This is a genomic window from Variovorax sp. 05N34 (genome assembly GCF_056397405.1).
On the sequence record NZ_JBFTNI010000008.1, the window covers coordinates 286337 to 343720 of the forward strand.

Here is a 57384-nt window from a genome sequence, read left to right on the forward strand (position 1 = left end):
GCGTCGGTTGTTTGAACACGGCGCTTAGTTCAGGTCCTTGTCCTTCCAGACCTTCGAGCCTCCGAGGGACACCCCCGCCTGCAAGCCGGCCTTGGTCAGCACGTAAGCGGTGCCGCCCGAGAACGCGACAGCACCCGCCCCAACATTGGCCTCGTCCCTGCCGGTTCCCGCGCCTGCGGCAGCGCCGGCCGAGGCATCCCAGCCGTTGTCGATGAAGTCGGCCAGCGACTTGGCGTCCTTGAACACGAAGAGATAGCGCGTATCGGAGGCCCCGATCTGCAGGCCTGCGCTCGCCTGAGCGATGTTCATGTATGTGTCCTTTTTGGACTTGCTGTCGTGGGCTATGCCTTTCCCGCCCGCTCCGCCAAGCCCGAAGCTCAAACCGTAGGTCGTGAACACGGCGTAGCCGGGGGCCTTGCCTACGGCGGTCTTGATCTTGGGATCGGCCTTGTAGAAGTCCTCGAGCGCCTGCATGGCCTTTGCCCTGATCTCGGCCTGCTTGGCGGGCTTGTCCTGTGCGTAGGCACCGCCGGCCAGCAACGATGCCAGCGATGCACCAATGACGAGTAGCTTGCGACGTTTCACTGCGTTCTCCTTTCACGAGTCGTGCGGATCCGCCCGAAAGTCTTCCATACGCCGGACGTGAGGACGTCGGACATTCCCTGATTTGCCGATAGGCGCATACGCATGAATTTTGAGAATGGGAGCCAGGGGCGCGTAGGACAAGGGATGCATCCGCGGCGCTCGGACATGCTTTCAGCCATGGCCTTTCAGATAGCCAGTCACAAGCCGCGCACCCTCGTCGATGAGCGCTTCCATTTGGTGTTCCGTCAGCGCCTTTGAATAGTGCAGCACCGCGTTATGCGTCAACGCCTCGATGGTCGTGACACATACGAAGGATGCGAGCTCGAGGTCCTTGACTCCAAGCTCGTCCCGGACGCCTTCGAGATAGTCCCTGAACAGACCGAAGTTTTCGCGGCTGAAGGTTTCTACCTTCTCGAGCTTTCCAATGCGCGGAATCTGCTCCGCGAGCACTCGATGCAGCTCGGGATCGACACGGTGGGCCTTCACCGCAATCCTGACGAATTGGCGCATGGCCTCCTGCAGCGGCTCCGACGAGACTCGTGCCAGGCCACTGCGTACTGTTCGCATGATCTGGTGTTGGTGGCGCTCGATCACTGCGACCACGAGAGCCTCCTTGCTCGGGAAATACTGATAGAGCGAACCGACGCTTATCCCCGACACCTCCGCGATGCGATTGGTGCTGGCCTTGTCGAAGCCCTCCTTGACCAGAATGCGAGCAGTTGCCTCGACGAGGCTGTCCACAGTGGCGCGCGATCGTGCCTGGGTGGCGATTTTCCTGGGGCCAATGACCGGCTTTCGTGCCATTTTTGACTGCCGCCAATGCGAGTAGAAAAAGCAAATGTTCGCTCGTATTCTAAGTACACGCGCACGGAATGCACTCAGGAGCCCCTTCTTCTTGCACCCACGGTCCGGTCGCGCGCACACCTTCAGGAGACCCATGAAATGGACGACACACTGCACCGCCTCTTCAGATACAAGGCCTGGGCGAACGACCAGCTCTTGACGGCGCTGGCCCGGCTGGACGACAAGTCCGCGATCACTCCATTGGCAGTCAGGGCTTTGAGCCACACCTATGTGGTCGATCGCATATTCGCCGCACACATGAAGCGAGAAGCCCACGCTTACACGTCGGCCAACTTGACGGACATGCCGACCCTGCGCGATCTATCCGCTGATCTCAGAAAGAGCGACCAGGCGTACATCGACTATGTGTCGACGCTCGATGCGGACCAGCTGGCCGAACCCATCGATTTCGTCTTCACTGACGGTGCGCCAGGCTGCATGTCGCGGGAGGAGATGCTCATGCACGTCATCACGCACGGAACAGGCCATCGTGGACAGGTCAGCGCAGTGATGCTGCTCAATTCCGCTGCGCCGGCCAAGGATGGATTGACCACCTATCTGCACGAGGCCGAACCGTCGACGAGAAGGCGGGCCGTCGCTTGAACTGCGCCGACTGCGGCTCGGCCGTCAGTCGAGGCGCGGGCGGACATAGCGCTGCACGCGCTCCTGCTGGGCGCGACTGACCAGCGGGCCCATTTCTGTCTGTGGATCCTCGGGCTACAGTGGCGTAGAAAGACCTTGCCTGCAATCGTTTTTCAGCCCGCCGCCCGTCCCCCAGCCTGAGGAGCCAAAGTGTTTTCCCACATCTTCATCAGCGTCACCGAATTCGAACGCGCGCTGAACTTCTACAGCGCCGTGATGGACAGCTTGGGCGTCGAACTGCGCTTCTGTGAGCGAGAGAGGCCATGGGCCGGCTGGAACAGCCAAGGGGGCGCACGCCCGTTGTTCGTCATCTGCAAGCCATTCAACGGGCAGCCGCACAACCCCGGCAATGGGCAGATGACCGCCTTTGCCGCGACGTCTCGCGCAGTCGTGCGTGCCGCGTACGAAACCGCGTTGCAGAACGGTGGCATCTGCGAGGGACCACCCGGCCTACGCCCTCAGTACCACGACAACTACTACGGCGCGTACTTTCGAGATCCTGACGGGAACAAGCTGTGCGCGGCCTGTCATGCGCCGGCCGTCGATGGCGCATGAATCTGGCAGGCGTCGTGAGGGCATCGGCCTGAAATGATGCGGAATGCATGCCGACTGCTTATGATTGCGTCCATGACCACCCCCTTGATTTGCTCCCTCGTTGCCCCGGGCACGCTGCTTCGCGCAGCGACCCGCGCACGTGCGGCCGCAAAGAAGGCACGTCGTCAGCTGACGCCAGCACACTCCTAAGCCCGGCGGTCCGCTCTCTCCTCTTCAGCGCAACCATCCACCGCCGGGCACCTCCCCCGCGCGTCCGCGGGTGCCATTCACAGACGGCACTCGCATTCGATGGAGTGCAACCATGCATGCAGTTGTTCACGGCGAGCGCACGCTCACCGAACTTGATTTCGCCCGGCTCACGAAGCTCCTGGGCCAGCAGCTTCCACCCCCGCTTGCGGACCTGCTCGCCAGCGCGGAGGTCACGAACTCGCGCGCCGTCGCAGCTGACCTCGTCACGATGTATTCGCGCGTCGAAGTCGTCGACGTGCATACGCGCAGGCGCCAGGTGCTCACGATTTGCTACCCGGGCGATGCCCAGCCTGCGGCAGGCTACATCTCGGTGCTCTCGCCGGTGGGGATCAATCTCCTCGGCCTGAGGACTGGCGACGTCGCCAAGTGGCTCACGCCCACAGGCGAAGCGTGCGAAGCCGAAATCGCCGCCATCCAGTACCAGCCCGAGGCTGCCGGGGACTACTCCCGGTAGCCGCTGACCTTCACCCCGCTGTCCCTTCATCGCGACTTGCGCGTTGGAAGGCTGGCGCTAGCCTTTTCGAAAGTATCGAAAGGATCGAAAGGAATTGCCATGACTCCTCACTCCATTCTTGCCGTGACTGATTTCTCCCCGCAGGGAGACAACGCGCTCGCGCGAGCAGCACTCCTGTGCGCGGAGCACGGCGCGACGCTCAAGCTCGTCTACCTTGCATATCCCGGAGAGGCTCCCCCTGGCGATGCTGCCTGCAGGCTGACGCACCACGCCCTGCAGCTCAGGCAGCGCCATGGCATTCGTGTGCGTGCGGCAGGCAGGCTTGCGTTCACGTTCGAGGATGTCCTCCCCGAAGCGAGATGCGCCGACCTCGTCGTCTGGGGCACGGCCACCGTCCGAAGCTTGAGGACATTCTTCCTGGGGCAGCCGGTTGAAGAGCTGCTGCGAACCGTCCGAAGGCCCGTTCTCGTCGTGCGACGCGAAGCCGAACATGACTACCGCAGCCTGATCGTTGCCGTGGATTTCTCCGAGGCGTCACGCGGGCTCGTTGATCTTGGCTTTGCGCTCAATCCATCGGCGCGTGTCGAGCTCTTCCATGCGGTGAGCACGGCCAATGAGATGAAGCTCCGCTATGCCGAGGTCTCGGACCGGGCCATCAGGTCTTACCGCAGCGAATGCCGGCGCTACGCGCAGGACAGGATGTTCTGGCTGACCGATTCGTACGATTCGAGGCGCAACCGGGTGCTGTCAGCCGTCGGCCATGGCGACGCTGCCCGGCAGACGATCGTGCAACAGCAGAACAGCGGCGCCGAGCTCATCGTCGTTGGCAGGCGACCCTCGTCGCGACTGAGGGATCTCTTTCTGGAGAGCACCGCCAACCGCATCGTCGGCCAATCGGACACGGACGTGCTCGTGGTACCGAACGACTGCGAACGCGCATCCAGCGCGTCCGCTTCGAAGAGGCTTTCAAGTGAAGAGCCGGAGGTACGCCGGGTCAGGGCCGGTGCGCCGAATCCACCGCGCCTTCCCAATCCTGCCGCGATGCTGGGTGGCGCGTGAGAATCAATGAACCTTGATCACTGGCGAACGTCGAGGGCCTGAACCTCGATCTCGACCTTCGCGCCCTTGTAGAGCACGGCCTGCACGCAGGAGCGCGAAGGCAGGCCCTCGGGGAAGTGCTTTGCGTACTCCTGGTTGAAAGCGGCGAAGTCGGCGAGGTCCGCCAGCCAGATGGTCGCGCGAATCACGCTGGCCATGCTGGTGCCGCATTCGCCGAGCGTCTGGGCGATGCGCTCCAGGACGGCGCGGGTCTGCACCTGCACGTCGCCGTCGATCACGCCGCCCTTCGCGTCCATCGCGAGCACGCCCGAGAGGAACAGAAAACCACCGGCTCGCACTGCCTTGGAGAACGGGACCGGCAAAGGGGAGGGGATGCGTTCGATGTTCATGGCTGTGCACCTTGCTGTTGTTGTGGGTTCGAGGATTGCCGGGTAATGACCTGCCCATTGCGCGCTCCCGTGTGCGCGCCGTGCTTCCAGGTGACGAGGCCGTTCACGATGACGGCCTCGATGCCCTCGGCCGGGGTCTTCGGGGCTTCGTAGCTCGCTGAGTCGCGGATCGTGCCGGCGTCGAAAACGACGATGTCGGCGCAATGCCCGACCTTGAGCGCGCCGCGCTCGTGCAGCCCGAAGTTGCGTGCGGTGAGACCGGTCATCTTCCAGACCGCCGTTTCCAGCGGGAACAGCCCCACGTCGCGGCTGTAATGACCCAGTACGCGCGGGAAGGTACCCCACAGGCGCGGATGCGGCTTCTCGCCGAGTGGAATGCCGTCGGAGCCGATCATGGTTTCATCGAAGGCGAGGATGCGCTGCACGTCGTTCTCGTCCATCAGGAAGTAGATAGCGCTTCCGGGCTGGAGACGGCGCGATGCCTCGACCTTGTCGACGCCCCATTCGCGCGCGATGTCGTCCAGGTCGCGGCCTGCGCATTCAGGGTACGGCTGGCTGTCCGCGATGAGCACGCGGCAGTCGAGCATCCCGCGGTCCGCGCGGATCATGGTGGAGCCGGCGGTGTAGGGGTAGCAGTCCAGGCAGATGCGCTGGCTCTTCATGGCCTCTCGAATGTGCGGCAGCGTGGTCTGCGACTTGCCGAAGTTCTGCGTGTTCTGCACCTTGTGATGCGAGACGACGACCGCCACGCCCAGTTCGCGGCCAATGCGGAAGGTCTCGTCGAGCGACTCCATCACCTGATCGCCTTCGTCGCGCATGTGCGTGACATAGAGCGCGTTGCGCGCGCTGAGCGGGCGGCAGACCTCGATGATCTCCTCGGTGGTGGCCTTGGCCGCCGGTGGATAGAACGTGCCTGTCGAAAGGCCGATGGCGCCCGCTTCCATCGCCTCTTCGACGAGCGTCTGCATCTGCGCGATCTCTTCGGGCGTGGCTTCGCGGTCGGTGGAGTCCATGGTGACGGCACGCAGCGTGGAATGTCCCACCATTGCCGCCACGTTGACCGACGAAGGTTGCGCGCGCAACGCATCGAGGTAGTCGCGGAAGGTCGTGAAGCGATCTTTGGCGGGCATGTCCAGCAGGCTCAGCGGCATGGGCAATTCCATCTCGGCACGCAGCGGCGCGGCGCTGATGCCGCAGTTGCCGGCGATGACGGTCGTCACGCCCTGCGAGACCTTGAAGGGCATGGTCGCCTGCGACAGCACGGCCTGGTCGTCGTGCGTGTGCGAATCGATGAAGCCCGGCGCGACGATGCGGCCGGCGGCTTCGATCACCCTGTCTGCGCTGTGATCGCGAAGATCGCCGATCGCGCTGATGCGCCCGTCGCGCACGGCCACATCCGCATCGAAGCGGGGTGCGCGCGTTCCGTCGATCACGGTGCCGCCGCGGATCAGCAGGTCATGGTGCTTGGTTGTCATGGTCGACTCCTGAAAGACTCCTGAACGAAGGGGCGGCGGTGCCGCTCAACGGAAGTGGCAAGCCACCCAGTGCTCCTGCGTGCCGTCCGATCCGGCAGGGGCCGGGCGCGCCGACAGCGGCGGCGCCTGTTCCTTGCAGACCGGTTGGGCAAGCGGGCAGCGCGTGTGAAAGCGGCAGCCCGAAGGCGGATTGGCGGGGCTTGGCGGATCGCCCTGCAGCAGCATGCGCTGTGCCGGCAAGCGCGGGTTCGGCACGGGCACCGCCGACAACAGAATCTGCGTGTAAGGATGGCTCGGCGCGTTGAACAAGGTGTCGCGGTCGGCCAATTCGACGATGCGGCCGAGATACATCACAGCCACACGGTGGCTGATGTGGCGGACCACCGAGAGATCGTGCGCGACGAAGAGATAGGCGATCCCGAACTCGGCCTGCAAGTCCATCAAGAGATTGACGACCTGGGCCTGCACCGACACATCGAGGGCCGACACCGGTTCGTCGCAGACGATGAGCTTGGGCTGCATCGCCAGCGCGCGCGCGATGCCCAGGCGCTGTCGCTGCCCACCCGAGAACTCGTGAGGGTACTTGTCGATCGCCTCGGGCCGCAGGCCCACCTTGCTGAACAACCACTGCACGCGCTCGCGACGCTCGGCGGCGGATTGATCACCGAAGTTCTTCAGTGGCTCGGCCACGATCTCGCCAGCCTTCAGGCGCGGGCTCAGCGACGCATAGGGGTCCTGGAAGATGATCTGCACGTCGCGCCGGCGCTGGCGCATCTGCGTGGGACTGAGCTTGAGAAGGTCCTCGCCATCGAGCAGCACCGAACCGGACGTGGGTTCGATCAGCCGCATCACGGACTTGGCTGTCGTGGTCTTGCCGCAGCCCGATTCGCCGACAAGTGACAGTGTCTCGCCGCGCGCCACCGTGAAAGAGACATCGTCCACCGCCTGGACCGGCGGTTGCGGGCGCGAGAGCCAGCGCCCAGGCCTGCTGTAGTGCTTGCGCAGGCCTTCGACCCGCAGCAGGGTGTTGTTCGCGGTCATGCGCTCGCTGCCTCCGATGTGGAAGGGGTATAGCGGCCTTCCTCGACCGCGAAGCAGGCCACGCGGTGGCCGTTCCCTTGCTCTGTCAGGCCCGGAATCTCCGCACTGCAGCGCGCGTTGGCGAGGCTGCAGCGGGCCGCGAAGGCGCAGCCTCGGCGCGGCGCCAGCGGCGAAGGCACGAGCCCGGGGATCTCGGTCAGTCGCGGGCTGCGGGTGTTCATCGATGGCATCGACGCCATCAGCGCGCGGGTGTAGGGGTGCAGTGGCCGGTCGAACAGGTCCTGCACATCAGCCTCTTCGACCTTGCGCCCGGCATACATCACGGCCACTTCGTCGCAGCTCTCGGCCACCACGCCCAAGTCGTGCGTGATCATCACCACGCCCATGCCCAACTCCTTCTGCAGGCGCTTGATCAGATCGATGATCTGGGCCTGGATGGTGACGTCGAGTGCCGTCGTGGGCTCGTCGGCGATCAGCACTTCCGGGTTGCACGCCAGTGCGAGCGCGATCATCACGCGCTGGCGCATGCCGCCCGAGAGCTGGTGCGGATACTCCTTCGCGCGGCGCTCCGGCTCCGGGATCTGCACCAGGCGCAGCATCTCCACCGCGCGTGCCATCGCCTCGGCGCGGCTCCCCTTCTGGTGCAGGCGAACCGTCTCCGCGATCTGCCGGCCCACCGTCAGCACCGGATTGAGCGAGGTCATCGGCTCCTGGAAGATCATCGAGATGCGGTTGCCGCGAATGGCGCGCATCTCCGCTTCGCTGAGCGAAAGCAGATCGGTGCCCCGCAGCCGAACCGCGCCATACAGGCGTGCCGGTGGCGTGGGCAGAAGCCGCATGATCGACATGGCCGTGACGCTCTTGCCGCAGCCCGATTCGCCGACCACGCCCAGCGTCTGTCCGGCGCGCACGGTGTAGGAGACACCATCCACTGCACGCGCCGGGCCGTCGAGCGTGTCGAAGCGGGTGTAGAGGTTGTCCACCTCGAGCAGGACCTCGCCATGTCCTTTGCTTGCTGGTGGCGCGGTGCGTGCGGGAATGTCCATGCGGTTCATCCGAAGAGCCTCGCTTCAGAGTTGACGTGCCAGGCGCGGGTCCAGCGCATCGCGCAGGCCGTCGCCCAACAGGTTGATGGCGAGCACCGTGGCAGCCAGCAGCATCCCTGGATAAAGAATGATGTGGAAAGCCACGGCCACGAAGTTGCGCCCTTCAGCCATCATGTTTCCCCAGCTGGGCGTGGTGGGCGGCACGCCGACACCGAGAAACGAAAGCGCCGCTTCGATCAGCACCGCGGACGAAGCGATGAACGTGGCCTGCACCACCAGCGGCGCGACCATGTTCGGCAGCACATGGCGCAGCAGAATGACCGGCAGCCGCGTGCCCACGGCGTGTGCGGCTTCGACAAAGAGCTGTTCGCGCAACGTGAGCGCCAGCGACCGCACGAGCCGCACCACGCGAGGCACCTCGGGCACGATGATCGCGACGATCACGGTAGCGAGACTTGCGCGCGTCACCGCCATCAGCGCAATCGCCAGCAGGATGCCGGGGATGGCCATCAGCCCATCCATGATGCGCATGACAAAGCCATCGATGCGCCGCACAAACCCCGCCGCCAGCCCGAGCATCACGCCAAGCAGTGTCGAAACCACGGCCACGCTGATGCCGACGATCAGCGAGACGCGTCCTCCCCAGACAGTGCGGCTGAACACATCGCGGCCGAGTGCATCCGTGCCGAACCAATGTTCCGACGAAGGCGGCTGCATGCGCGCGAGCGGGTCGATATCTTGGGGGTCGTGGGTGGCAATCCACGGGGCTGCCAAGGCAATCGCGGCCATGACCAACAGCAGCACGGCGCCGACGATGAGGGTCGGATGCTTGCGCACCCACCGCCAGCGCGGAGGAACGAACACCGATTCATCGCTCGGTGGTGCGGTCTTTGATAGGGGGACGGCGGACATCGGGTTGTTGTGCCTCGTGTCAGGAGCTATGGGATGCAGTGGAAGACTGCATTGAAGCGGTGGGGGTGTGTGGCGAGGACGCCCGGTGGTCCCCTCCGCGAATGTCCCCCGGCTTCGCCTCCTCCTTTATTTCGCTGCGGGGACCACCGGGCATCCTCGCCACAGTGACGCTCGTGTTGTGCCGGCGGATCAACCACCGCTGCGCCCATGGATCGCGACGATGGTGTGCTCTGCGCAGCGAAATAAAGGAGGAGGCCAAAGGCCGGGGGACATTCGCGGAGCAGAGTACGCCGTCGGCGCGATCCCGCCCCAGCCCTCGCTTCAGCATTCCAAGCACGATGGGCTTCATCTCAATACCGAATCCGAGGATCGAAGAGCTGATAACTCAAGTCGATCAGCAAATTGATCACGACATACACCCCCGCAGAGAGCAGCAGCACGCTCTGAATCACCGGATAGTCGTGTCGTTGAACCGAATCGACCACCAGCCGCCCCACACCCGGAATGGCGAACACCGTCTCCGTCACGACCACGCCGCCGATGAGCAATGCGATGCCCACGCCCACCGTCGTCGCGATTGGTACCGCCGCATTGCGCAACGCGTGACCCAGCACGGGCAGCACACCCAGGCCCTTGGCGCGCGCCGTGCGGATGTAATCTTCGTGCAGCACTTCCATCACCGTCGCGCGCGTCATTCGCGTGACCAGTGCGATATAGACCAGCGCGAGATTCACGCAGGGCAGCACGATACTTCGCAGCCACGGGCCGAGGCCCTCGCTCATTGGCACATAGCCCTGCACCGGGAACCACGGCAGCCGGATGGCGAAGCCGTAGACCAGCAGGTAGCCCACCAGGAACGAGGGCACCGAGAACGCAAGGACCGCGAACAGCATCACCAGCCGATCGACCCAACTGCCCGCGCGATGCGCGGCGAGCGTGCCGAGCGGAATGGCGATCAGGATCGTGAAGAGCATCGTGACCAAGGCAATCGTCAGCGTGGGCTCGATGCGCTGGCCGAGCAAGGTGGTCACCGGGACCTGCGTGAAAATCGACGTGCCCAGGTCACCTGTCGCCAGCTTGCCGATCCAGATCAGGAACTGCTGCCAGATCGGCAGGTTCAGGCCCAAGGCTTCGCGCAAGTGGCGGATGTCGTCCTCGGTGGCAAGGTCGCCCGCGATGAGCGCGGCCGGATCTCCCGGCGACAGATGGATCAGCAGGAAGACCACCACCGCCACCACCGCCATGACAGGCAGGGTGGCGACAAGGCGACGCAGGATGTAGCCCATGGTTGGCGCTTGCGTGCAGTCTTACTTGTCCAGCGCCCAGACCAGCGGCATGCCGCCCCAGAGCTTGTCGAGACCCTTGAGATCGGCGCGCGCGGCATAGACGGCGGAATACTGCCCCGCGTTGATGTAGGGCACGGCTTCGAAGGCGCGGGCCTGGAATGCGTCGAGTCGCGGCTTGCGCTGGGACGCATCGGTGGCCTGGAGCCAGGCGGCACGCAAGGCGTCGAGTTCCTTGTCGCAAGGCCAGCCGGGCAAGGAATTGCCGCAGGCCGGGCTCAGGTAGGCATTGGTGATGGGCGAGTTGGCATCGAACTCGCCGGCAACGGTCACGTACACGTTCCAGCCGCCTGCCGATGGTGCGTCGCGCTTGGCGCGGCGGGCACCGATCGAGGCCCAGTCCATCGACTGCATGTCGACGTTCACGCCAATGCTGCGCAGGGTCTGCGCGGCCATGAGCGCGAGCGCATTGAGGTAGGTGACGTCTGTCGGCACCAGCAGCACAACCTTCTCGCCCTTGTAGCCGGACTCGGCCAGGAGCGCCTTGGCCTTCGCGAGGTCCGGCTTGGCGTGACCCTGCGAGCCGGCCGCCGTGTCGTTGGGGCTGCCGCAGATGAAGTAGGTGTGGCAGTAGGCCATGCGCATGTCCGCCGGGTAGCCCATTGCCGCGACGAACCGCTCCTGGTTCACCGCCATCTGGAAAGCCTGGCGCGCCTTGATGTTGTCGAAGGGCGGATGCAGCTGGTTGAGCACCAGGAAGGCCTGATAGCTGCCGCCCGTCCCCACCTTGATCTTGCTGTCGGCGCGCAGCGGTGCGATGTAGTCCGGCGGGAGCTGTTCGATCAGGTCCACCTCGCCGCGCTGCAAGGCGGCGACGGCGCTGTTCGCGTCGGGCAGGTAGAGCCATTCCACCCGATCGAAATTGCTCTTCTTGCCGCCGGAGAGGCCATTGACCGGCTCTGTGCGCGGCACGTATTGCGTGTTGCGCACGAAGACCGCCTTGTTGCCAGGCACCCATTCGTCGCGCTTGAAGACGAAGGGGCCGGAACCCAGCACTTCGGTCATTGGCGAGGTGGCAGGCAGCTTGGCGAGCTTCTCCGGCAGGATGAAGGCCGGGTAGCCCGAAGGCTTGGCGAGTGCGTCCAGCACCATGCCGAAGGGCTCCTTCAGCGTCAACGTGAAGGTGCGGGCGTCCGCAGCTTTCCAGTCGGCGCCGTTTGCCGCCAGCGCGCGGCCGAGGCTGTCGCGGCTGGTCCAGCGTTGCAGCGAGGCGATGGCGTCCGCGGGCGTGACGGGCGAGCCGTCGGAGAACTTCAGTCCCGGGCGCAGCGTGAAGCTCCACTGCTTGCCGTCTGGCGACTGGGTGTACTTCTCCACCATCTGGGGCTGGGGCTTGCCGGTGGTGTCCTGCGCGAACAGGGTGTCATAGACCATGTAGCCGAAGTTGCGCGAGATGTAGGCCGTGGTGAAGGTCGGATCGAGGATCTTCAGGTCGGCATGCGCCACGATGCGAAGGGTCTTCGCTGGCGCCTGCGCCTGCGCCATCGCGGCCGGGCTGAGCATGCCCAGCGTGAGGGCGCCAAGGGCGGCCAGGGCAGCAAGGGTGCGTCGTTTCATCGTCGGAACTCCGGGAAGGGTCGTCACAAGGGAGGGGGAAGAGGTTCGCGTGTCAGGCAGCCAGTGCATCCATCGGCCACTTGGGGCGCTGGATCTTCTGATAGGGCAGGGTGTTGAGGTCGAGCGTCACCGAGCCCGGCGCGGCGACATAGATCACGTGCTTGCCCACCTTGGAGAAGGACGCATAGAAATGCTGCGAAGACTTCACCACGATGAGCCGCTTGGCCGTGAGGTCGCAGCCGAGCTGCGTGAAGAGGTCCGTGCCCATGGCTTGATTGCGCAGCGTGATCAGCACGATCTCGATGCCGGCGACTTCGACGAGCGCGCAATCGCCCATTGCCGTGGGCGTGCCCGCGAGACCCGTCATCACAAGTGCGGGCTTGAGCGCCTTGACGGTGCAGTCCAGGTCCAGCGGCTGACCTGAAAGCGGACTGATCTTGCCGCCGATGCGCATCGGAAGGCGCGCGCCTTCACCGGCATCGAAGGCGATGCGCACGGCGATCGGGTCCCACAGCGGGCCGAGCGCGGCATTCGTAATTCCCCGTTCGAGCATGCGCTGCAGCACGAAGGTCGAATCGCTCGCGGCGCCGCCGCCTGCGTTGTCGGCGCCGTCCGCCATGACCACCGGGCCGCCCTTGAAGGCCATCGCCTCGTCCAGCGCGGCATCGATGGCGGGATAGTTCACGGTCAGCGCATCGCGCATGCCGATCACCTCGTCCGCGAGCTGGCGTGCCAGCGCTTGCGCCTTTGCGGCATCGCCGTCGGTGTAGACCAGCGTCTTGGTGCCCATGCCGGGCACGTCGCCCCAACTGAAGCCGTGCGCCAGCGAGACGGAGAGCACGCCGTCCTTGCCTTCGAGCGATTGCATGCGCTGCACAAAGCCGCGTGCGGGTTCGCGCGAAGTGTGGACCGTGAGGATCAAGCCGGTGTCCACCACGGCGGCGACCGGGCTGATCTTCTTCTGCGCGGCTGCCACGCACAGGTCCACCAGTTCCAGGCCGCGTTCGAGCACGTCGGTGTGCGGGTACTCCTTGAAGGCGATGAGCATGTTGGCGTGCTTCACCATCTCGGGTGTGAGATGGCAGTGCGGGTCGAGTTCGGCGCCGACGACCGTGTCCGGGCCGACCAGCGCGCGCACGCGCTGCAGAAGGTCGCCTTCGCAGTCGTCGTAGCCATCGGCCACCATCGCACCATGCAGGCCGAGCAGCACCACGTCCACCGGCAGGGCGGCCTTCAGGTCGCGCAGCAACTCGTCGCGCAGGGACTCGTAGGCGTGGCGCGTTGTGATGCCGCTGGGCTGGGCTGCGGCGACCATGCCTTCGATGAGCGTCCAGCCGGCTTCCTTGCCGCGCAGGCGCGCAGCCCACAGGGGCCCGGAAAACAGCATCATCGAATCGGGATGCTTGCCGGCCGGGAAGTAGCCGCGATCACGGAACGACGCCAGGCCGGTCGGCATGGGTCCGAAGGTATTGGTTTCGGTGGCGAGGGAAGCGCTGAAGACACGCACGGCGGAGTACTCCTTTGTGAATGACGAATGGAATCAGACAGAGACGACGTCCTGCTTGCGCAGACGTCGCGGGCTCAGCATCTCTTCGGTGAGGCCGAAAGAAGAAGGGTGCGGGGGCACCGGCAGCCCGCGCGCGAGTGCGGCGCAGGTCTCGCCCATTGCGGCGGAAGTCTGGATGCCATAGCCGCCTTGGGCGGCGATCCAGAAGAAGCCCTCCACCTGATCGTCGAAGCCGCCGACAAGGTTGCCGTCGCCCACGAAGGAACGCAGCCCGGCCCAGGTGCGCGTGGGCCGGCGGATCTGCAGCGTGGTCATTTCCTCGATGCGGTGGATGGCCATGGCGATGTCCAGCTCTTCGGGTTGGATGTCCTGCGGATCGACAGGGTCTGCGTTGGCGGGTGAGCCAAGCAACATGCCGGCATCCGGCTTGATGTACCAGTCTTCCGTCGCGCCGTGGACCATCGGCCAATGGCTGGGGTCCTGCTCGGGCGAGGCGGCAAAGATGAAGGCCGATCGGCGGCACGGCTGAAGGCCCAGCGGCTGTGCGCCGGCGAGTTGCCCGATCACGTCGCACCACGCACCGGCTGCATTGAGCACGACCGGGGCTTCGTATGTCGACGCTCCTGCGGTCAATTGCCAGCGGCCGCCCACGCGCCGCATCTGCGAAACATCGGCATCGCACACCAGCGTGCCTCCGGCGCGCCGCATGCCGCGCAAATAGCCCTGATGGATTGCGTGCACGTCCATGTCGGCGGCATCCGGTTCGTAGACGGCGCTGTGCAGCAACTCGGCCCGCAGGGCTGGGACGAGCGCGCACGCTTCGGCGGGCGTCAGGCGGCGAGCACGGGGCGACATCGCGCTGAGCACCTCCCAGTGCGCGTCGAGTTCGGCGTGCTGCTCGGGCGTTCCGACCATCATCGCGCCGCGAGGCGTCAGCAGCGGATGCTCGGTGAAACCCGCTGGCGGCGACTCGAAGAATGCGCGGCTGGCCAGCGTGAGCGCGCGCACCTGCTCGGTGCCATAGCTTTCCATGAAGAGGGCCGCCGAACGCCCGGTCGAGTGATAGCCGGGCTGTGATTCGCGCTCGAGCACGATGGTGCGCCCATGCGGTGCAAGCCAGTGCGCGACGGATGCGCCTGCGATGCCCGCACCGATCACGAGGAAGTCGGCTTGAATGGCGGCGGTCTCGGAAGTCATGGTTTGGAAGAGCGATTGGCGTCAGGGGTGCGGGAGACGCGGAGTGTAGGGACAAATTTGCGGATACGCAAAAACAGTCGGGGAGTTTCAGGGTAAACACTCACCGCTCACATTGGTGAATTTGCGCATCCGCAATTTGCGTTGACGCAAAATCCAGGCCAGCAAGCAGCCGTGTCCATGGCGCCGGCTGGCAGAATCCCTGCTGGGCAGGCCCGCCGAGACACACAGGAGATCGAGGATGAATCTATGAAGCCGCGCGAGAGCGAGGACGCGCAGCCCGAGGGTCAGTTGCTGGACCGCGAGACCTTCGGGCGCCGTTTGCGAAGCGCCCGCAAGAGTCTCGGCTGGACGCTGCAGCAGTTGTCGGAACTCTCAGGCGTTTCGGTGCCGACCATCTCGCGTGCGGAACGCGGGCAACTGGCGCTGGGCTACGAGAACTTCGCAGCACTTGGCCGCGCACTGAAGATGGACATGAACGCCATGTTCGCGGGCGAAGGCGTGAAGACCACGGCCCTGCAGGCGCCGGTCGTGACGCGATCCGGAAAGGGCGTGGTGTATCGCGGCCTTTCCTTTGCCTACGAATTTCTCGGCACGACCGCCACCGGAAAGCTCATGAGCCCGGTGATCGGCACCGTGCACGCGCGGCGCATCCACGGACCCGAGGACTTCGCGCGCCATGACGGCGAGGAGTTTGCCTACGTGCTCTCGGGCACGATCGAAGTGCATTTCGAAGTCGGGGAGGTCGTGCGTCTGGAGCGCGGCGATTCGCTCTACTTCGACAGCCGCATCGGCCATGCCTACGTCAGCATCAGCCGGCAACTGGCGCGCATCGTCGGCGTGACTTCGACGGAAAGCCTCTTGATGCGCACGGCGCGGGCGGGGGAGCAGCGGGGGCCGGTCCGCGCCGTTGTGAGCAAGCCTGCGGTGCGTTCGCGGGCCAAGGCGGGCAAGAGCTGACGGCTATGACGAGAGCTGCTGCGGTGGCTGCAATTGCCGAAAGACATTCGCACCCAGGGCGGTGCCATGCACCGCCAGGTGTGATCCCAACTGGATGGCCTGCAGCAGTTCGGCCGGCGGTACGCCCTGCGAAAGCGCGACCGACAGCATCTGCTTCGTCGCTTCGGGATTGAAGGCAGTGAAGCACGCGTGCAATGCCACCTGCACCAGACTGCGCTCCGCCGCGCTGAGGCCCGTTCCAGGCCGGCCTTGTTCGATGAAATCGAGCAGCACCTCCACATAGCCCGGGTCCATCCTCGCAACAGCGGCAAGGGAGAGGCCGTGCGCAGGACCGAGCGAATCGATCCGGCCCCGAAGCGCGTCGCCGATCGACCCGGCCGCATCCGTCCCGGCGAGCTCCGCGAGGATGTCGGCGGCCTGCGCCACACTGGCGACCCCTTGCACGGCCACGAGGTGCAGCACGTCGAAGATGTCGGCCTGCGTGGCGCCGACTTCGAGCGCACGCTTCATGTGCGTCTGCAGTCCTGATTCGAAGAGATGGGACGAAGAGCTGTCGAGCGCCACATAGATGAGCTCGACCATGCGCGGCGACAGCGGACCGGTGCGTGCGGGATAGCCGGCATAGCGCGCGTACTGCGCCACGAAGCCGGGGCACGCCTGCAGCATCGTCTCGGTCCAGGGACGCCAGTAGCCGCGCTCGGCGATGAAGGCTTCCTTGATTCGTGCGAGTTCGGGGTCGGTGATGTTTTCCGGCTGCGCGCTCATCGTGCCTCTCCTTGAGCGGGGCCGCCGCAGACCAGCGTCTGCCCCGTCAGGTACTGCGCGGCTGGGCCGCAGACGAAACGCAGCAGCGGGTGGAATGATTTCGGCTGGAGGTCTTCGGGCACTTCCAGCGCGTTGATGCGCATGGCGCGACCGCCCCATTCGCAGGCGAGGGTCGACACCAGCATGCGTGCCGCTGCACCGTCGCCGGCGTCCTGCCAGCGGCCCTGCCGCGTGCATGGCAGCAGCACCGTCAGGCTGGCCTGCTGCTTGTAAGCGGCATGGAAGCGCGTGGCAGCGGCATGCACCGCCTGCAACAGGCCCGGTCCTTCGCAGGACAGCGGCGACAGGTCGAGACACGCGTCGTAGTGCTGCGCCGCGGTGGGCTCTGTCGTCGCGGCTTGCCACGTCGCAGCGTCGCCGCCGTGGACTTCGAGGCGTAGCGGCAGGTCCAGGGGCAGCGGCTCCAGCGTGGCCGGCTCGAAGCGCTGGCTGCCTCCGAAGATGGAAGAGCCACCGTTGAACGCCAGCACCTGTCCGTGCAGAGGCGCCGCGCCTGGACTTGCCAGAAAGAAGAGCGCCTGCGCCATCTCGGCAGGGGCGGCCATGCGCCCGAGCGGAATCTTTCCGACGGCGTTCTCAGGCTTGATCCGGCCGGCCTGAATCAGCCCGTCCACCAGCTCGGTTCGAACGAAGCCGGGCGCGAGCACCGTCACGCACCAGTCGGGCCGCGCTGCCGCGAGGGCTCGTGTTTGCGCGATGAGCCCCGCCTTGCTCGGGCTGTAGCCGCCGCGCCATGGGATCGCATGCAGCCCCGCGCCGGATGCGACATTCACGATTCGCGCGGCCAGCTTGATCAGATGCATGCACGCGTCGATCACGGCCGCCGGCGCAGCCAGGTTGAGCGCCAGCAATCGGGCCATCTGTGCCGGCGATTGTTCGGCCAACGGCGTGTTCGATGCATCGGACATGCCGGCGTTGTTGATGAGCGCGTCCAGTGCCGGCGTGCCGTCCCGAAGCGATGCAATCTGCGCCGGATCGGTGAGGTCGACGGTGCGAAGCACATGCGCCGACGAAGCGGGTAGAGGCAACGTCCGCCCCAGCGCATGCAAGGCCTCTTCGTTGTGATCGACGAGCACGCATTGCCAGCCCGCGGCGGCGAAGCGTCGCGCGGCATCGCGGCCGATACCCGAAGCGGCACCGGTGATGAGGACCGTCTGCATCTGCGGGTGTCCTGCGAATGTCAGATGTTGGTCAGCGTGATGCCGCCGTCCACCGTCAGGCCCTGCGCCGTGATGAATCCCGCCTCGTCGCTCGCCAGGAAACAGATGGCGCGCGCGATGTCTTCGACCGTGCCGAGTCGGCCCAGCGGCGTTCGCGCGATGCGGTTGGCATCGCGCGCGGCGTCGCGGTTGCGCTGCGTGCCTTCTGTGGGAACGGCCGATGGGCACACCGCATTGACACGAATGTTGCGCGCGCCGAGCTCCGCTGCCGCCGCACGCGTGATCCCCATGATCCCGGACTTGATGCCCGAATAGACCACCGAGTTGGCGGCCGAGCGCAGGGCCGCCACCGACGCCACGTTCACGATCGAGCCGCCGCGCTGAGGGTCCATCACCGCGACGGCTTCCTGCAGGCTCCAGACGACCGATTTGAAGCCGACGTCCAGCATGCGGTCCATCGTCTCGGGCATGATTTCGGGGATGGTCTGGTAGCGCACCCAGGCCGCGTTGTTGACCAGGATGTCGAAGCGCCCGCCGTGCTCCAAAGAGCGCCGGATGGCGTCCCGGATGCCTTCGCGCGTGGCGATGTTCATCGGCACGGCGAATGCTTTTCCGCCGCGGTCCTTGATGGTGTCGACGACCGGGGAAACCAGTTCTTCCTTGATGTCGTTGACGCAGACCGTGGCGCCGCGGGCCGCCATCTGCAGTGCGGTCTCGCGGCCGATGCCGGCGCCTGCGCCGGTGATGAGGGCCACGCGGCCGAGCAGATCCTGATTCATTCGAACTCCTTCATTCATGCCGCGGACTGGATGAAGTCCAGTCCGGCCTGGCGCGCGAGCGATCCCGATCCGAACGCCGCATCGAACTTGCGCATTTCGCGCAGGGCGTAGTGCAGAGGCACTTCCCAGGTGAAGCCCATCCCGCCATGCAGGTGTATGGATTTCTCCAGCACGAAGGCCGCATTCGCCAGCGCATTGGCGAGCACTGGTCCGGTCGCGCGCACATGGCCGTATTCGTCCTTGCGCAACAAACGCTGGATGCCGGCGCTGGAGGCCTCCTGCACCAGCCGCATGCGCGCCAGCAGGTGGCGCACCGCCTGCTTGGCCGAGAGAGGGCGTCCGAACTGCACGCGGGTCGCCATGTAGGTGGCCGTGGTGGCGAGCGCACCTTCGGCCGCGCCGTTGACCCAACCGGCGATCAGGATCTCGCCGTCGCGCTGCAGAGTGGCGAAGGTGCCGGCATCGAACTCGGCGAGCACCTTGGCGTTGTCCAGCGTGAGCCACGACTGGGGATAGTCCGGGTCCAGCGCGGCGTCGTCCTGGATGTCGATCGATTCGAGGTCCAGCAGCGCGCCGCCGCCCTGGCCATCGGCGACCAGCACCCAGTCGCAATGGCGTGCGTGGCGCGCGTGGCCTGCAAAGCCCTCCCGCAGGCTGCCTTGCAGTGCCCAGGTGGCGACACGCGTGCCGCCGGCCAGCTCCGCCGCGAGCGGCGAATCGCCGAGCGCCTTGGCGATCAGCAGCGTTTCGATCAGCGGCCACTGAAGGCGCAGCTTGCCCGCCTCGGCCACGATGGGCAGCGCGAACTCGGTTCCCAGCGCAAGTCCGCCGGCATCTTCGCTTGCGCATACGCCGCACAGCCCCGCATTGGCAAGCACTGCGGCGGCTTCGCGGAAGCCGCGGGCTTGTGCGGCTTGTGCGTCTGCGATCGCATCGGCAGCGGCCTGTGCGAACTCCTCCGGTTTGAGATCGTTGTCCGATGCGCTCATTTCAGCGACTCCTGGAGGTCCGTGGGCAAATCCATGATGCGTTGGGCAATGATGTCCAGCTGCACTTCGGTGGTGCCCGCATAGATAGTTTCGGCGCGGGCATAGAGATAGGCGCCGGTGAAGTGCTTGCGCGCGCGTTGCGCCAGCGGGCTCGACCGCGGATTGACTTGCGACACGACCGACAGCGCGAGGCCCATGAAGGCCTGGTGGCATTCGGACCAGTACAGCTTGGTCAGGGAGCCGCGCGCGCCGATCTTGTCGCCGGCCGCGAGCTGGTCCACCGTGCGTTCGACCAGTCCCTTGAGCGCCGCGATTTCGCCGACCACATCGCCGATGCGGCGCTGGTATTGGCCGTCTTCGAGCACCTTCGACAACCGCGGATCGGACTTGCAGGCGTTGACGAGCTGGCGCAGTTCGCATTCGAAGCGCCACGCGCGGTACATGCGGTTGGTCGCGCGTTCGATCGACAGCACGCGGATCGCTGCGTTCCAGCCTTCGTCGGGCGCACCGAGCCTTGCGTTGTCAGGCACCACCACGTCGTCGAAGAACACTTCGGCGAACGAGTCCTTGCCGTCGATCGACTTGATCGGCACCACGCGGATGCCGGGCGTGTCCATCGGCACCGCGAACATCAGCAGGCCGCGGTGCTTGTCGGCGACGGTGCCGGTGCGCGTCAGCAGCAGGCAGAAGTGCGCCTTGGCCGCGCCGCTGGTCCAGATCTTCTGGCCGTTGATGCGCCAGGTGTCGCCTTCCTGCACCGCCTTGGTCCGCAAACGTGCGAGATCGGAGCCTGCGTCGGGCTCGGAGAAGCCCTGGCACCAGTAGTTGCGCATCGAGAGGATGCGCGGGAGGAAGAATTGCTTCTGCTCTTCGGTCCCCACGGTCTGGATGATGGGCCCGGCCAATTCCTTGCCGATCGAGCTCACGCTCTCGGGCATGGCGAGCGCGCCCACTTCCTTGTTGACGGCGAGGTGTTCGCGCAGCGTGAGCCCGAGGCCGCCATAGGCCTTGGGCCACGTCATGCCGGCCAGGCCCGCGTCATACATGGAGGCTTCCCAGTCGCGGCACTCGTCCAGCGTGGGTGTGCGGTAGTCGAGGCTGTCGGCACGCATGTGCCCGGGCAGATGCGTGCGGAGCCACTCGCGCGCATATTGGCGGTAGACGGCCGGACCCGCCGAGGCGGCCGGGATGGCCGGGTTTTTTTCCGTGTGCATGAGAGCCTTCAAGAGGTGGGAACCATCAGCGCATCGAGCACGAGCACACCCTCGCCTTCAGGCCTGACAAGGATCGGGTTCATGTCGATCTCGGCCACATCGCCCGCATGGCGGCATGCGAATTCCGATAGCCTTGCCACGGTGCGCGCGGCGGCGCCGACGTCGGACTTGGCCTGGCCCCGGGCGCCGTCGAGCAGCGGATACATGCGAAGGCTGCGGATCATCCGCGCAGCCTCTTCTTCGGAAACAGGCGCGACCTGCACGGCGACGTCCTTCAGGATCTCCGCGTGGATGCCGCCCATCCCCACCATGACGACCGGACCAAATACGGGGTCGCGCGAAACGCCTGCGATCAGCTCCACGCCGCCCCGGACCATTGGTGCCACGAGCACGCCGTCGAGACGCGCTTCCGGCGCATGCCGGCGTGCGTTGGCAATCAGGCGGTCATAGGCCTGGCGCACCGCGTCGTCGCCCTTCAGGTCGAGCGCCACGCCGCCGATTTCGGTCTTGTGGGCGATGTCCTCCGATGCGATCTTGAGGACCACCGGATAGCCTGTCGCCCGTGCGCTGCGAACGGCTTCTTCAGCGGAAGAAACCACCTCTTCGCGCGGCACGCTGATGCCGGCGGCTGCCAGCGCCTTCTTGGCGTGGAACTCGTTGCGGAACACAGCCGGATCGACTTTGTCGACAGGGCCGCTGTACGCCGCTGCCGGAGAGAGACTGGCGAGTTGCCCGAGGCGAACCAGCCCGGCCATCCCGCTGGCCGCCGCAGGGATGCTCGGGAACACGGGGATGCCCAGCGCATTGATCTCGGCCACCGCATCGGCCGGGCCCTTGCTGATGAGGACCATCAGGCGATCGGGGTGGCTCTGGCGAATCTTCGACAGCGCTTCCATGTACACGCCGCGCAGCCGCGGGTTGTACAGCGAGAGGGCGAGCAGCAGCACCAGTGTGCTGCCGGCCGCATCGCCTTGCAGTGCGGTCAGCATCTTCAAGAGGATGTCCGGCCGGGCGGACATCTGTGCCGATGCGTCCACCGGGTTGTTCGTGCCGGCGGTCGGCACGGCTTCGCGGATCAGGGCCCGGGTCGTGTCCGCCAGTTGCGGAAGCGCCATGCCGGCTTCGACCATCGCGTCGGCCATCATGATGCCGAAGCCGCCGGACGCAGCCACCAGCGTCACTGCATCGGTGGTGGGCAGGCGGTCCGCACCCAGCAGGGCCGCTGCATGGCCGACGTCGAGAAGTTCTTCGAACGAGCGCACGCGCAGCACGCCGTAGCGCCGGAAGACCGCATCGAACACCGCGTCCGAGCCCATCAGCGCGCCCGTGTGCGACGCGGCCGCGGCCTGGCCTTGCGCGGTGGCGCCGATCTTGAGCGCGATCACCGGCTTGCGATGGCGACGTGCCATGTCGAGCGCTGCGATCAGCCTTCCTGCATCGCGGCAGGTCTCCATGCAACACAGAATGATGCGCGTGGCGGAATCGTTCGCCAGTGCGGCGATGCCATCGGCGACATCCACGTCGGCTTCGTTGCCGGTGGCGATGAAGCGGCTCACGCCGAGGCCGCGATCGGCCATGCAGCGCATCGTGAAGCTGCCGATGTTTCCCGACTGCGAGACGATCCCCACCTGCCCGGCAGGCGGCATGCTTTGTTCGAGCGCGATGGAGAACGAGGCCACGAGCCGGTCCACCACGTTCACCGCGCCGAGGCAGTTCGGCCCGAGCAGACGCATGCCGTGGTTGCGCGCCACGTGGACCAGTTCGGCCTGCAGCGCCGCGCCCTCCGCGCCCGCCTCCGCGAAGCCGGTGGAGAGAACCACCACGCCGCGCACACCGCGGTTGCCGCAGTCGCGTAGGGCCTGCAGAGTGGCGTTCGCGGGCACCGCCACGATGGCGAGTTCGGGCGCCGTGGGCGTGTCCAGCACCGAAGCGTAGGCCTGCAGACCCTGGATGGTTCCGCCCTTCGGGTTGATGGGATAGATCGCGCCCGCATACCCGTACTTGCGCAGCAACTGGACCGGGCGGCCCCCGATCTTGGTGACGTCGTCGGACGCGCCGATCACCGCAACGCTGCGTGCGCTGAAGAATGCGTCGAGCCCCGCGCCCGGCGTGGCCTGAACCTGGGTCAGCATCTTCACCGTCCCTTGAAGACCGGCGTGCGCTTCTCGAGGAAGGCCATGCGCGCTTCACGCGCGTCTTCGGTCTTTGACAGCGCAACGGTGAATTCCTGCTCGAAGCGGTAGGCATCGCGCTGGGGCATCAGGTCGACCATGTTGGCCGCGCGCTTGGCGTAGATGATGGCCAGCGGTGCCTTCGACGCGATCTCGCGTGCGAGCGCCATCGTCACCGGGAGCAGGTCTTTCTCGGAAACCACTTCCTCGATCACGTTGCGCCGGAAGAGCTCTTCCGCGGTCAGTCGCTGCCCCGTGAAGAACATGCGGCGCAAGGTCGAGCGGCCGAACAGCGTCTTGAGCATCGAGGCGCCGCCGGCCAGTCCGACATTGATCTCGGGCATGCCCACGGTGGTGTTCTCGGAAGCGTAGAGGATGTCGCAGGCGGCAGCGAGACCGAGCCCCGCGCCCAGGGCGGTGCCGTTGATTGCGGCGATCACCGGCTTGGCGCATTCGCGAATCGCATTGCCGGTCTCGCGGGTGATGCGGTTGTGATCGAGGAAGTCGCCGGCGATCGTGTGGTCGGGGCGGTCCTTCAGGTCGGCGCCCGCGCAGAAGACGCTGCCGGTGCCGGTCAGCACGGCGCAGCGGATGTCCTCACGCTCGGAGATGGCGTCGAACGTCGCCACCAGTTGGCGGCGCATGTCGCGGTTCAGGGCATTGACGGGCTTGCGGTCCATCGTGACCAGGCCGACACCCTCGGAGACTTCCAAACGAACCCATTCATCACTCATATATCACCTCGGTAATCGGCACCGCGCGCTGCGGCATCCATCTGGATAAAAGAACGATTCCGACAAACAGGCTTTTCGCTGCGGCAGATTCTTTTCCTGGCTTCGGGCGACGCGATGAAACGTCCATTCCACCTGCTTGTCTCTTGCGAAAAATTATAGAAACGACGCTCCGAATCGTTCTCCATTCATCCTGAAGGAGTGTTCTGCAAAAAATGAAGGAGTCCTTTGGGGCAGGACTGCTAGGATGCGCCGGCGCGGGGATTCGTCGACCGGGTTTATTTGAAGTATTCAGCTCGAATTCGATGTTTTAACTAATGCAGTTAATTGGCGCTTTAACTGGCGAGTCATAAAAATATCAATGGAAATTCAGCGCCTCGGCAACTTGAAACTGGCATTGGGCGAATGCCCCGTCTGGCATGGCGGTCGGCTGTGGCTGCTGGATTGCCGGCAGGGGCTGATCCTGGCCATGGATCCGGACACCGGCGAAGTGACTGCGCGCCACGAAGCCCCCGCGCCCCTCGGTTCCTTCGCATTCAATGGCGATGGCAGCGACTGCATCGTCCTGTCGCTGAAGGAAGAAATCGCTGCGCTGGACCTGCGCACCGGCAAGCTGCGATCGCTGGCGCGTATTGATGCGAGCCATCCTGATCTGCGACTGAACGACGGCATTGCGCTTGCCGACGGCAGCTTCGTGACCGGCACGATGCATGTGTTTCGGGCAGCCGGCGAGCCGCCGCTTGGAGGGCTGTATCGCCTCGACACAGCCTTGCGCCTGCACAAGCTCGACGACGGAATCGGCATCGCGAACGGGCCGTGCGTGAATCCCGTCAACGGCCGCCTGCACGTCGCGGACAGCGCCGAGCGGGTGATCTATTCATATGCGATCAAGCCCGACGGCACGCTGGCCGACAAGCAGGTCTTCGTGCGGACCGATGCCTGCGACTCCGGGCCTGACGGTTGCACCTTCGACAGCGAAGGCGGGCTCTGGACCGCACTGGTGCGCGCAGGCGCGCTGGGCCGCTTCGACATGCAGGGCCGGTTGACGCATCGCATCGATCTGCCGGTGGCGTACCCCAGCGCGCTGTGTTTCGGTGGCCCCGACATGGCGGACCTGTTCGTCACCAGCATCAGCGACAGTGGACGGCTCAGCGCATCCGGGCCCATGGACGGCGCCGTGCTCAAGCTCACGGGCGTGGGCTTCCGGGGTCTGGCGCGGCCGGTGTGCCGGCTGCCGCTCTAGGGCGAGCCCGGCGAGGGATCCAGTCCCGCGGCCTTGCCGTGCGCAAGGAATCGAAGCTCGGGTCCGGCCACGCGCTCGGCCACGAAGTCGAGGAAGAGACGGATCTTGGCCGGAATGATCGGCGTGTCGAGGATGGTGGCGTACATGCCCTCGTCGAAGCCTTTGTTGCTGATGCGGTAGTTGCTCAGCAGGCGCACGAGGCGACCCTGGCGAATGTCGTTGTGCACCGTGTAGTCGTCCAGCAGCGCCATGCCTTCGCCGAGCCGCGCAAGCTCCAGCAGGGCAATGCCGCTGTTGGTGATGTGGCGGGGCTTGAATGCGATCTGGTCGAGATGCCCCTCCTGCTTGAAGGTCCAGGTGTATTCATCGCCGGGCAGCTGATAGGCGAGGCACTCGTGGGCCAGGATGCTTGCGGGTTCCGTCAGGTCCGGCCTGCCGGCGAGGTAGGCGGGCGATGCGACAAGGTAGCGGTCGCTCTGGAACAGCATGCGGCGCTTGACGCCGGCCTCCACGGGCGGCGAGATGCGGAAGTCGATGTCGAACTGGTTGCGCCGCAGGTCCACCGCAGCCTCGCCTAACGTGAGTTCGATGTGGATCTCGGGGTAGAGCTTGCGAAAGCCGGCAATGAGGTTGGGCAGCACGCCCAGTCCGAACATCATTCGCGAATGCACCCGCAGCAAGCCCTGCGGCGCCGAGCTGATCGCCGTGATGTTGCTTTGCAGTTCGTTGATGCGCCAGAGGATGCTTTCGAGCTGGCGCGCATATTCCTGCCCGGATTCGGTCAGCGCGATCTGGCGCGTGGAGCGCAGCAGCAGCTTGACCTTCAGCTCTTCCTCGATGTCCGTGATCATCCGCGACACGCCTGTCGCCGAGATGCCGAAGCGACGTGCGGTCTCGGAAAAGTTCTTGGTCTGGGAAATCGACAGGAACAGTTCCATGGCGCGCAACCTGTCCATGAATCCTCCAGTTGGTGCAGTTCTGATCTGCAGTTTCAGCCATAGCCAATGCGGCTCGTCTCTCTAGAATTTATCGATCCTTTGCGGGCGGTATTTTCCCGGAGAAAAGAATGGAATTCGGCGTATTTATTCTCGCCCAGCAGCGCGGCTATCACCAGACTTCGCAGCAGGTCATCAATAACTCGATCCAGCAGACCGTCATTGCGGAACAGGCTGGATTTGATGCCGCCTGGTATGCGGAGCATCATTTCAACAACTATTCGCTTTCGCCGTCACCGCTGATGATGGTGGCCCACATGGCGGCAAAGACGCAGCGCATTCGCCTGGGCACCGCCGTATGCATCCTGCCACTCTATCAGCCGGCCCGCTTTCTGGCGGAGGTCGGTTTTGCCGACACGGTCTCCAATGGCCGGCTGGACCTGGGTGTGGGCTCGGGCTACCAGGAATTTGAATTCGAGCGCTTCGGCGTCGACATCGCCGATTCGGGCGCGATCTACAACGAATTCCTCGACCTCCTTCCGAAGGGGCTGACGCAGAAGATCTTTTCGCATGACGGCCGGTTTTTGAAGATGCCGCCGAGCTCGATCGCCGTGCGCTGCGTGCAAGAGCCGATGCCGCCGATCTGGATCACGTCGGGCAACCCGGTCACGCTGGGCCGCGGCGTTCGCGAGAACCACAACCTGTTCGTGACCGCGTTGCTCAATGGCACGGAGGGCATTCGCACGCTGCGCGCGAAGCTGGAGAACGTGGCCAGCGACAACAGCAGGAATCTCGACAGCGATGTGAAGTTCGGCTTCCTGCGCTGCGCCTACGCGTCCGACAACAAGGCCGAGATCGACGCGTACCTGGAATGCGCGCTCTTCCAGCGCCGCATCTCCGAGAGCCTGAAGTACCGCCGCTCACAGTCCGACGACGGCTACATGATCAAGGAAGTGCCGTACGAGACGGACCCCACCATCGAGCAGATGCGCAGGAACCTGCCCGTGGGCTCGGTGAACCAGGTCATCGACCGGATGCTCGAAGAGATCAGCATCCTCAAGCCCAAGCACATCGCGATCCAGACGCAGTTGGGCGATTTCGACCAGAAGACGATGCTCAGGCAGATCGAGCTGTGGGGCGAAAAGATCATCCCTGCCATCCAGAAGGAACTGGGCACCCATCAAAACAGGAGACTTGCATGACCACCCCAACCCCAACCCCGATCCCGACCTCAACCCAGATACCCATCAAACGTCGTACCGTCCTCCTCGGCAGCATGCTGCTGGGTGCCGGCTTCAGTGCCTTCGCGAACACGGGCAACTGGCCCAATCGACCCATCCGCATCGTGGTCGCCGGTTCGCCCGGTGCCGGCGGCGACATCTTTGCGCGCCTCATCGCAGCGCCCCTGGCCGAAGTGCTCAAGCAACCGGTGGTGGTGGACTCCAAGCCGGGCGCCAACGGTTTGATCGCCTGCGACACGGTCGCCAAGTCTGCCGGCGACGGCTACACGCTGTTGTTCGCGCCGTCATCCGCGATCCTCATCAACCCGGTGATCCATTCGAAGCTGCCCTATGACACGGAGAAGGACCTGCTGCCGATCGCGCAGGTGGGCGCGGCCGGCATCCTGCTGGTGGCCAATCCCGGCACCGGCTTCAAGAACCTTGCGGACATGGTGGCCTATGCCAAGGCGCACCCGGGCAAGCTCGCCTACGGCTCGTGGGGCACCGGGTCGTCGGGCCATCTCGCGATGGAGGGCATCAAGGAGCGCTACGGCCTCGACATGCCGCATGTGCCCTACAAGAACTTGACTTCGGAAGTGACCGATCTCATCGGCAACAACATCAGCGTTGGCTTCACCGATATCGCGTCGCCCGTCCCGCACATCCGCGCGGGCCGGCTCGTCGGGCTGGGCCAGACCGGCTCGCAACGCTGGCCGGCGACCAAGGACCTGCCCACGCTTTCGGAGCAGGGGTACAAGTTCGAGGCCGATGGTTGGTACGGCGTGTTCGCGCCGGCAGGAACGCCCCCGGAAATCATCGACAGGCTCAACACGGAAATCAACCGCCTGCAACAGACCCCTGCAGTGCGAGAGAAGATCGAAGTGCAAAACATGATCGTGCCCGCGAGCGCCACGGCAAAGCAGTTCAGCGCTTCCATCAAGCGCGATGCCGCCATCTGGCAGGGACTCGCGCGAACGACGGATCTCAAGGAAAAGTAAGCGCAACTGCGCATCCTGGAACAGGACCGGAGCCACGCGCTCCGGTCCTTTTTTTTGCGCGTCCGCAACGCGCATCCCACCTTTTTTTGCAGGACTGAATCACGTTCCTTCGGTATTCACGAGCGAGGGATCGAACAAGAGAATTTCCGTCATTGCACATCATCCCTTCGGAAGGCGGAACCCATGGAATTCGGCGTATTCATCCTGGCCCAGCAGCGCGGCTATCACCAGACGTCGCAGCAGGTCATCAACAACTCGATCGAGCAGACCGTGGTGGCCGAACAGGCCGGCTTCAACACCGCCTGGTATGCGGAGCACCACTTCAACAACTATTCGCTTTCGCCGTCGCCGCTGATGATGATCGCGCACATGGCCGCCAAGACCCAGCGCATTCGCCTGGGCTCCGCGGTGTGCATCCTGCCGCTGTATCACCCCGCACGCTTCCTCGCCGAAGTGGGCTTTGCGGACACCGTGTCCAACGGGCGCCTGGAGCTTGGCATCGGCTCCGGCTACCAGGAGTTCGAGTTCGAGCGCTTCGGCGTGAAGATCGAGGACTCGGGCGCGATCTACAACGAATTCCTCGACATCATCCCGAAAGGCCTGACGCAGAAGATCGTCTCGTACGACGGCAAATTCCTCAAGCTGCCGCCGAGTTCGATCGCGGTGCGTCCCGTGCAGTCGCCGATGCCGCCCCTGTGGATCACCTCGGGCAATCCGGTCACGCTCGGCCGCGGCGTGCGCGAAGGTCACAACCTCTTCGTCACCGCACTGCTCAATGGCACCGAAGCGATCGTCTCGCTGCGCGAGCGTCTCGACAAGGTCGCAGAGGACAACGGCGCGGATCTCGATGAGGACGTGAAGTTCGGCTTCCTGCGCTGCGCGTTCGCGTCGGACAACCAGGCCGAGATCGACAACTACCTGGACAACGCGCGCTTCCAGCGGCGCATCTCCGAAAGCCTCAAGTTCCGTCGCGCGCAGTCCGACGACGGCTACATGGTCAAGGAAGTGCCGTCGGCCACCGACCCGACTTTCGAGCAACTGCGCAAGAACCTGCCGGTGGGTTCGGTCAACCAGGTGATCGACAAGATGCTGGAGGAAATCAGCATCCTCCGGCCCAAGCACATCGCGCTGCAAACGCAGTTGGGCGATTGCGACCAGAAGACGATGCTCCGCCAGATCGAAGTGTGGGGCGAGAAGATCATCCCGGCGATCCGCAAGGAAGTCGATTCGATGAATTCGGTCTCCGCCTGAAGCGCATATGTCTTCGATCCCTTCTCCTATCCCTTCTCCGAGCGCCTTCGACAGCAAGGCCTTGCGCGGGAGGGTGGCCGTGGTCACCGGCGCCTCCGGCGGCCTGGGCCTTGCGATCTGCGAACACCTGCGGTTGGCGGGCGCCTCCGTGGTGCAGGTCGACATCAGCTATCCGGCCGAGATCACCGAATCTGCCGGAATCACAGAAAGCAATGGTGCGCTGACCATGCACTGCGACATCGGCGAGCCCGCGTCCATCGCCGCGATGGCGCGGCAGGTGCAATCCCGCTTCGGCCGCTGCGATGTGCTGGTGAACAACGCCGGCATCACCGCATCGCCGGTGGCCTTGCACGATCTTCCGATCGACGTGTGGGACCGCATCTTCCGCGTCAACCTGCGTGGCGCCTTGCTGTGCGCGCAGGCAATGGTGCCGATGATGTTCGACCAGCAGGCGGGCAGCATCGTCAACGTGGCTTCGATCGCCGCGCAGGTGCCCACGCGCGTCGGCGCCTATGGCCCCACCAAGGCTGCGCTCAGGGCGCTGACGCACCAGATGGCCGTTGAATGGGGCCCGCGCGGCATCCGTGCGAACTCGGTCAGCCCGGGGATGATCCGCACACCGCTGTCGGAGCCGCACTACCGCAACGAGGCCACCCTGAAGAGCCGCACTGCCGCCATCCCTGCGCGCCGCATCGGCCGTCCGGAGGACATCGGTTCGGTGGTGGCCTTCCTGGCAAGTGATGCGTCGGCGTACGTCAACGGACAGGACATCGTGGTCGACGGCGGCTTCCTCAAGGCATCCCTGACCAACATCTACAACAACAACGCAACGTGAGCGACAACACCATGGACTCCCCAAAGCGCCTGCAGAACGTGTTCGTCGTCGCCCAGCGGCCGGCGGAACTCCACGGCTTCTATGAGTCGGTACTGGGACTGCAGCTCAAGTTCCGCGACAAGGACCGCTGGATCCAGTACGGCGTGGGCGACGGCAACGTCGCGCTGGCTTGCCGCGAAGAGGCGGTTCCCGCGACTTCGGGCGTCGTGATGGTGTTCGAAGTGGAAGACTTCGAGACGGTTGCCGAGCGCGTCGCCGCGTCGGGCGGCGAGGTGCTCGGCGTGCGCGACATGGGTTCGCATGGCGCCGTGTTGTCGCTGCGAGACCCGGAGGGCAACGTCGTTCAACTCTTCAAGCGTCAGCCGACGCCGGCATCATGAGCCACCCAACGCCGCGCGTCGAAGCGATCGAGCCCCAACTTTTCCGCCAGTTGCTGGGGTGCTTCCCCACGGGCGTTGCGGTGGTCACTACGACCACCGGCGACGGGCGCCCCGCGGGCCTGACTTGCAACTCCTTCAGCTCGGTGTCACTCGAGCCGCCGCTGGTGCTCTTCAGCCTGCGCAAGGCGAGCAGCCTGTTGCCGGCCTTCGTGGAGGCAGGCACCTTCGCGATCAACATCCTGTCGCAGAGCCAGGACGCGCTCTCCGGGCGCTTTGCTTCGAGCAAGATTTCCGACAAGTTCGAAGGCGTCGCGTGGCGCGCCGGGCCGCTCGGGACTCCGCTCATCGACGACTGTCTCGCCAGCTTCGAGTGCACCGTCTATGCCCGCCATGAGGTCGGCGACCACGAGATCTTCATCGGCGAAGTCAAGCACATGGCGCCCGGCTCGCCGGACCATGCGCTGGTGTTCTACAAGGGCGCCTACATGATGCTGGCCGAGTCGCTGCGCAAGCTGGTGCTCGAAGGCCAGCTCGGCACGAACGACATGGACGAGGCCTATCGCGCGCTGTACGGAACGCTGCTTCGCCTGGCCTGCGCGCGCGCCTCCGAAGCGGAAGTCGATGCGATCGAGCAGGCGGTTGACCGGATCGAGCAGCACCAGGGCGAGAAGGCGCTCCCGCAGCGCATCGAAGCGATGACGAGCTTCTTCTCGTCGATCGCTCTGGCGGGCCACAACGAAGTGCTCCAGCTCATGGCGCGGACGATGACGGCGGTGCTGCGCGAACGGATGGCTCTTGTCATTCCGGCGCACCCCCGACCTGATGTGTTCCCGCTTCGGCGCAAGGTCGTCGAGCGCCTGAGGGCGCGCGATGCCGATGGCGCCGCTGCAGCGTTGGACGAGTTCATCACGGTGCTCCGTGCCAATGAGGCAGGGTCATGAGCTCAATCAGCTAGCGTCAACGCGTTTTTCAGCAATGATGTTGACGAGCCAAGGCCCGGGCGCGATGCTCGGCTGGTGGGGCTTCGCCTTGGTCATCGCGGGCATAGGCACGGTTCTCGCTGGCCTGCAGCACGAAGGTCCCCTCCGCCTAACTTCGAGATCTGCAAAATGTCCCAGCAAAAACGCATCGGCGCATTGACGCCTTCCTCCAACACGGCGCTCGAGCCCCTGACCAGCGCGATGGTTGCCGGCGTGCCGGGCGTCACGGCGCACTTTTCGCGGTTCCGCGTGACCGAGATCTCGATGGGCGATACCTCGCAGAACCAGTTCGACGAACGCCTCATTCTCGATGCGGCCAGGCTGTTGGCCGATGCGAACGTCGACGTCATCTGCTGGAGCGGCACCTCCGCCAGCTGGCTGGGCTTCGAACGCGACCGTGCGCTGTGCGCGCGCATCACCGAAGTGACCGGCATCCCGGCGACCACGTCGGTGTTGGCGCTCAACGACCTGCTGGCCGCGCAGGGCGCACGCACGCTGGGGCTGGTGTCGCCCTATGTGGAGGACGTGCAGCGCCGCATCGTGGCCAACTACGCTGCGCTCGACATCCAGTGCGTCGCGGAACGCCACCTCGACCTGACGGTGAACTTCTCGTTCGCCGCAGTCGATGCTGACACCCTGCGCAAGATGATCCGCGAGGTCGCGCAGCAAAAACCCGACGCCATCACCGTGATGTGCACCAACCTGCACGGCGCTCCGCTGGCCGACGACCTGGAGCGCGAACTCGGCATTCCCATCTACGACTCGGTTGCCACCGTCGTGTGGAAGGCGCTCAAGATCACCGGCATCGACACTCGCGCGGTCAAAGGCTGGGGAGGGCTCTTCGCATGAACGCCATGGTGGCCCGGCCGGCCATGAAGATCCCGCTCTAGGATCCGCCGCTTTCCATTGCTACCCCGGCAAGGTCGCAGAGCCCGCGGCGGGCCCAGCCGATGGCGTGTGCTGCGCCATACTCCAGCCACAATGATGCTTGATCATCGCGTGGAGTTTTCATGAGCTGGGTCACGGTTGTGTGGGCCATGGTCGGTTCCGCTTGCCTCATGCTGGCCGCAGTGCACTTGCCGGTTTGGGTAAAGGACCGGGCCGCATGGCCGAGTCTGTTCCTGTCGCTCCTGGCCATGGCCACAGCTGCGCTTGCCTTCTGCGAACTCTTCATCATGAAGTCGCAGACCCCGGAGGAATTTGCGTTCGGGAACCGCGTCGGGCAAGTGGCTGTCTGGGTTGCCACCTTTTCACTGGTCGGGTTCGTGCGCAGCTATCTCGGAGCCGGCCGACCGTGGCTGGGGTGGACAGTCATCGCGCTGAGGACCTTCACGCTGGTGCCCAACTTCCTGAGCGGCCAGTCACTGAACTTCAACGAGATCTCGGCACTGCGCGCGATTCCCTTCCTGGGCGAGAACGTCTCGGTCGCTGTCGGGACGCCCAATCCCTGGATGCTGGTCGGTCAACTGGCAATGGGCCTGCTCGCCATCTTTGTGCTGGATGCCGGGCGATCGGCCTGGCGCCGCGGCGACAGGTCCGCCGCGCTCACCATCGGCGGGACAGCCTGCCTGTTCGCCCTGGGCGGTGTCGCTCAGGCGATCCTCGTCTTCTGGGGCTTCATCGAGATGCCCATCACGGTGAGCTTGTTTTCCCTGGGCATCGTGTTTGCAATGGCCTACGAACTGAGCCGCAACGTGCGTTCTGCAGCAAGACTGGTCAACGCCTTGCGCGAGAGCGAAGAGCGCGTGACGTTCGCCACGCAGGCTGCAAAACTCGGCCTGTGGATGCACGATATGGCGAGCGATGCCGTTTGGGCGAGCCCGAGAACCCGCCAGCTGTTCGGCTTCTCGCCGGGCGAGGAGATCAGCTTCGAATCATTGCTGCTGAAGGTGCATGCGGACGACCGCGACGCAGTTCGGTCGGCGTTCGCGCAAGCGGCCGCCGGGGTCGGGGATGGCCGCTACCAGATGCAGTTTCGCGTCGGCGGCGCCGAGGGCAATTCGCGGTGGATCTCGGCACAGGGCCAGTTCGAATTCGACCGCGATCGCGCGGTCCGCAGCCGGGGCGTATGCAGCGACATCACCACGAGCAAGGAAGCCGAGCAAGAGAACTTGCGCCTGCGCGACGAGATCGCTCATGCGGGCCGCCTGTCGGTCATGGGCCAATTGGCAGCGGCCCTGGCCCACGAAATCAACCAGCCGCTTGGCGCGATCCTTCGCAACGCCGAAGCCGCTGAACTGATGTTGCGCTCAGGGCATGCGGACCTCGACGAGATCCGCGAGATCGTCGAAGACATCCGCGCCGACGACCAGCGCGCCGGTGCCGTGATCGACCGCATGCGCGCGATGCTGCGGCGCCACGAAATCGAAGTCGTGCCCCTGAAGGTCGATGAGCTGCTGGAAGATGCCACCGCGCTGGTGCGTCCCGATGCGGCGGCACGGCATATTCGGGTGGTCTTGCAAGTGCCTCACGGTCTGCCCGCGGTGCTTGGGGACCGAATCCATCTGCAGCAGGTGCTGCTCAACCTCATCTCCAACGGCATGGACGCCATCGATGAAGCCGCAGGCAAGGGCCGGCGCATTGTGGTCAGCGCAATGCGCCGTGCCGCCGGCACGGTCGAGATCGCCGTCAACGACACGGGTGCGGGCATTGCCAAGGAGCGAACGGAGCAAATCTTCGAGTCGTTCTTCACGACCAAATCCACGGGGATGGGCATGGGCCTGTCGATCTCGCGCTCGTTGATCGAGGCGCATGGAGGGCGCTTGTGGGCCGAGAACAGCGAAGGTGGCGGCGCAAGCCTGCGCTTTACGCTGCCGGTCGCGCAGACCCCCGCACGCAATGTAGCGACGCCGTCGGGCGAAGTGGAAATGACTGCAACATGATCACGATCGAGCCTATCGTCTATGTCGTCGATGACGACGAATCGTTTCTCACCGCGACCACCCGAATGCTGCGCGTCAGCGGGTTTGCCGTGAAAAGCTTTCTGTCCGCGAATGAGTTTCTGGCGCAGTGCGACAGCGACGCGCAGGGTTGTGTGGTGGCGGACCTGCGGATGCCTGGCCTCAATGGGCTCGACCTGCAATCGGCAATCGCTGCGACGCGCAATCCGCTGCCGCTGGTCTTTCTGACCGGCGACGGCGATATCGCGTCGACCGTGCGCGCGATGCGCGGCGGCGCGGAAGACTTTCTGGAGAAGCGGGCTTCCAGGGACGAACTGATCGACGCCATCCGCCGCGCCCTGGCGCGCAACGGGCTTGAACGGGAGGCGAGGTCTCGCCAACGCGAGATGGAGCAGCGCTTCGGCGCCTTGTCGTCGCGAGAGCTCGAGGTTCTCCGGCATGTCCTGCGGGGCCGGCTCAACAAGCAAATAGCCGGCGACCTGGGAATCAACGAGCGCACCGTGAAACTGCACCGGGCCGCAATGATGGCGAAACTCGGCGTGGCGTCGGTCGCGGCGCTCACGCAGTTGTCACAGGAAGCGGGTGTCATGACCGCGGGTTTGCCCACCTTCCCTAAGGGGCAGTAGACAGCGGCCTGGGTGACGCCCAAAGTCGGCGTCGACTCCGATGAGCACCATCACCCCCTTCTACGTTGCCGTCGTCGATGACGACGAGAGCCATTGCCGATCCCTCGGCAGGCTGCTGCGCGCGGCGGGCATGCAGCCGATCACCTATGGCTCGGCGGAAGCGTTTCTTGCGGATGCGAAGCGGCCCCGCTTCGACTGCCTGGTGTTCGACGTCCAGCTCGGGGGAATGTCCGGCATCGAATTGGCGCAGCGCCTGGTGAGTGAAAGCGTCGAAGGCGCACATGCGCCCTTCATTTTCATCACCGCGCACGATGACCCGGAAACGCGTGCCGCGGCGCAAGCCATCGGCTGCGCGGCCTACTTTCGCAAGAACGACCTTGGGGCCGATGTGCTGGCTGCCATCCGCCGAGCGGCTGCCTGAGCCGCCCGCCTTCCATTGCCAGGGTGTCTACTGCCCTTTAGGGAAGGTGCGTGCGGCGGCGTTTGTCGGTACTCTGCGCAGCACAAACTGCAGGTAGCGCTACTTGCGGGCTGCGAGATCTACAAGAGAAGAAGAGGAATCCAAGCAATGAAACAGCTACTGCTCGGCCTGGCGATCGCCGCTGCCTTCGCAACGACGGCTTCCGCACAGCCCTTCAAGATGACGACACCCATCGCACCGGGCGTCGCTGTGCCGGACAAGATCGAGTCGTCGATCGGGACCCTGAACCTCGACTACGGCTACCCGTCGGCCGACACGGTCGAGAAGATCTACGACAACCTGGACCGTTCGAGGGCGCTGCAGGCTTATCTGCTGGCCATTCCTATCGTCAACCAGGCAGGCATGCGAGAGTCGCTGCGCAAGTTCGGACCGGACAACCAGACCAACGTGATCTGGGAGAGTCTGATGGATTCGAAGACCGTCGCGCTGACGGGCAACGACAACACGATCTACAACTTCATGTGGGTGGACACGAGCAAAGGTCCGGTCGTGGCCGAGATTCCGCCCAAGGTCCTCGGGACGGTCGACGACTTTTGGTACAAGTGGGTGGGCGATGTCGGCATCACCGGGGCCGATAAAGGCGAGGGAGGCAAGTACCTCCTGTTGCCGCCCGGGTTCCAGGGCAGCATTCCAGTCGGCTACCACGTATTGCGGCCGAACACATTTGGCAGCTATCTTGTCTTTCGCTCATTCCTGGTAGAGGGTTCCACGCAACCCGCGATCGACTCCGCCAAGAAGAACCTGCGGATCTATCCCCTCGCCGAGGCCGCCAATCCGCCGCGAATGAATTTTGTCAACGCTTCCGGCGTTCCCGCGAACTTCGTTTCACCGGGTGACTACTCGTTCTGGACCTTGTTGAACCAGGTCATCCAGGAAGAGCCGGCCACTGGCTCCGATCCAACCACCCTGGGCCTGTTCGCCTCGATCGGCATCGTCAAGGGCCAGCCATTCAATCCTGACGAGCGAATGAAGAAGATCCTGACGGATGCGGCCAACATCGGTGCTGTGACGGCTCGATCAATCGCCTTCAAGATTCGATCCAAGGACGCCTATTTCTTCCCCAACAGCGCTTGGCGCTTGCCGTTCCTCGGCGGCTACAAGTTCGAATCCGCGCCGGGTGTCAGCAACCTGGACGGCGCGGTCTTCTTCTATTACTTCGCCATTGCCGTGACGCCGGCGATGGAGGAGAAGATGGTAGGCCGTGGCTCGCAATACCCGTGGTCGGTGCAGGATGCGAAGGGCAATCCGCTGGATGGCGGCAAGAACTACAAGCTGCGCCTTCCGCCCAACGTTCCGGTCAAGGATTTCTGGTCAGTCATCGTCTATGACAACCAAACCCGCTCCATGGTGCAAACCGACCAAAAGGCCCCGAGCGTCAGCAGCCAGGACAAGGGCGTCAAGACCAATGCGGACGGCTCGGTGGATGTCTACTTCGGGCCGAAGGCCCCGGCCGGCATGGAGAACAACTGGGTGCAGACGATTCCAGGCAAGGGCTGGTTCATGCTCCTGCGCCTGTACGGCCCATTGGAACCATGGTTCAACAAGACCTGGCGCCCCGGAGAGATCGAACTGCAGCCCTGATGGCTTCGGAAGAAAGCGCGCGGAAGAGGTACCGCTAGACCAGGCCCAGCTCGCGCGCTCGCGTGACCGCCTGCATGCGGTTCCTCACGCCGAGCTTTCCATTGATGCGGCGAAGGTGGCTCTCCACCGTGTTCTCGCTGATGAACAGGTCGCGGCTCAGTTGCTTGTTCGACAGCCCATCGGCCAGGAGGCGCAGTACTTGGCGCTCGCGATCGCTCAGCAGTGCTTCGCCGGCGCTCGGTTCCGAAGCGGCAAGCACAGGGGTCAGCATCGGCTGCATGGCGTCGCAGACGGCGGCAAGGTGGGGTGGGTGAATGCCGTCACGCGTTGCTATCGCATCGAGCAGGGGCTGAAGGTGCCAGGGCTCATCGGCCACCACGCGAATCAGCCCCTTGGTGCTGGCAACGCGTAGCGCTTGCTCGAGCACCTCCAGCGCTTGCGGGCGCTTCAGCGCGGCTTCGCAGGCTTGCGCCAATAGGCAGCGCAGGCGCACGGCACGGCGGGTGTGATGCGCGGCCTCGGCCTTGGCCACCGCCTCCTGCACGCGAGGAATCATCGACGGTGCCGCGCCCGAGCGCATCGAGAGCCGCACGGACGCGATGAAGCCATCGTCGAGATCGTCGGCATGGAGGAACTGGTCGGCGTCGGCCTTCCAGCTGACGCTTTGTTCCATCAACGCCATCAGATGGCGCGCACTGGCGAGGTCGCCGCCCAAGAGTGCGAGTCTCAGCCTCTCGTGCCGGGCTGCAGCGGCGATGCGGGGGATGGCCCAGGCGTCGCCAAGGTCCAGCAGTTCCGAGAGTGTCTGCTGGGCGGATCGAAGGCGTCCTCGCAAGGCGTGCGTGCGCGCGGCCACTCGATAGGCGACGATCACGTGATCGGCGGTGCAGGCGTCGCGAATGGTGGGCAGGTAGTCTTCGAGCAGAAGCTCCACGGCTTGCAGGTCGTTCTGCTCGTAGAGAGCTTCGGCCAGATGAGCGGCGGCAACGCCCGATGCATCGGTGAAGCGATACCCCGCGTCGATGATCCTGCGCAATGTGGCCTCGAAACGCAGGCGCGCTTCGGCGACATTGCCTTGATGCAACTCTATGGCCCCTTCGAAGCAGAGGGTGTGGTTGATCCCGTGGATCTCGCCGCCATAGGCGCGCTTCGCAGTGGCGAGATGGTGCAGTGCCTGGGCGTAGTTTCCCCGGCTGATGCACTCGTAGGCGGCCACGTTCAGGACCAGGCCGCGGACTCTCGGGGGGGCATCGTCCAGACCGCTCACGTGGGCACGGGCGAGTGCCGTCGCTTTGGGGACCTCGTCACCCCACGAGAAAGCAGCGAGTCTTGCGCCCACCACTTCCGAGGCGACTTGCGGGTCCAGGGGCGCCGCGCGTTCGACGAGGTCGATCAGCCGGATGGCGGCCGTATGGCGATGCCGGATGGCCATGGCGTAGGCGCCGGAAAGCGCCAGTTCAGGGTGCCTTTCCAACAGGTGTTCGGGCGTCGCGTCGACCCAGTTGCGCAAGATGTCGATCTGCCCGGTATTGATCATCTCCAAGGCGCAAAGCGACATCCACTCCGCGGCCACTTCGCTGGCCCCACCCGCGAGTGCATGATGGATCGCCTGTGTCAGCCGGCCTTCGTGGGCCAGCCAGGTTGCGGCTTTGACATGCATCCCCTTTGCGTCTTCGCCCGCCGGCACTCCCGGCCGGCTGCGAAGAAACGCCAGAAACAACGGGTGGTATTCAAACCAGCCGCCACCCTCGGATTCAACGGCAAAGAGAAGAATGTTTTCGCGCTCGATCTTCTGCAGCAAGGCCGTGCTGTCCTGGCGCTCCAGGACGGTGTCGCACATGGCGGCGCAGAAGCTTTCGAACAAGGCGGTCTGGAACAGGAAGTGCAACTCGTGCGCCGGCAGCCTGGCGAGAACGTCTTCCGCAAGATAGCTCGCCATGGCCCGCGAGAAGTCCGGCGTCCGCAATGCAGCATCGGCGCCTGCCGGGCCGATGAGCGATGCGGCCAACTGCACGGCCACAGGCCAGCCATCGGTCTGGCTCTGGAGCAGGGTCAGGTTCGCCTCGTCGACGCGTGCCGCCAGGCGAGCCGCGAGGTAGTCGCGCAGGTCCTCCATCGAGAAGCGCAGAGACTTTCGATCGATCTCCAGCAACGCACCCTGCGCGCGGAGCCGACCCAAGGCCAGCGACGGCATTGAACGCGAGCCGATCACCACGCGTTGGTTCGGTCCCAGCGCATCGATGACGCGGGCGAACGTTTGCAGGACCTCCGGGCTGTCGAGACGTTCGAGATCATCGACCAGCAGCACGAACCCGCCTTGGAATGCTGCCAATTCGTCGAGCAACCGATGGGCACGCCCGCCTGCCTCGCCCGGAGGCGGCTTTGAAAATACCGGCGCCAGTGCCGATTGCAGATCGAAGACGAAACGTTCCGGATCGTTGTCGTCCTGATCGACCGTGAGCCAGGCCACTGGAGTGCCTTGGCTTTGCAGCGCGCGATGGCATTGCCCCATGGCGGTGGATTTGCCGTATCCCGCTGGTGCATTGACCAGCACCACCTTCGCAGGCGACTGTGCAATCAATGCAGCGACTGCGGTGCGTTCTATCTCATGAGGAACCGGACGGGGAGCGCACAGCTTCAGAGAAAGCGGCCTTGGAGCATGGGACAACATCACAGAAGCGGGCGGTGGCTTTCGGGGTGCGGCGATTGTCCCACTGGCAACTTCGATTCCGGCTTACGTAAATACCTATGGCGAAGGCGCGGGTCGCGCGATGGACGCCGGTGCTGCCGCGGGCCCGTTCACGGATTTCCGTGAATGGATGTGGCCAATGAATTCCCGGCTTTCCGGGATTGAGGCACGGGCGGCAAGTCCGGACACTCGCTGCAAGGCTGAGGCATTCAGCCCTTTCGTCAAGCAGCGCAGACATTCAATCAGGAGACACTCAAATGGCAAAGCACCCCGTCGTCGTCTATGGAGCCAGTGGCTACACCGGCATGCTCATCATGGACGCGCTCATCGACCAGAACATCCCTTTCACGGCCGTTGCGCGCAGTGCCGCCCGCACGCGGGAAATGATGGCGCAGCGTGTGGTGCGCCTGGAATCCGCCACCTACGAGATCATCGAATGCGACCACGACGTTGAATCGCTCACGAAAGCGTTCAAGGGCGCCAAAGTCGTCTGCAACACGGTGGGCCCGTTTATCGATTACGGGCTGGTCGGGGTCGAAGCCGCGCTCAAGGCCGGCTGCCACTATCTCGACAGCACCGGCGAGCAGGCCTACATCCTGCAGGTGCGCGAGCAGTTCGGCGAACTGTTCCGCCAGGCCGGGCTCCTCGTCGCGCCGTCGACTTCCTACATGTTCACCTTCGCGGAGATCGCCGCCGAGCTGGCGCTCGAAACGGAAGGCGTGGACGCGCTGGAGACTGCGACCTTGTGCCGTGGCCTGCGCGGCGTCGGCGCGGGCGTGACCGTCGGTTCGACCGCTTCGATCTTCGGCCAGTACCGCCAGCAGGAGCTTTACCTCTGGGAGAAAAAGCTTGTCCCGCATGCGGCCGGCACGAGCTTCAACATCGTGTCCCCCGACTTCATGCAGCCGATCTTCTGCCTGCCCTGGGGCGGCACCTCGTTGCCGGTTTTCCTGGAGCAGGACTCACGCGTGCGCTCGTGCATATCGTCAGTCGGCTTCTATGACAACGAGGTCATGAAGCTGGTGCATTCGGTCGGCCAGAAGTGGGAAGCCGAGTACAAGCACCTGAGCGCAGGCGAACAGGCTGCGGTCGTCAAGCATCTTGTCGACTCCACGACGCCCCAGATGCCGCCGCGCGAACGCACCACGGCCCAGCGCACGGTCGACTTCGCCATCGGCCGCGGCCATCTGGCGGCAGTGCGCGCCACGGTGCATGGGCTGACCCCGTACATCTCCACCGGCGTGCTGCAGGCAGCGGCCGCGGTCAAGCTGATCGACGGCGATACCGCCAAGGTCGGCTTCGCTTCGGCGGTCAAGGCACTCGGCCATCGCTACCTGCTGGGCTTCCTCGAGCAGCGCGGACTCGCACGAGCCACCGTCACGCAGCTCTGACACTTCAAGGAGGCCCCATGGCCATCATCGATTTCTTCGACCGCGGCTGGCGCATCAATCCGACAGGCATCGCCTACATCCAGGACGAGCGCAAGTTCAGCTTCGACGAGGTCGGCAGCCTGTCCTGCCGCATCGCCAACCAACTGCTTGCGGACGGCTTTCCCAAGGGCACGCGCGGTGCCGTCTGGGCGGGCAACGACGTGACCGCATGGATCTGCACCCTCGGCCTCTGGCGCGCGAACATGACGTGGATTCCGATCAACGTCCGCAACGCCGCGGAAGAGAACTTCTACATCCTGGAGAGCTTCGATTGCGAAGTGGTGTTCTTCCAGGAAGCTTTTGGCGCACAGATTGCCGCGCTGCGCGAGCGCCTGCCCAAGGTCCAGCGCTGGATCTGCCTGGACGGTTCCCTGCCGGGCGTCGAATCGCTCGCGAGCTGGATCGAATCGGCCCCGACCACCCGGCCGGAGGTGAGCGTCGACATGGATGACGTGGTCGCGGTGTCGCCCACCGGTGGCACCACCGGCATGCCCAAGGGCGTGATGAACACGCACCGCAGCCTGCAGGCTTTCATTGCGCACTTCATGACCGCCGCGAGCTATGGGGGCGACGAATACCCGGTGAACCTCGCCGCCGCGCCGATCACTCACACCGCCGGGATGCTGGCAGTTCCGTGCACGGCGCGCGGCGGCACCGTCGTCGTCCTGACCAAGCCGGACCCTGCCGTCCTGCTCGGATCGATCGCTCGCCACAGAGTCACGGAAGTCTTCCTGCCTCCGACGGTGATCTACAAGCTGCTGGACATCCCCGGCATCGAAAAGGTCGACTTCGCCTCGCTGCGCTACTTTCTCTACGGTGCGGCGCCGATGTCCGTCGAAAAGCTCAAGCGCGCGATCGAGGTCTTCGGGCCGGTGATGATGGGCGGCTACGGCCAGACCGAATGCCCGGCCTCGATCTCGTTCCTGACACCGGCGGAGCATTTCGTCCTGGGCCGCATCGCAGGGGATGAACGCCTGTCTTCCGTCGGGCGGCCGAATGCGCTGGTCCGTGTGGAAATCATGAACGACCGTGGCGAGCTGCTCGCACCGGGCGAGACCGGCGAGATCTGCGTGCGGGGCGACCTGGTCATGAAGGGCTACTACAAGGCCCCGGAAAAGACCGCCGAGACCATCGTCGACGGCTGGCTGCACACCGGCGACGTCGGGCACCTCGACGCGGCGGGCTACCTGCACATCACGGACCGCAAGAAGGACATGATCATCAGCGGCGGCTTCAACGTCTATCCGAGCGAAGTCGAGCAGGTGATCTGGGCGCATCCGGCCGTGCAGGACTGCGCCGTCATCGGCGTGCCCGATGAGAAATGGGGCGAGGCGGTGAAGGCCATCGTGGAGCTGAGCCCCGGCCACGAAGTCGCAGCCGAGGAGTTGATCGCGCTGTGTCGCGAGAAGCTCGGTGCCGTGAAGTCGCCGAAGACGATCGACTTCACGCCCGCACTCCCACGCAGCGCCGCAGGCAAGGTCCTCAAGAAGGACCTGCGGGCACCGTACTGGGCCCATGCTGCACGCGCGATCTGAGTGATCGCATTGCGCGGCACATCCACAAGAACTGTGAGAACCACGATGACACTTGCACAAACCCGGGCGCTTTTCTATTCCGCCGCGCTCTTCAACTGGGGCGCCGTCCTGATCTTCGTGCTGTTCGCACGCGCCCTGGGCCTGGAGCCGCCGCTGCAATCCCTGTTCGGCCAGATCACCCTCGGTGCCATCTTCGTTTTCGGATGCGGCTACGGGCTGGTCGGCATGGCGCCGAGGGCCTACCGCGGCATCGTCGCGCTCGGGGTGCTCGGCAAGCTGGCGGTCGTGGCGATCGTTTGGGCGAACTGGGTTTCCGGCAGCACGACGCCGCAGATGGCCCTGCTGGTGAGCGGCGACGTCATCTACTCGCTGCTGTTCCTGCGCTTCCTTCAGCGCACCCCCGCCTGAGTTCCTCATGAGCGACATCTACATCGCCGGCGTCGGCATGACCGTGTTCGGGCGCCACGCGGAGCGCTCGCTCGAGGACATGGCACGCGAAGCGCTGAACGGCGCCTTGCACGATGCCGGCTGTGCCGTCGGCGATGTCGGTGCGGCCTTCTACGCGGGCGTCACCAACGGGCCCTTGCAGGGGCAGTTCTCGATCCCGGGGCAGGTCGTGCTGGGCAAGAGCGGCATCGCGGGCATTCCGATCTTCAACGTCGAGAACGCCTGCGCCTCCGGCAGCACTGCGCTGCACCTGGCCGTCCAGTACCTGAAGGCCGGCGCCTGCGACATCGCACTGGCTCTGGGTGCGGAAAAGATGAACATCGCCGACAAGCCCCGGGCGCTTGCACTTTTCGAGGCGGGCTGGGACGTCTCGCGCACGCAAGAGAACTACGAGCAGTTGATGCGAATGGGCGAGGGCATCACGCCGCCGCCCGGATCCGAGTCCGACAAGCCGTACAGCCGCTTCATGGCGATCTATGCTGCCTTGTGCCGCCACCACATGAAGACCCACGGCACCACGCAGCGGCAGATCGCGGCCGTGTCGGCCAAGAATCATCTGCACTCGGTGCACAACCCGCTCTCGCAGATTCGCAAGCCCTTTTCGATCGACGAAGTCCTGGCCGCGCCGCCGATCACCTACCCGCTGACTTTGCCGATGTGTGCGCCGCTCTCGGACGGTGCCGCGGCGGTCGTGCTCTGCAGCGCCAGCGGACTGCGCCGCATCGGCGCATTGCCGTCGCGCAACGTCAAGCTCGCTGCGAGCGTGATGCGCAGCTTCACGGTGCGTGGGCTCGATCAGCCGGAGCTCAACATCGGCCGGCTCGCCGCGCAGCAGGCCTACGAACAGGCCGGCCTCGGCCCGGCCGACATGCATGTGGCCGAAGTGCACGACGCGACGGCGATGGGCGAGATCATCCAGGCCGAAAACCTCGGCCTCGTCCCACTCGGACAAGGCGGACCCGCCGCGGAGCGAGGCGACTTCACCATCGGCGGACGCATTCCGATCAACCCGTCCGGCGGTCTCGAATCCAAGGGGCACCCGTTGGGCGCGACCGGACTGGGCCAGATCCACGAACTGGTCACGCAGCTGCGCGGTGAAGCCGGCGCGCGGCAGGTCCAGGGCGCACGCCGTGCCATTCAGGAAAACGGGGGCGGCCTCCATGGCGTCGAAGAGGCTGCCCTGGCCATTCACATTCTTACCAAGAACTAAGGAGACATCGTGCAAACGTATTTCAAAGACAAGGTCGCGGTCGTCACCGGCGCCGGTTCCGGCATCGGTCGGGCACTGGCCCTTCAAATGGCGGCGGGGGGCGCCCGGCTCGCTCTTTCCGACGTCGATCCGACAGGACTCGCCCAGACCATCCGCCTGCTTCCCGCCGGCACCGAAGTGCGCGGCTATGCGCTCGATGTTTCGTCGCGAGAGGCCGTGTTTGCGCACGCGGAGGACGTGAGGCGCGACTTCGGCACAGCGCACTTCGTCTTCAACAACGCGGGCGTCACCGTGATCGGCACGGTGGAGCATCTGGAGATCGACGAGATCGAGTGGCAACTCGGCATCAATCTCTGGGGCGTGATCTACGGCACCAAGGCCTTCCTGCCGATGATGCTGTCGCAGCGCGAAGGCTGCATCGTGAACCTGTCGAGCGTCTTCGGGCTGGTCGGCTTTCCGGCCCAGAGTGCCTACAACATCTCCAAGTTCGGCGTTCGAGGGCTCACCGAGTGCCTCTGGCGCGAACTCGAAGGGACGGGCGTGCGAGCACTCTCAGTGCATCCGGGCGGCATCAAGACGAACTTCGAGCGAGCGGGCCGGCGCTGCAGAAATTCCGGACAGGAAGAAGCGCGCTTCTCGGCCCTGGGCGAGAGGCTCTTGACCACCCCGCCAGAAGACTGTGCCGCCGCCATCCTGAAAGGCGTTCGCCAAGGCAAGAAGCGCGTGGTAACGGGCAATCAGTCGACAACGCTGTTCTGGCTGTCGCGCCTGATGCCCAACAGCTATCACAGCCTCGTGAAGCTGATCGCCTGAGCCCAACACTTCGGCGTCATCGCCGCCATCGACTTCATTGCGTCATCCATCAGAACTAAAAACCAAGAGACAAGCTCATGCCTCACCACTTCGCGCGCACGCCTTTTGCCGCGCACCGCCTCAGCGCATTGACTTGCGCAACGCTCGTGCTCTGCACGCTCGCATCCACGTCACACGCCATCGAGATCGACACCGGCAATCCGGATGTTGTCCTGCGCTGGGACAACACCATTCGCTACAACCTCGGCCAGCGCACGCAAGGGCAGGACAAAGCGATCCTCGGGAACCCGAACTTCGATGATGGCGATCGCAACTTCAACAATCACTCGCTCATTGCGAACCGCCTGGACCTGTTGAGCGAACTCGACCTGGTGGTCGACAAGAACTACGGCTTTCGCGTGAGCGGCGCCGCCTGGTACGACGCGGCATACAGCAACCTGGACAACCGCAGCAACGCCACCGCCAATACGCTGGTCTACGGTCTGCCCACGGCCGGTGCGCTCTCGGACTACACCTCGCGCTATGCGAAGGGCCCCTCGGGCGAACTGCTCGATGCTTTCGTCTTCGGCAGCAAGACCTTCGGCGAGACCGATGTCAGCCTGCGCCTTGGCAAGCACACCGTGTACTGGGGCGAGAGCCTGCTGGGTGCAGGCGCGATCCACGGCATCAGCTACGGCCAGTACTCGCTGGACCTGTGGAAGGCGCTGGCCACCCCCGGCATCGAGGCCAAGGAGATCTATCGCCCGCGCAACTCGATGACCTTGCAGGCGCAGCCTTCGCCCGAGCTGTCCTTCTCGGCGCAGACCTTCTTTGATTGGGAGAGCGTGCGCTATCCGGAGTCGGGCAGCTACCTGACGGTGAACGACGCGCTGCTGCACGGCGGTGATTCGCTCATCGCGGGACCGGGCCAGCGGCTGCTGCAAAGCACGGGCGGCGATCCCAAGAAGACCGGCGACTTCGGTCTCTCGGCACGCTGGAGCCCGCAGTGGCTCGACGGCACCGCGGGCCTCTACGGCCGCCGCACCGCCGACATCCAGCCGCAGCTCGCGCTCTTGCCCGCGGTGGCTGCAGGCGTGCCCGCCGCCGCCTGCGCGAGAGCGGGCCTGCGCGCCATCGGCCCGACGACCTGCTACATCAATCCCGGCGCGGCCACGCTGCCGCAGATCCAGGCGGGCTATGTCGGCCAGTACCAGGCCTACTACGGCCGCGACATCGACATGTACGGCGTGAGCCTGTCCAAGAACGTGGCCGGAATCAGCGTGGGCGCCGAGCTCAGCTATCGGCACGACATGCCGCTGCAGAGCGTGCCGGTGCAGGTGCTGCCCGTCGCATTGGTCAACCCGGCGACGGGCGCGATCTCCCTGGCGCAGCTCAACCAGCTCGGCGGCGACACGCCCGGCGCGCGCGGCAACACCGCGCATGGTGTGCTGAACTTCCTCGGAACGCTCTCCAAGACACCCGTGTTCGACTCCGCCACCTGGAATGCCGAACTGGTGTGGAACCGCTGGCTGAGCGTCTCCCAGAACCCTGGCGCCTTCAAGGGCAGCGCAGCCTACATCGCCAACCCTGCCAACGTCGATGCCGTCAGCAAGGACTATTTCGGCCTGGGCCTGAACTTCACGCCCACCTGGTACCAGGTCTTCCCGGGCGTGGACCTTTCCATGCCGCTGAGCTGGTCGGGAGGCCTGTCGGGCAACTCGGCCGTGCTTTCCGGGGGCAACAAGAACGCCGGATCGTTCGGCATCGGCATCGCAGCGGACGTCTACGCCAAATACAACTTCTCGCTGCGCTACGTGGGCTTCTATGGCGACTACAGCACCACGCCCACCGGTGCGATGAACGTGGCCAACGGCACCAACGCCGTGCTGTCCGACCGCGGCCACGTGCTGTTCACCTTCAAGGCTACTTTCTAGGCCGCTTTCCAGGCCATCCCACCCCTATCAGGAGACAACCCATGAAGACCCGTTCCATCGTGGCAGGCGCAGTGTTCGCGCTGGCCGCACATTCGGCGCTGGCCGCCGTCAGCGCCGAAGAGGCGAAGAAGCTCGGCACCACCCTCACGCCCACGGGTGCCGAACGTGCAGGCAATGCCGACAAGAGCATCCCCGAGTACACCGGCGGCCTGACCACGCCCCCGGCTGGCTACGAGAAGGGCTCGGGCATGCGTCCCGACCCCTTCGCGGCCGAGAAGCCCCTCTATGCGATCACTGCGCAGAACATGGCGCAGTACGAAGGCAAGCTCACAGCGGGCACGAAGGAACTGCTGAAGAAATACCCGACCATGCGCGTGGACGTCTATCCGTCGCACCGCTCGGTCGCCTTCCCGAAGTACGTCCTGGACAACACCGTCAAGAACGCCACATCGGTGAAGACCACCGATGACGGCCTGGGCCTGGAAGGCACCTACGCGGGCATTCCCTTTCCCGTCCCCAAGACGGGCAACGAGGTCATGTGGAACCACCTGCTGCGCTACACGGGCCAAAGCTACTTCACCCAGTACGACTCGATCAACGTCGACTCGGCCGGCAAGGCGGTCCTCGCCACCACCGGCCAGATCTACATGGACTACCCGTACTACGACCCCAAGCGCACGGGCGCCTCGGCCGACAACGATGTCTACTTCCGCACCAAGATCGCCTACACCGCACCGGCGCGCCGTGCCGGAGAGGCACTGCTCGCGCAGGACTACATCAACCCGATGAAGAACGGCCGCCGCGCCTGGCAGTACCTGCCGGGCCAGCGCCGCGTGAAGCTGGCTCCGGACATCGCCTACGACACACCCAATCCGGGTTCGGCAGGCGCATCGACCTATGACGACGCCTGGGTCTTCAACGGCGCAATGGACCGCTACGACTTCAAGCTCGTGGGCAAGCAGGAAATGCTGGTGCCCTACAACACCTTCAAGCTGGTGTACGCCAAGGATCCGTATGCAGTGACGACGCCCAATCACCTGAACCCGGACTACGTGCGCTGGGAGGCGCATCGCGTGTGGGTGGTGGAGGCGACGCTCAAGCCTGGCAAGCGCCACATCTATGCCAAGCGCACCTTCTACGTGGACGAGGACAGCTGGGTCGCGGTGGCTTCGGACATGTACGACGCGCGCGGGCAGCTCTATCGCGCGAGCTTCGTCTATACCAACCCGTCCTACGAACTGCCGGCACCCGCGGCCATGGGCCAGTCGTTTCACGACTTCACCAGCGGCGGCTACAACATGACCGGGCTGCTGGGCGCCTACAACGTGGGCGTGAAGTACATCGACCCGCTGTCCGCCAACGCCTGGTCCGCCGACGCGCTGGCGGGCTCGGGCGTGCGCTGAGCAGGAGCGACCTGTGCACCGCAGAAGCATGCTGCTGGCCGTGCTCGGCACGCTGGGCGCCTCCGCCTTGCGCGCCGGCGAGGTCCTGGAGCAACCCGCGCGCATGAGTGCGCTGGCCAGCCAGCGGCTGATCACCGGCATCGCGCGCACCGGCGATCGGCTGGTCGCGGTCGGCCAGCGCGGGCATGTGGTGCTGTCGCGTGATGGCGGCCGTGTCTGGACGCAGTCGCTGGTGCCGGTGCGCTCGGACCTCACGGCGGTGTGCTTTGTCGATGACACGACGGGATACATCACCGGCCACGACGGCGTTGTGCTCGGCACGCGCGATGGCGGCAACAGCTGGACGCGCCTGCTCGATGGCCGCCAGGTCAATGCGCTGGTGCTCGAACACATGAAGCGTCGCGTCGCCATGCCCAATGCGAGTGACACGAGCGAGCAGGACCGCAAGCTCCTGGAAGAGGCGCAGCGCAACGCGGACGCCGGGCCTGACAAGCCTTTCCTCGATCTCTGGTTCGCCAACGCCAACGAGGGCTTCGTCGTGGGTGCCTACGGGCTCGTGATGCGCACCGCCGACGGTGGCAAGACCTGGGAGCCGTGGTTCGATCGCGTGGACAACCCCGGTCTTCTCAATCTCTACGCGATCCGCGCCGCAGGCGGAGCGGTCTACATCGCCGGGGAGGGCGGCCTGCTGCTCAAGCTGGACGCGGGCGCCCAGCGCTTCATGGCGCTGCCCTCGCCGTACAAGGGCAGCTTGTTCGGCCTGGTGGCCACCAAGGCCGCCATCCTGACCTTCGGCATGCGCGGCCATGCGTTCATCAGCACCGACGGCGGGGCGGCCTGGTCGCCCGTGGATACGCAGCTGGCCGCGAGCATCGTCGGTGCCGCGGTCGCCGCCAACGGCACCTTGGCCCTGGCGGACCAGGGCGGCGGCATCGCCTTCAGCATTGACGGCGGCCTGAGCTTCACGCGCTCGCCCATCGGCTCGCAGGCGCCGCTCGCGGCCATTGCCTTCGCAAGCACTTCGTCGCTCGTGCTGGGCGGCCCGCGAGGCCTGCGCACGCTGGACCTCATCACCAAGGACAAGTAATGGCCACCTCTTCCGGACTGGGCCAGATGCCGGTCGTGCGCGACCTCGCCCAGTTTCCTCGCAACTCGGGCAACTGGCTCGAGCGCGCGGTCTTCAATCATCGCCTGGTGGTCACTCTGGCTTGCGTGATCGCCACGCTGGTGCTGGGCTTCTTCGCGACGCGCGTGTCGCTCAATGCCAGCTTCGACAAGATGATCCCCGTGGGTCATCCCTACATCCAGAATTACCTGCAAAACCGCAGCGAGCTGCGCGGCATGGGCAACACCTTGCGGGTGGTCGTCGAGAACGAGAACGGCGACATCTTCGATGCACGTTACCTGGATGCCCTCAAGCACATCAACGACGACCTGTTCCTGACGCAGGGTGTCGATCGCGCCTGGGTCAAGTCGCTGTGGACGCCGGCCACGCGCTGGACCGAAGTCACCGAAGAGGGCTTCCAGGGCGGCCCCGTGATGCCCGACACCTTTGACGGCAAGAGCGCCAGCGTGGACAAGCTGCGCCTGAATGTCGCGCGCGCGGGGCTCGTCGGCAGCCTCGTGGCCAACGACTTCAAGTCCAGCGCCATCGTTGCCCCGCTGCTGGACAACGGCAAGGACGGGCGTCTGGACTATTGGCGCCTCTCGCGCGAGATCGAGACCCAGATCCGCGACAAGTACGAGCACGGCCTCGCCCCCGACGGCAAGCCCTGGGGCGTCAAGGTGCATGTGATCGGCTTTGCCAAGATCATCGGCGACCTGCTCGATGGCCTCTTGCAGGTGATGATGTACTTCGGCGTCGCCACGCTGATTGCGGCCCTGCTGCTGTATGGCTACACGCGCTGCGTGCGCAGCACGGCGATGGTGCTCGCGTGCTCGCTGGTCGCGGTGGTCTGGCAAGTGGGCCTGGTCAGGCTGTTCGGGCTCGAACTCGACCCCTATTCGATGCTCGTTCCCTTCCTCGTCTTCGCCATCGGCGTGAGCCACGGCGCGCAGAAGATGAACGGCATCATGCAGGACATCGGCCGCGGCACGCACCGGCTGGTGGCTGCGCGCTACACCTTCCGGCGCCTGTTCCTCGCCGGCGTCACCGCCCTGATGGCCGATGCGGTCGGGTTTGCGGTGCTGGCGCTGATCCCGATCCCGGTGATTCGCGAACTCGCGATGACGGCCAGCATCGGGGTGGCGGTGCTGATCTTCACCAACCTCTTGTTGCTTCCCGTGCTGCTGTCGTACGTGGGCGTGAGTCCCAAGGCCGCCGCACGCAGCCTGCGCGTGGAGCAGGAACAGGCTGCAGGGCGAGGCACGCGGCTGTGGGCCCTGCTGGACAACTTCGCCAGCAGGCGCAGTTGGGCTCTGAGCGCAGTCCTGGTGTCGGCGGCGCTCGCGGTCTTCGGCTTTGCCGTCAGCCTGAACTTGCAGGTGGGTGACCTCGATCCCGGCGCGCCGGAGCTGCGGCCCGATTCGCGCTACAACCGCGACAACGCCTTCGTCACGAAGAACTACTCACTCTCCAGCGACCTGTTCGCGGTGATCGTGAAGACGCCCAAGGAAGGGTGCCTGAAGTACGACACGCTCGCGCACGTGGACGCGCTCGCCTGGGAACTGCAGCAGTTGCCGCAGGTGCGTGCCACTGTTGGCCTGCAGGATGTGGTGCGGCAGATCACGGCGGGTTCCTTCGAGGGCAACCCGAAGTGGCTCACCATCAGCCGCAACCAGGATGTCCTGAACTACGGCGGGCAACAGGCGACGGTGAACAATCCGGAACTCTTCAACACCGAGTGCTCGGTGATGCCGCTGGTGGTCTATCTCTCGGATCACAAGGCCAAGACGCTGCAGAGCGTGCTGGCGGTCGTCGAAGACTTCGTCAAGGCGCATCCGACCGACCCTGCGTTGGTGCAGATCCTGCCGGCTGCGGGCTCGGCCGGCATCGAGGCGGCGACCAACATCGTGGTGCGCGAGGCCAATCGCACGATGCTGCTCTACGTGTATGCGGCGGTGATCGCGCTGTGCTTCCTGACCTTCCGCTCGTGGCGCGCGGTGCTGGTGGCGGTGATTCCGCTGGTGGTCACTTCCATCCTGTGCGAGGCGCTGATGGTGTGGCTGGGCATTGGCGTGAAGGTGGCGACCTTGCCGGTGATTGCGCTGGGCGTGGGCATCGGCGTGGACTATGCGCTGTACCTGCTCTCCGTGCAGTTGGCAGGCCAGAGGCGCGGGCTCAGCCTGGCCCAGGCGTACTCGGAGGCGGTCACCTTCACGGGCAGGGTCGTTGCGCTCGTGGGTGTCACGCTCGCCGCGGGCGTCGTCACCTGGGCTTTCTCGCCCATCAAGTTCCAGGCCGACATGGGCATCCTGCTGACCTTCATGTTCGTCTGGAACATGGTCGGCGCGCTGGTGCTCATCCCGGCGCTGTCGCACTTCCTGCTCAATGACCGGTATTTTCAATCCCAGCGCAGGGCCCTCTGAATGGCTTCGAGCAACTGTTCCTGCGGATAGGGCTTTTGCAGGAAGTCGACTGCGCCATCCTTGATGGCCTGGGTGGCCGTTGATATGTCGACGCTGCCGCTGATGAAGACGATCGGCAGTTGAACGCCCATTTCCCGGAGTCGCTGCTGCAGCGCGAGACCATTCATGCGCGGCATGCGCAAGTCCAGCACCAGGCAGCCTCGCCAGCTCGCCTCCAAGGCCGCCAGGAATTCGAACGCGGAGCTGAAGACGACCGCCGCCATTCCGACCGCAAGGACCAGCTCGCGAATTGAGTCGCGACAGGCTTCGTCGTCATCAATGATGAATACAGTGTGTCGGTCCACAATCTCGGTCTTTGAAGGCGCGCCGGAACTTTGGCTTCGGCCCTCAAGTTACCGAAGGAACGGGATTTGCGAAACTGCCCTTTGGTGCGGTCGCGACTCTTTGACAACACCGGCCGCTCTACCGCCGGAGCGCGCTCACTGGCCTGACTACAGGCGGTGCAAGGTGGCGAGCAGGAAGTCAAGCATCACTTGCACCCGCATGGCCTGCCGGCGGCGCGGCGCGTGCAGCAACTGGGCGACCTGCGCGGGGCCGCTCCAGCGAGGCAACAGGCGGACGAGTTCGCCCGAACGCAGCAACGGATTCACCATCCAGCTTGGCTGCAGCGATATGCCGGCATCGCAGCGCACCGCTTCGAGCAGGGCAATCGCGCTGTTGACGCGGTAGCGCGCAGGCACCTGCACCGTCGCACTGCGCCCGTCCGCCGCGCTGAGTGCCAGGGCGTCATCGCTGCCGCTCCCATAGCGAAGGTACGCATGGTCGCCCAGGTCTTCGGGTCTCCTTGGTTTGCCGCGGAGCTTCAGGTAGCCGGGCGATGCGACAAGGTAGCGCGGCCAGACCGCCAGCGGCTGCGCAACCAGATCCGGAGCGGGCGCGCCGCCGATCCGCACGGAGATGTCGATGCGCTCTTGCACGGGATCGACGAAGCGGTCTTCAAGCAGCAGCTCGACCTGCAACTGCGGATGCTGGCCGAGCGCCTCGAGCATCAGCCTGTTGAGATGCAGCTCTCCCAACGCGACCGGCGCCGAAACGCGCACCAGCCCACGCGGTGCGCGGGTTCGCTGGCCGAGCTCGGCCACGGTCTCTTCGTAGTCGGCGAGGATCTGACGGGCGCTTGCCACGAAGCGGAGCCCTTCGTCCGTGGGTGCGGCGCGGGCACTGCTGCGCTCCAGAAGGCGCACTCCCACGCTGGCTTCCAGGCCCGCGATCAGTTTGCTGACCGTGGGTTGGGTGCTACCGAGGTCGCGCGCGGCAGCCGACAGGCTGCCCAACTCGACTGCTCGAACGAAGACATCCATGGCCCTGAGCCTGTCCATACGCCATTCCAAAAAGTAAGAGGAGGTCTTCCATTCTGCAGTCTTCCATACCCAATACGAATACCTCAAAGTCCGACCATCCAAACTGTCAAGGACATCCGATGAGGAAAATTTCAGCCACCGTGACAATGCTCGGCGGTCTGCTGGCGGCCACTGCAGCGTGGGGCGGCGCGGCGTCGCAGCACTGGACCACCAGTTGGATCGCGGCGCCCGAGCCGACCTGGAACGCGGACTTCGTGCTCCCGCTGGGCATCTCCGAAACGATGAAGGACGTCACGCTGCGCCAGTCGTTGCGACTGGCGGTGGGCGGCGAGCGCCTCCGGCTGGTGCTGAGCAATGTCTACGGAAAGGCGCCGCTGAAGATAGGTCGGGCGCAAGTGGCGCTCGAAGGCGCCGTCGACGGCTTGCCGGTCACATTCCAAGGCAGGCAAGGGGTCGAGATAGCGGCGGGCTCGCAGGTGCTGAGCGATCCGGTCGCGCTGGCGGCCGGCGATGGCGCCCGGTTGACCATCGACTTGCACCTGCCCGGGACATCGCGGCCGGCGGGCTTTCATTGGGACGCCCGCGAGCGCACGTGGCTGCTGCCCGGCGATGCCGTCGGGCGCGCCGGTGCGGCGGGCGGGGACGCTCTGGACTCACGTGCGTTCCTGGCCGCAGTGGCGGTGCAGTCCGATCGAGCGCCGGTCGCCGTTGTGGCATTGGGCGATTCGATCACCGACGGCAACGGCGCCACGCCCGGTGCGGATCACCGCTGGCCTGACGTGCTGGCCGAACGCCTCGCTCCGCATGGCGTAGCGATGCTCAATGCAGGCATCTCGGGCAATCGGCTGCTTCGCGACGGCATGGGCGAAAGCGCCCTGGCGCGCCTGCAGCGGGACGTGTTGCAGCAAACAGGCGTGCGTGCGGTGATCGTCATGCTGGGCACCAATGACATCGGCTGGCCCGGTGGCGCGTTCGCGCCGCACGAGCCGCCGGTCACGCTGAAGGCTCTTACGGACGGCTTCCAGCAACTGGTGGCGCAAGCGCATCGGCGGGGCGTGCGTGTGATCGGTGCCACGGTGTCACCGTTTGAAGATGCCCTGCAGGGCACTCCGCTCGAAGGCCACTACAGCGCCCAGAAGGACGCGACCCGCCAAGCGCTCAATCAGTGGATCCGCGAGAGCGGCGTGTTCGACGCCGTGGTGGACTTCGACCAACTGCTGCGAGACCCGGCGCGGCCGAGCCGCCTGCTGGCGCAATTCGATTCGGGAGACCATCTGCACCCGAGCGATGCCGGCTATCGAGCGATGGGGCAGGCGATCGACTTGCAGCAGTTGCTTGGCGGGGACCAAGTCCACGAGCGGCTTCCGGCGTTGACGGCGGCTGGGTTGGCGAGGTGAACCGGGGGGCCTCAGGCAGTCGCAAGCGCAGGGGCCATGGCGGTCGCGCCGGGCGCAAGCTTGCGCACCGCATCCTCCACGGACATGAACACGCGGTCGGCACCGATCGTGTCGAGCAGGCCGGTGCGTTGCGCCTGCGCCTGCGCACGGCCGGCCGAGAGCCGCGCGATCGCGACCGAGGTGCCGGCACGCGCCAGTTCGGCGATCACCCGTCGCAGGATCTGCGATCCGGTGTAGTCGATATCGATGATGCCGGTGGCCTCGATCACCAACAGCTTCACCGGCTGTACCTGCCGCGCGATGGCCGCGTCGATGTAGGCGCAGATGTGCTCGGCATTGGTGAAGTTGAGCGGCGCCCCGGGCGCGATCACCAACACGCCGGCGACCCGTTCGCCCGGTGCGCCGGGCACCGGCGGCCACCACACGGTGCTGCCCGGCACGCGCGCGAGTTCGACGCATGACGGCCGCGCCACCACGTAGAGGCTATGCACGAAAGACATCACGATCGCCAGCAGCATGCCGGTTTCGATGGGCAGCGCGATCACCAGCACGGCGCTGGCCAGCACCAGCAGGATCTCGTTGCCGCCCCGGCGCCTGATCAGGCGCATCTGGTCGACGCGGAAGATGCGCAGCGCGATGTAGACCAGGATGCCCGAGAGCGCCGCATGCGGCACGTAGGCCATCAGCCCGGAGGCCACGGCGGCCAGAAGGACGATCAGCGCTACTGCGGCCAATGCAGCCATCTGCGAACGGCCACCCGACTCGCGAACGATGGCGGTGCTCGGCGGGCTGGCATCGACGGCGAAGGCGCCGAGCAGCCCCGCAAGTACGCTGCCAGCACCAACGGCGGCGAAGTCGCGGCTGACGTCATCGGGCCGGCCTTCTTGCGACGGAAAGGTGCTGGCGACCGCGGCGGTCTGCATGATGCAGACCATCGCCACCACCAGCGCCAGTTGCAGCAGGCGGCTGAAACTGCCGATGTCGGGCAGCGCCGGGACACCGATGTGGGGCAGCGGCACCGACAGTGCGCCGAGCAGGCTCACGCCGCGCGCCTGCAGATGGAACAAAGCAACCGCGAGGCCGGCCGCGACCAGCCCGATCAGCGCGCCCGGTATGCGCGCGCTGATGCGCGAGGCGAGCATCGTCGTCGCCAGCACCCCCAAGCCGAGCGCCATTGAATAAGGATTGGCATCGGGCAGCCGCGCCAGGACATGGACCAGCCGCACCAGCACATGCCCCGCTTCGCCCGGCACGCCGAACAGCGTGGGCAGCTCGCCGACGATGATGTGTACGGCGATGCCGGCCAGAAAGCCGGTCGTGACCGGCACCGACAGCAAGGTTGCGAGCCAGCCGGCGCGCAGCAGCCCCACCGCCACGAGCACGATGCCGACCATCAGCGCCAGCAGGCTCGCAAGTTGTGGATACGCCAGGGTACTGCCGACCGCGATCGAGGCCAGGCCACCGGCAAAGATCGGCGCGATCGTCGAATCGGCCGCTACCGACATGAAGCGGTTCGCGCCAAAGGCCGCAAAAGCGATCGAGCCGGCGGCGAAGGCATAAAGGCCCGTCTCGGGCGGCATGCCGGCGAGGCGCGCGGTCGCGAGCTGCCCGGGTATGGCGATGGCCGCCAGCATGAGCCCGGCGACCAGGTCTCGAGACAACCATGCCGCGCGATAGCCGCGCAGCGAAGTGAAAAGGCGAAACTGCATGCCCGGCACTATGCCGCAGGTGCGGGACGGCGGGGACGGCGGGGACGGCGGACCAGCCCGACCGCCACGGCGGCGAGTACCAGCGCAACCACGCTGCCGACTGCGAACAGGCTCGCGTAGTCGAGGCCGGTGAGTTCGCGCAAGGGTCCAACGCCGAAGGCCGCCACGCCGTAGCCCACTTGATAGAACGCAATGAGCACGCCCGACATCGTGGCTGCCTGGCGCGGCATCTCGGTGCCGGCGAAGCTGATGCTGAGCGGGAGAAAAGCCGAGCAGGCCAGCCCGGCCAAGCCGAAGGCGATGATGCCGCCCCAGGCGCCGTCGACCCGGGCGACCCACTGGAAGACCGCGGCCAGCAGCACCGGCAGCGCCAGGTAGATCCAGCGCGCGGGCACCGCACGTTCGAGGAAGGCGATCAGCACCCGTCCCAGGGTCACGGCCGACCAGAAGGCGGTGAGCGCGAACGACGCATCCCTCGCCTGAATGCCGCGCTGGCTGGACAGATAGAGCGTCGCCCAGTTGCCGCTCAGCGTCTCGACCACACCATAGAGCAGCACCGCGGCGGCATACCACCAGAAGCGGCGCGGCAGCTGGCTGTCGCCGCCGGAAGGCTTGTAGGGCAGGCGCAGCGCGGCGCTGGCCGTGGCAAGCAGCAGCAACGCGATCAACGCCACCATCAGCAGCGGCAAGCCCCACCATGCGCCCAAGCCTGTGAACAACGCAACCAGCAGCGGCGCCAATGCAGTCCCCACGCCGAGCAGCGCGTTCAACAGCAGGACGGCGCTGTCGGCGTTGTCCGGGAAGAAGCCTTCCACCAGCGTGTTCAGCGCCATCACCGT

Annotated in this window: 51 protein-coding genes (1 of these 51 running past the window's edge); 27 read left to right on the plus strand and 24 right to left on the minus strand. The window is 65.3% G+C overall.

Annotation, left to right across the window (positions count from 1 at the left end):
• Positions 1-24 precede the first annotated feature (24 nt).
• A complete protein-coding gene (locus tag AC1DMA_RS22335; protein WP_478145519.1) occupies positions 25-585 on the minus strand; it encodes a lipid-binding SYLF domain-containing protein in 561 nt (186 codons plus the stop codon).
• Positions 586-756: 171 nt separating this feature from the next.
• Positions 757-1389, minus strand: a complete 633-nt coding sequence (locus AC1DMA_RS22340; RefSeq protein ID WP_478145520.1) for a TetR/AcrR family transcriptional regulator — start codon at positions 1387-1389, stop codon at positions 757-759.
• 138 nt (positions 1390-1527) lie between these two features.
• On the opposite strand from AC1DMA_RS22340, the gene AC1DMA_RS22345 reads away from it, so the two are divergent.
• From AC1DMA_RS22345 to AC1DMA_RS22360, 4 genes are all read left to right on the plus strand, one after another.
• Positions 1528-2031: a DinB family protein gene (locus tag AC1DMA_RS22345; RefSeq protein ID WP_478126244.1), complete on the plus strand. Its 504-nt coding sequence runs from the start codon at positions 1528-1530 to the stop codon at positions 2029-2031.
• Between the two features lie 189 nt (positions 2032-2220).
• A complete protein-coding gene (locus AC1DMA_RS22350) occupies positions 2221-2625 on the plus strand; it encodes a VOC family protein (RefSeq protein WP_478126245.1) in 405 nt (134 codons plus the stop codon).
• Positions 2626-2926: 301 nt separating this feature from the next.
• Positions 2927-3328: a GreA/GreB family elongation factor gene (locus tag AC1DMA_RS22355; RefSeq protein WP_478145521.1), complete on the plus strand. Its 402-nt coding sequence runs from the start codon at positions 2927-2929 to the stop codon at positions 3326-3328.
• Positions 3329-3427: 99 nt separating this feature from the next.
• Entirely contained in the window at positions 3428-4387 is a 960-nt protein-coding gene (locus AC1DMA_RS22360) for a universal stress protein (RefSeq protein ID WP_478145522.1), read from the plus strand.
• A 17-nt stretch (positions 4388-4404) separates the two neighbouring features.
• On the opposite strand, the gene AC1DMA_RS22365 is transcribed toward AC1DMA_RS22360, so the two are convergent.
• The 9 genes from AC1DMA_RS22365 to AC1DMA_RS22405 all read right to left on the minus strand — a co-directional run bounded on the left by AC1DMA_RS22365 (position 4405) and on the right by AC1DMA_RS22405 (position 14854).
• Positions 4405-4776, minus strand: coding sequence for a RidA family protein (locus AC1DMA_RS22365; protein ID WP_478145523.1), 372 nt, complete (start codon positions 4774-4776; stop codon positions 4405-4407).
• Positions 4773-6251, minus strand: coding sequence for an N-acyl-D-amino-acid deacylase family protein (locus AC1DMA_RS22370; RefSeq protein WP_478145524.1), 1479 nt, complete (start codon positions 6249-6251; stop codon positions 4773-4775). The genes AC1DMA_RS22365 and AC1DMA_RS22370 overlap by 4 nt, the downstream gene beginning before the upstream one ends.
• Before the next feature lie 45 nt (positions 6252-6296).
• Complete coding sequence (locus tag AC1DMA_RS22375; protein ID WP_478145525.1) at positions 6297-7292, minus strand: ABC transporter ATP-binding protein; 996 nt, start codon at positions 7290-7292, stop codon at positions 6297-6299.
• Complete coding sequence (locus AC1DMA_RS22380; protein WP_478126251.1) at positions 7289-8338, minus strand: ABC transporter ATP-binding protein; 1050 nt, start codon at positions 8336-8338, stop codon at positions 7289-7291. Before AC1DMA_RS22380 ends, AC1DMA_RS22375 begins: the two co-directional genes overlap by 4 nt.
• Positions 8339-8362: 24 nt before the next feature.
• A complete protein-coding gene (locus AC1DMA_RS22385) occupies positions 8363-9250 on the minus strand; it encodes an ABC transporter permease (protein ID WP_478145526.1) in 888 nt (295 codons plus the stop codon).
• A gap of 350 nt (positions 9251-9600) precedes the next feature.
• Positions 9601-10536, minus strand: a complete 936-nt coding sequence (locus AC1DMA_RS22390; RefSeq protein ID WP_478145527.1) for an ABC transporter permease — start codon at positions 10534-10536, stop codon at positions 9601-9603.
• A 21-nt stretch (positions 10537-10557) separates the two neighbouring features.
• Positions 10558-12150 (minus strand): ABC transporter substrate-binding protein, encoded by a 1593-nt coding sequence (locus AC1DMA_RS22395; RefSeq protein ID WP_478145528.1) that lies wholly within the window; start codon positions 12148-12150, stop codon positions 10558-10560.
• Positions 12151-12202: 52 nt separating this feature from the next.
• Positions 12203-13657, minus strand: coding sequence for a M81 family metallopeptidase (locus tag AC1DMA_RS22400; RefSeq protein WP_478145529.1), 1455 nt, complete (start codon positions 13655-13657; stop codon positions 12203-12205).
• 33 nt (positions 13658-13690) lie between these two features.
• The gene (locus AC1DMA_RS22405; RefSeq protein WP_478145530.1) at positions 13691-14854 is read right to left on the minus strand and encodes an NAD(P)/FAD-dependent oxidoreductase; all 1164 of its coding nucleotides are present in this window, start codon (positions 14852-14854) and stop codon (positions 13691-13693) included.
• Positions 14855-15100: 246 nt separating this feature from the next.
• Here AC1DMA_RS22405 and AC1DMA_RS22410 point away from each other — a divergent pair, with 246 nt between their 5' ends.
• Positions 15101-15811, plus strand: coding sequence for a helix-turn-helix domain-containing protein (locus AC1DMA_RS22410; RefSeq protein WP_478145531.1), 711 nt, complete (start codon positions 15101-15103; stop codon positions 15809-15811).
• A 3-nt stretch (positions 15812-15814) separates the two neighbouring features.
• Here AC1DMA_RS22410 and AC1DMA_RS22415 read toward each other — a convergent pair whose 3' ends face one another.
• From AC1DMA_RS22415 to AC1DMA_RS22445, 7 genes are read right to left on the minus strand one after another with little or no spacing between them, the layout of a single operon-like run.
• Positions 15815-16576, minus strand: coding sequence for a carboxymuconolactone decarboxylase family protein (locus AC1DMA_RS22415; RefSeq protein WP_478145532.1), 762 nt, complete (start codon positions 16574-16576; stop codon positions 15815-15817).
• The gene (locus AC1DMA_RS22420; protein ID WP_478145533.1) at positions 16573-17796 is read right to left on the minus strand and encodes an SDR family NAD(P)-dependent oxidoreductase; all 1224 of its coding nucleotides are present in this window, start codon (positions 17794-17796) and stop codon (positions 16573-16575) included. Before AC1DMA_RS22420 ends, AC1DMA_RS22415 begins: the two co-directional genes overlap by 4 nt.
• Before the next feature lie 20 nt (positions 17797-17816).
• Positions 17817-18575, minus strand: coding sequence for an SDR family NAD(P)-dependent oxidoreductase (locus AC1DMA_RS22425; RefSeq protein WP_478145534.1), 759 nt, complete (start codon positions 18573-18575; stop codon positions 17817-17819).
• A gap of 14 nt (positions 18576-18589) precedes the next feature.
• Positions 18590-19564, minus strand: a complete 975-nt coding sequence (locus AC1DMA_RS22430) for an acyl-CoA dehydrogenase family protein (RefSeq protein WP_478145535.1) — start codon at positions 19562-19564, stop codon at positions 18590-18592.
• Positions 19561-20778, minus strand: coding sequence for an acyl-CoA dehydrogenase family protein (locus AC1DMA_RS22435; protein WP_478145536.1), 1218 nt, complete (start codon positions 20776-20778; stop codon positions 19561-19563). Before AC1DMA_RS22435 ends, AC1DMA_RS22430 begins: the two co-directional genes overlap by 4 nt.
• 8 nt (positions 20779-20786) lie before the next feature.
• Entirely contained in the window at positions 20787-22910 is a 2124-nt protein-coding gene (locus AC1DMA_RS22440) for an acetate--CoA ligase family protein (protein WP_478145537.1), read from the minus strand.
• 2 nt (positions 22911-22912) lie between these two features.
• Positions 22913-23683 (minus strand): enoyl-CoA hydratase/isomerase family protein, encoded by a 771-nt coding sequence (locus AC1DMA_RS22445; RefSeq protein WP_478145538.1) that lies wholly within the window; start codon positions 23681-23683, stop codon positions 22913-22915.
• A 358-nt stretch (positions 23684-24041) separates the two neighbouring features.
• Here AC1DMA_RS22445 and AC1DMA_RS22450 point away from each other — a divergent pair, with 358 nt between their 5' ends.
• The gene (locus tag AC1DMA_RS22450) at positions 24042-24923 is read left to right on the plus strand and encodes an SMP-30/gluconolactonase/LRE family protein (RefSeq protein ID WP_478145539.1); all 882 of its coding nucleotides are present in this window, start codon (positions 24042-24044) and stop codon (positions 24921-24923) included.
• Here AC1DMA_RS22450 and AC1DMA_RS22455 read toward each other — a convergent pair.
• Positions 24920-25879 (minus strand): LysR family transcriptional regulator, encoded by a 960-nt coding sequence (locus AC1DMA_RS22455; RefSeq protein ID WP_478145540.1) that lies wholly within the window; start codon positions 25877-25879, stop codon positions 24920-24922. The genes AC1DMA_RS22450 and AC1DMA_RS22455 overlap by 4 nt on opposite strands.
• A 110-nt stretch (positions 25880-25989) precedes the next feature.
• Between AC1DMA_RS22455 and AC1DMA_RS22460 the strand changes: the two genes are divergently transcribed.
• From AC1DMA_RS22460 to AC1DMA_RS22510, 11 genes are all read left to right on the plus strand, one after another.
• Positions 25990-27060 carry an LLM class flavin-dependent oxidoreductase gene (locus AC1DMA_RS22460; protein WP_478145541.1) on the plus strand — a complete coding sequence of 357 codons (1071 nt, stop codon included), beginning with the start codon at positions 25990-25992 and terminating at the stop codon, positions 27058-27060.
• A complete protein-coding gene (locus AC1DMA_RS22465) occupies positions 27057-28076 on the plus strand; it encodes a Bug family tripartite tricarboxylate transporter substrate binding protein (protein ID WP_478145542.1) in 1020 nt (339 codons plus the stop codon). Before AC1DMA_RS22460 ends, AC1DMA_RS22465 begins: the two co-directional genes overlap by 4 nt.
• 183 nt (positions 28077-28259) lie before the next feature.
• On the plus strand, positions 28260-29327 hold the full coding sequence (locus AC1DMA_RS22470) for an LLM class flavin-dependent oxidoreductase (RefSeq protein WP_478145543.1): 1068 nt from the start codon (positions 28260-28262) through the stop codon (positions 29325-29327).
• Positions 29328-29334: 7 nt separating this feature from the next.
• On the plus strand, positions 29335-30162 hold the full coding sequence (locus AC1DMA_RS22475; protein WP_478145544.1) for an SDR family NAD(P)-dependent oxidoreductase: 828 nt from the start codon (positions 29335-29337) through the stop codon (positions 30160-30162).
• Complete coding sequence (locus AC1DMA_RS22480) at positions 30159-30542, plus strand: VOC family protein (RefSeq protein WP_478145545.1); 384 nt, start codon at positions 30159-30161, stop codon at positions 30540-30542. The genes AC1DMA_RS22475 and AC1DMA_RS22480 overlap by 4 nt, the downstream gene beginning before the upstream one ends.
• Positions 30539-31483 carry a flavin reductase gene (locus AC1DMA_RS22485; RefSeq protein WP_478145546.1) on the plus strand — a complete coding sequence of 315 codons (945 nt, stop codon included), beginning with the start codon at positions 30539-30541 and terminating at the stop codon, positions 31481-31483. The genes AC1DMA_RS22480 and AC1DMA_RS22485 overlap by 4 nt, the downstream gene beginning before the upstream one ends.
• Before the next feature lie 168 nt (positions 31484-31651).
• Positions 31652-32371 (plus strand): maleate cis-trans isomerase family protein, encoded by a 720-nt coding sequence (locus AC1DMA_RS22490; protein WP_478145547.1) that lies wholly within the window; start codon positions 31652-31654, stop codon positions 32369-32371.
• 161 nt (positions 32372-32532) lie between these two features.
• Positions 32533-34404 carry a sensor histidine kinase gene (locus tag AC1DMA_RS22495; protein ID WP_478145548.1) on the plus strand — a complete coding sequence of 624 codons (1872 nt, stop codon included), beginning with the start codon at positions 32533-32535 and terminating at the stop codon, positions 34402-34404.
• Positions 34401-35048 carry a response regulator transcription factor gene (locus AC1DMA_RS22500; protein ID WP_478126275.1) on the plus strand — a complete coding sequence of 216 codons (648 nt, stop codon included), beginning with the start codon at positions 34401-34403 and terminating at the stop codon, positions 35046-35048. Before AC1DMA_RS22495 ends, AC1DMA_RS22500 begins: the two co-directional genes overlap by 4 nt.
• 40 nt (positions 35049-35088) lie before the next feature.
• Positions 35089-35469, plus strand: coding sequence for a response regulator transcription factor (locus AC1DMA_RS22505; protein WP_478145549.1), 381 nt, complete (start codon positions 35089-35091; stop codon positions 35467-35469).
• Between the two features lie 147 nt (positions 35470-35616).
• Entirely contained in the window at positions 35617-37110 is a 1494-nt protein-coding gene (locus AC1DMA_RS22510; RefSeq protein WP_478145550.1) for a DUF1254 domain-containing protein, read from the plus strand.
• A 34-nt stretch (positions 37111-37144) separates the two neighbouring features.
• On the opposite strand, the gene AC1DMA_RS22515 is transcribed toward AC1DMA_RS22510, so the two are convergent.
• Positions 37145-39691: a winged helix-turn-helix domain-containing protein gene (locus AC1DMA_RS22515; RefSeq protein WP_478145551.1), complete on the minus strand. Its 2547-nt coding sequence runs from the start codon at positions 39689-39691 to the stop codon at positions 37145-37147.
• Positions 39692-40056: 365 nt separating this feature from the next.
• On the opposite strand from AC1DMA_RS22515, the gene AC1DMA_RS22520 reads away from it, so the two are divergent.
• From AC1DMA_RS22520 to AC1DMA_RS22560, 9 genes are all read left to right on the plus strand, one after another.
• Positions 40057-41190 (plus strand): saccharopine dehydrogenase family protein, encoded by a 1134-nt coding sequence (locus AC1DMA_RS22520; RefSeq protein ID WP_478145552.1) that lies wholly within the window; start codon positions 40057-40059, stop codon positions 41188-41190.
• A gap of 17 nt (positions 41191-41207) precedes the next feature.
• Positions 41208-42764, plus strand: coding sequence for a class I adenylate-forming enzyme family protein (locus tag AC1DMA_RS22525; RefSeq protein ID WP_478145553.1), 1557 nt, complete (start codon positions 41208-41210; stop codon positions 42762-42764).
• Between the two features lie 45 nt (positions 42765-42809).
• A complete protein-coding gene (locus AC1DMA_RS22530; protein WP_478145554.1) occupies positions 42810-43172 on the plus strand; it encodes a hypothetical protein in 363 nt (120 codons plus the stop codon).
• Between the two features lie 7 nt (positions 43173-43179).
• Positions 43180-44421, plus strand: coding sequence for a thiolase family protein (locus tag AC1DMA_RS22535; protein ID WP_478145555.1), 1242 nt, complete (start codon positions 43180-43182; stop codon positions 44419-44421).
• Positions 44422-44430: 9 nt separating this feature from the next.
• Positions 44431-45234 (plus strand): SDR family NAD(P)-dependent oxidoreductase, encoded by an 804-nt coding sequence (locus AC1DMA_RS22540; protein WP_478126283.1) that lies wholly within the window; start codon positions 44431-44433, stop codon positions 45232-45234.
• Between the two features lie 77 nt (positions 45235-45311).
• Positions 45312-47147: a DUF1302 domain-containing protein gene (locus AC1DMA_RS22545; RefSeq protein WP_478145556.1), complete on the plus strand. Its 1836-nt coding sequence runs from the start codon at positions 45312-45314 to the stop codon at positions 47145-47147.
• A gap of 41 nt (positions 47148-47188) precedes the next feature.
• Positions 47189-48550: a DUF1329 domain-containing protein gene (locus tag AC1DMA_RS22550; RefSeq protein WP_478145557.1), complete on the plus strand. Its 1362-nt coding sequence runs from the start codon at positions 47189-47191 to the stop codon at positions 48548-48550.
• 13 nt (positions 48551-48563) lie between these two features.
• Positions 48564-49637 carry a WD40/YVTN/BNR-like repeat-containing protein gene (locus tag AC1DMA_RS22555; RefSeq protein ID WP_478145558.1) on the plus strand — a complete coding sequence of 358 codons (1074 nt, stop codon included), beginning with the start codon at positions 48564-48566 and terminating at the stop codon, positions 49635-49637.
• Positions 49637-52078: an efflux RND transporter permease subunit gene (locus AC1DMA_RS22560; RefSeq protein ID WP_478145559.1), complete on the plus strand. Its 2442-nt coding sequence runs from the start codon at positions 49637-49639 to the stop codon at positions 52076-52078. Before AC1DMA_RS22555 ends, AC1DMA_RS22560 begins: the two co-directional genes overlap by 1 nt.
• Here AC1DMA_RS22560 and AC1DMA_RS22565 read toward each other — a convergent pair.
• Together AC1DMA_RS22565 and AC1DMA_RS22570 are read right to left on the minus strand one after the other, a co-directional pair.
• Entirely contained in the window at positions 52054-52422 is a 369-nt protein-coding gene (locus AC1DMA_RS22565) for a response regulator transcription factor (protein WP_478145560.1), read from the minus strand. The genes AC1DMA_RS22560 and AC1DMA_RS22565 overlap by 25 nt on opposite strands.
• 147 nt (positions 52423-52569) lie before the next feature.
• The gene (locus AC1DMA_RS22570) at positions 52570-53457 is read right to left on the minus strand and encodes a LysR family transcriptional regulator (protein ID WP_478145561.1); all 888 of its coding nucleotides are present in this window, start codon (positions 53455-53457) and stop codon (positions 52570-52572) included.
• Between the two features lie 101 nt (positions 53458-53558).
• On the opposite strand from AC1DMA_RS22570, the gene AC1DMA_RS22575 reads away from it, so the two are divergent.
• Positions 53559-54836, plus strand: coding sequence for an SGNH/GDSL hydrolase family protein (locus tag AC1DMA_RS22575; protein ID WP_478145562.1), 1278 nt, complete (start codon positions 53559-53561; stop codon positions 54834-54836).
• Positions 54837-54847: 11 nt separating this feature from the next.
• Here the strand turns inward: AC1DMA_RS22575 and AC1DMA_RS22580 are convergent, their stop codons facing one another.
• Both AC1DMA_RS22580 and AC1DMA_RS22585 read right to left on the minus strand, forming a co-directional pair.
• A complete protein-coding gene (locus AC1DMA_RS22580; protein WP_478145563.1) occupies positions 54848-56545 on the minus strand; it encodes a SulP family inorganic anion transporter in 1698 nt (565 codons plus the stop codon).
• 8 nt (positions 56546-56553) lie between these two features.
• Positions 56554-57384: the 3' portion of an MFS transporter gene (locus AC1DMA_RS22585; protein ID WP_478145564.1), read on the minus strand. The gene runs 363 nt beyond the window's last position; 831 of the gene's 1194 nt are visible here — the last part of the coding sequence; the start codon falls outside the window, past its right edge — the gene reads right to left on this strand; it ends in the stop codon at positions 56554-56556.

Bases quoted from the DNA above. Each gene is read 5' to 3' on its own strand.
- AC1DMA_RS22525 (WP_478145553.1), top strand. From the start codon at position 41,208: ATGGCCATCATCGATTTCTTCGACCGCGGCTGGCGCATCAATCCGACA.
- AC1DMA_RS22430 (WP_478145535.1), bottom strand. From the start codon at position 19,564: ATGAGCGCATCGGACAACGATCTCAAACCGGAGGAGTTCGCACAGGCC.
- AC1DMA_RS22575 (WP_478145562.1), top strand. From the start codon at position 53,559: ATGAGGAAAATTTCAGCCACCGTGACAATGCTCGGCGGTCTGCTGGCG.
- AC1DMA_RS22510 (WP_478145550.1), top strand. From the start codon at position 35,617: ATGAAACAGCTACTGCTCGGCCTGGCGATCGCCGCTGCCTTCGCAACG.
- AC1DMA_RS22470 (WP_478145543.1), top strand. From the start codon at position 28,260: ATGGAATTCGGCGTATTCATCCTGGCCCAGCAGCGCGGCTATCACCAG.
- AC1DMA_RS22435 (WP_478145536.1), bottom strand. From the start codon at position 20,778: ATGCACACGGAAAAAAACCCGGCCATCCCGGCCGCCTCGGCGGGTCCG.
- AC1DMA_RS22340 (WP_478145520.1), bottom strand. From the start codon at position 1,389: ATGGCACGAAAGCCGGTCATTGGCCCCAGGAAAATCGCCACCCAGGCA.
- AC1DMA_RS22495 (WP_478145548.1), top strand. From the start codon at position 32,533: ATGAGCTGGGTCACGGTTGTGTGGGCCATGGTCGGTTCCGCTTGCCTC.
- AC1DMA_RS22375 (WP_478145525.1), bottom strand. From the start codon at position 7,292: ATGACCGCGAACAACACCCTGCTGCGGGTCGAAGGCCTGCGCAAGCAC.
- AC1DMA_RS22580 (WP_478145563.1), bottom strand. From the start codon at position 56,545: ATGCAGTTTCGCCTTTTCACTTCGCTGCGCGGCTATCGCGCGGCATGG.
- AC1DMA_RS22520 (WP_478145552.1), top strand. From the start codon at position 40,057: ATGGCAAAGCACCCCGTCGTCGTCTATGGAGCCAGTGGCTACACCGGC.
- AC1DMA_RS22395 (WP_478145528.1), bottom strand. From the start codon at position 12,150: ATGAAACGACGCACCCTTGCTGCCCTGGCCGCCCTTGGCGCCCTCACG.
- AC1DMA_RS22535 (WP_478145555.1), top strand. From the start codon at position 43,180: ATGAGCGACATCTACATCGCCGGCGTCGGCATGACCGTGTTCGGGCGC.
- AC1DMA_RS22355 (WP_478145521.1), top strand. From the start codon at position 2,927: ATGCATGCAGTTGTTCACGGCGAGCGCACGCTCACCGAACTTGATTTC.
- AC1DMA_RS22560 (WP_478145559.1), top strand. From the start codon at position 49,637: ATGGCCACCTCTTCCGGACTGGGCCAGATGCCGGTCGTGCGCGACCTC.
- AC1DMA_RS22410 (WP_478145531.1), top strand. From the start codon at position 15,101: ATGAAGCCGCGCGAGAGCGAGGACGCGCAGCCCGAGGGTCAGTTGCTG.
- AC1DMA_RS22365 (WP_478145523.1), bottom strand. From the start codon at position 4,776: ATGAACATCGAACGCATCCCCTCCCCTTTGCCGGTCCCGTTCTCCAAG.
- AC1DMA_RS22530 (WP_478145554.1), top strand. From the start codon at position 42,810: ATGACACTTGCACAAACCCGGGCGCTTTTCTATTCCGCCGCGCTCTTC.
- AC1DMA_RS22450 (WP_478145539.1), top strand. From the start codon at position 24,042: ATGGAAATTCAGCGCCTCGGCAACTTGAAACTGGCATTGGGCGAATGC.
- AC1DMA_RS22440 (WP_478145537.1), bottom strand. From the start codon at position 22,910: ATGCTGACCCAGGTTCAGGCCACGCCGGGCGCGGGGCTCGACGCATTC.
- AC1DMA_RS22485 (WP_478145546.1), top strand. From the start codon at position 30,539: ATGAGCCACCCAACGCCGCGCGTCGAAGCGATCGAGCCCCAACTTTTC.
- AC1DMA_RS22570 (WP_478145561.1), bottom strand. From the start codon at position 53,457: ATGGACAGGCTCAGGGCCATGGATGTCTTCGTTCGAGCAGTCGAGTTG.
- AC1DMA_RS22455 (WP_478145540.1), bottom strand. From the start codon at position 25,879: ATGGACAGGTTGCGCGCCATGGAACTGTTCCTGTCGATTTCCCAGACC.
- AC1DMA_RS22475 (WP_478145544.1), top strand. From the start codon at position 29,335: ATGTCTTCGATCCCTTCTCCTATCCCTTCTCCGAGCGCCTTCGACAGC.
- AC1DMA_RS22545 (WP_478145556.1), top strand. From the start codon at position 45,312: ATGCCTCACCACTTCGCGCGCACGCCTTTTGCCGCGCACCGCCTCAGC.
- AC1DMA_RS22505 (WP_478145549.1), top strand. From the start codon at position 35,089: ATGAGCACCATCACCCCCTTCTACGTTGCCGTCGTCGATGACGACGAG.
- AC1DMA_RS22405 (WP_478145530.1), bottom strand. From the start codon at position 14,854: ATGACTTCCGAGACCGCCGCCATTCAAGCCGACTTCCTCGTGATCGGT.
- AC1DMA_RS22465 (WP_478145542.1), top strand. From the start codon at position 27,057: ATGACCACCCCAACCCCAACCCCGATCCCGACCTCAACCCAGATACCC.
- AC1DMA_RS22390 (WP_478145527.1), bottom strand. From the start codon at position 10,536: ATGGGCTACATCCTGCGTCGCCTTGTCGCCACCCTGCCTGTCATGGCG.
- AC1DMA_RS22460 (WP_478145541.1), top strand. From the start codon at position 25,990: ATGGAATTCGGCGTATTTATTCTCGCCCAGCAGCGCGGCTATCACCAG.
- AC1DMA_RS22445 (WP_478145538.1), bottom strand. From the start codon at position 23,683: ATGAGTGATGAATGGGTTCGTTTGGAAGTCTCCGAGGGTGTCGGCCTG.
- AC1DMA_RS22385 (WP_478145526.1), bottom strand. From the start codon at position 9,250: ATGTCCGCCGTCCCCCTATCAAAGACCGCACCACCGAGCGATGAATCG.
- AC1DMA_RS22370 (WP_478145524.1), bottom strand. From the start codon at position 6,251: ATGACAACCAAGCACCATGACCTGCTGATCCGCGGCGGCACCGTGATC.
- AC1DMA_RS22415 (WP_478145532.1), bottom strand. From the start codon at position 16,576: ATGAGCGCGCAGCCGGAAAACATCACCGACCCCGAACTCGCACGAATC.
- AC1DMA_RS22425 (WP_478145534.1), bottom strand. From the start codon at position 18,575: ATGAATCAGGATCTGCTCGGCCGCGTGGCCCTCATCACCGGCGCAGGC.
- AC1DMA_RS22550 (WP_478145557.1), top strand. From the start codon at position 47,189: ATGAAGACCCGTTCCATCGTGGCAGGCGCAGTGTTCGCGCTGGCCGCA.
- AC1DMA_RS22420 (WP_478145533.1), bottom strand. From the start codon at position 17,796: ATGCAGACGGTCCTCATCACCGGTGCCGCTTCGGGTATCGGCCGCGAT.
- AC1DMA_RS22490 (WP_478145547.1), top strand. From the start codon at position 31,652: ATGTCCCAGCAAAAACGCATCGGCGCATTGACGCCTTCCTCCAACACG.
- AC1DMA_RS22380 (WP_478126251.1), bottom strand. From the start codon at position 8,338: ATGGACATTCCCGCACGCACCGCGCCACCAGCAAGCAAAGGACATGGC.
- AC1DMA_RS22500 (WP_478126275.1), top strand. From the start codon at position 34,401: ATGATCACGATCGAGCCTATCGTCTATGTCGTCGATGACGACGAATCG.
- AC1DMA_RS22345 (WP_478126244.1), top strand. From the start codon at position 1,528: ATGGACGACACACTGCACCGCCTCTTCAGATACAAGGCCTGGGCGAAC.
- AC1DMA_RS22360 (WP_478145522.1), top strand. From the start codon at position 3,428: ATGACTCCTCACTCCATTCTTGCCGTGACTGATTTCTCCCCGCAGGGA.